We start from the raw sequence: 57671 nt of genomic DNA, 5'->3' as shown, positions 1-57671 counted from the left end.
GATGATAGGTATTGGACTTATAGCTGTGACGTCAGCGTCTTATCCAGTAGGATCCAAATCATTTGGAGATGGTCTTTATTTTGGTAAGAGATACTTCACATTTATGATTATAGGCTTTATGGGAATGCTTATAGCTTATAAATTCCCAAGAGAATTTTTCAAAAGATATTCTTTTGTGTTATTTTGCATAACTATAATTTTAGTGTTGATGTTGTTTATACCAGAGTTTACAAAATCATCTCGTGGTTCTGGTAGATGGCTTAAACTACCTTTAATACCTATTAAACTTCAACCTTCAGATTTTGTTAAGATATCTTCGATATTATATATGGCAAAAGTGCTTTCTGAAAATAAATACAGAATGTATAAAAATGAAGTGTTTATAAAGATAGTTGCTATAATAGGATTTGCGGTATTACCTATAATGTTAAAGGACTTATCAACAGGACTTGTAATAGGTGCGACTTTGATGTTTATGTACATAGTGGGTGGAATATATATGCACCAGTTCGTAACACTTGGTGGAATAGGTGTAGCTGTATTAATACCCATGGTGCTTAAGTATTCATACCGTCTTGAAAGAATTTTAGGGTTTTTAAATAGTTCTGAAGGAAGTTTGGATCAGAACTACCAAATAAATCAATCTCTTTATGCAATAGCTATGGGAGGATTTGGAGGAGTGGGATACTTCCACTCAAGACAAAAATATTTCAATTTAGCAGAAGCTCACAATGATTTTATTTTTTCTGTAATATGTGAGGAATTTGGTTTTATAGGTGGTATATTTGTAGTAGCGCTATTCTTTATATTTGTATATAAAGGATTTAAGATTGCAAGTAAGACTAAAAATAACTATGATAAGTATGTGGCTGTGGGATTGACTTCTTATATTGGGCTACAGGCCATTATAAATATAAGCGTTGGAGTTGGTGTTTTCCCTGTAACAGGAATCACTTTACCTTTTATTTCATATGGAGGTACAGCTCTTATGATGTCAATGGTAGCAGCTGGATTCTTACTTAAAATATCAAAGGATGTGTAAATTTGAAATATATACTTTCAGGTGGAGGAACCGGTGGACATATATATCCGGCCTTGGCAATAGCAGAAGAAATCAAAAAAAGAGATGCTTCAAGCAAGATACTTTATGTTGGTAAAATAGGTGGACTTGAAGAAGAGTTGGCTAAAAAAGCAGGTTTTGAATTTAAAGGAGTTCATATAGAAGGACTTCCAAGAAAGAAAATAAATATTCAAACCGCAATCACAATGTTTGCTCTTTTAAAAGGACTTAGAGAATGTGATAAGATAATAAAGACTTTCAAACCAGATGTAGTAATAGGAACAGGTGGATATGTATGTGCTCCTGTTGTTATGAAAGCTCAACAAAAAGGCATAAAGACTATTATTCAAGAGCAAAATGCTTATCCAGGAAAGACTAACAAATTCTTGGCGAAAAAAGCTTCATTATTGGCTTTGAACTTTAAAGAAGCTGAGAAGTACATGGAAAACAAAAATATAATAATAACTGGAAACCCTGTTAGAGAAGATTTTGCACTGATGAATAGAGAAGAAGCCAGAAAAAGTTTGAACTTAAAAGATGATGAGAAGTTAGTATTGTCATTTGGTGGCAGTGGTGGACAAGAGTCAACTAATGATGCCGTGTTGGATATTTTAAAGAAGAAACTTGATTTTAAATTAGTTCATATAACAGGAAAACCACATTATGAAAACTTTGTATCTGAAATGATAGAAAATGAAAATGCAGAGATACTAAATTATTCAGATGAAATTCCAAAATATATGTTAGCAAGTGATTTGGTAATAGCTAGTTCATCAGCTATGACATTGGCAGAAATATCTCAAGTTGGAAGAGCTAGTATACTTATACCAAAAGCTTATACTGCAGGGAATCATCAATATTACAATGCCATGAGTTATAAAGAAGGCGGAGCATCTGTTGTGATTTCTGAAGATGAATTGACAGGAGATAAGCTTTTAGAGTCAATAGTATCTCTTTTAGAAGACAAAGACAAAATAGATGTAATGGCAGAAAATTCTAAAAAACTTGGCAATCCTGATGCTGTAAAGAAATTGGTTGATGAAATTCTAAAATTAGTTTAATTAGAAAGTAGAAACAGATGAAAAGACAGGATAGACTTGCGAAATATGAATATAGAAGAAAGAGAAAAAAATTCCTCAACAGACTTTTCTTTATCTTGACCTTGACTATTGTCATAGCTTTTGCTTTAAATAAAGCAGGCGTGTTTAATGTGGTAGATATAAAAGTGAAGGGAAATGAACGGTTAAAATCAGCGAACGTTATAAAGGCTTCTGGAATAAAAATAGGAGAGAGTTATTTTTCACTATCACCGGACACAAGAGAAAGAGATATTGAAAAAATACCTTTAGTTAAGTCTGCTAAAGTTGGATTTAATTTAAAAAGAGAAGCTGTTATAAAAGTGGAGGAGAGAGTTCCCAAGTTTCAAGTAGAGAACTTTTTAGAATACTATATAATTGACGAAGACATGAGAGTTATAGCTAGAGAAAATTCGAAATCAGAACTTCCTATGATTGAAGATAATTTCAAAAAATTTGGATTGGGAGATTATCTATATAAGGATAAAGATAAGGTAGAATTTTTCAAACAGCTTATTCAACAGTCTGTCTATGAAAATATTGAAGATATAAATTTTCAATCTAATAATTCCATTTTTACCAAAGATGGAATCCAAATAGTCATAGGTGATTTTGAAGACCTAGATTATAAATTCAGAATGCTTGAAGAAATATTAAAAGATATAGAGGCAACCGGTAAAAATGCTAGAAGGATAGAGTTAGATAAAGAAGATCCTATAGTTATGGTTGATGAGCAGACAAAAGGAAATAGTGAAAAGAATTTAGAGGAAAGTCAATAATTTTCTCTAAATATTGACTATTTGTAGATTATTTCATAAAATATAAATAAGTTTATGATAAAGACGTTTTAATAGGAGGATGTGTATGTTGGATTTCGATATGGACCATGACGAATTTGCGAAAATTAAGGTTGTGGGCGTAGGTGGCGGTGGAAACAACGCTGTAAACCGTATGATTAATGCGGGAGTAAAAGGTGTTGAATACATTGTAGCTAACACTGATAGACAAGCTTTAAAAAATGCATTAGCTGAAAATAAAATACAAATTGGAGAAAAATTAACAAAAGGTTTAGGCGCTGGAGCTAATCCAGATGTTGGAGAATCAGCAGCAGAAGAATCAAGAGACGAAATTAGAGAAGCTCTTGAAGGTGCTGATATGGTGTTCATTACTGCCGGAATGGGTGGTGGAACAGGAACAGGAGCTGCTCCTGTAATAGCAGATGTGGCTAAAGAAATGGGACTTTTAACTGTAGGGGTTGTAACAAAACCATTTACATTTGAAGGACATAAGAGAGCTAAATCTGCAGAACGTGGAATTAATGCACTTAAGGGAGTTGTAGATACTCTTGTAATAATTCCTAACGATAGACTTTTATCTATTTCAGATAAAAAGACTAGTTTCTCAAAAGCTTTTGAAATGGCTGATGATATCTTAAAACAAGGTATCCAAGGTATTTCAGATTTAATTTCTGTACCTAACTTAATCAACCTAGACTTCGCCGATGTTAAGACTATTATGTTTGACAAGGGTGTTGCTCACATGGGTATTGGTATTGCATCTGGTGATGACAGAGCTCAAGAAGCTGCTAAGATGGCTATTAACTCACCACTTCTTGAAACTTCAATACAAGGGGCTAAGTCAGTACTTCTTAACATAACAGCAGGTAATGATTTAGGAATCTTTGAAGTTAATGAAGCAGCTGATTTAATTCGTGATTGCGTAGATGAAGATGCTAACATTATCTTTGGAGCAGGAATTGATGAAACTCTTAAAGATGCTGTTAAGATCACTGTAATAGCAACTGAATTTGACCAATACAAAGAAGAAAAGTCAAAGACATTTTCCTCATTTCCAAGAACTGAGCTTAAAAGAGAAATTGAAAATAATAGTGAAAAAGATAGTGGGGATCTTAACATTCCACCATTCTTAAGAAATATAAGAAAGTAGTACCTCATCTTAGATGAGGTCTTTTTTTTAATAAATTTGGAGGTTAATTTATGAAGTGCCCATATTGCGGATATACCGATTCAAAAGTTTTGGATTCAAGACCTACTGATGAAGGAAATGCCATAAGGAGAAGAAGAGAATGCAATCAATGCAAAAATAGATTTACAACTTATGAGAAAGTTGAAGAAACTCCTGTAATGGTAATTAAAAAAGATGGCACTAGAGAAGCTTTTGACTCTCTGAAAATTATTAAGGGAATGATTAAATCTGTAGAGAAAAGACCGGTTTCTATAGAGGATATTGAAAAAGCTGCTTGGAATATAGAAAGAGAAGTGCACAGTTCTTTCAAAGGTGAAGTTACTTCTAACGAAATAGGAGAGATGGTTATGAAAGAGCTGAAGGATTTAGATGAAGTGTCTTATATTAGATTTGCTTCAGTATATAGACAATTCAAAGATGTAGAGAGCTTTTTCAAAGAATTAGAAGAGATGATTAAGAGTAGAAAGTAATGGATTTATTTAGTTTAAACTTAGAAAATAATTTAGAACAAAAACAACCCTTAGCTTCAAAAATGAGACCTAAAACTTTAGATGATTTTGTAGGACAAAAACATTTGGTAGGGCCAGGCAAATATCTTGAACGAGTTATAAAGTCAGATAGAGTGCCATCGATTATTTTTTATGGGCCTCCTGGAGTTGGAAAGACAACTCTTGCTGAAATAATAGCCATAACAACCAATAAACAATTTTTGAGAATATCTGCAGTCACATCAAATTTAAAAGAGTTGAGAGACACGCTGAAGATAGCTGAAGATTCTTTAAAATATGAAAATATAAGTTCGATATTGTTTATAGACGAAATCCACAGATTCAATAAGACACAACAAGATGCTCTTTTGCCATTTGTGGAAAAGGGAATAGTTACTTTAATAGGAGCTACCACTGAAAATCCATATTTTGAAGTAAATCGAGCTCTGATATCCAGATGCCAAATTTTAAATTTAAAGCCACTTTCTGAATTGGAAATAGAATATCTTTTAAAGAAAACTTTAAATGATAAAAAATCTTTTGATGGTTTGAGTATAAGAGTGGACGAAGAGGCAATAAAGTTTTTGGCTGTGACTTGTTCGGGAGATGCAAGGCTTGCTCTAAATTCACTGGAGATAGCTGTGTTTTCAACAGATGCGGTAGATGGTTTAATTCACATAACAGTTGAAGATGTTGAAGAGTGTATTCAAAAGAAAAATTTAGTTTATGATAAAGGCGGAAATAATCACTATGATGTGATATCAGCTTTTATAAAATCTGTAAGGGGTTCTGACCCAGATGCTGCAATATTTTATTTAGCAAAGATGTTAGAATCTGGAGAGGACCCTAAATTCATAGCGAGAAGGCTTATAATTTTAGCTTCTGAGGATATATCTAATGCAGACCCTTATGGCCTTGTGATGGCGAATGCAGCGTTTAATGCGGTGAATGTGATAGGGATGCCGGAGTGTAGGATTAATCTTGCTCAAGTTACCACATATCTTGCATGTGCTCCAAAATCAAATGCGTCGTATCTCGCAATAAACGAAGCCATGAATGATGTAAAAAATTCTAATTTTACTGTGCCTATGCATCTTAGAGATAGACATTCTCCTGATGTGGACTTAAATAAAAAATATATGTATCCGCATAATTATAGTGAAGGATATGTTGAGCAAAGATATTTACCGGAAGAAATTGACAAAATTTATTATCGTCCGACCGACAGGGGACATGAAGAAAAAATTAAGGAATTTTTATCTAAAATAAGACATTATAAATAGCCTTAAATTGACAAAAACACCGTATTTGTTCTATAATGAAATACATTGTTACGATAGGAGGAAGTATGAAATTAACAGTTAGAGAAGTTTTAAAGAACAGTAAAGATTATTTAAATAAAGAAATTGTGATTGAAGGTTGGATTAAGACAAGTAGAGCATCTAAAAATTTTGGTTTTATTGAACTGAACGACGGCTCATCTTTTTCAAGCCTTCAAATAGTTTATGGTGATGAAGTGGACAACTTCTCAGAAATTGAAAAGTATACTATCAGCTCTTCCTTAAAAATAGAGGGTACTGTAGTTGAAAGCCCGGGTTCAAAACAAAGTATAGAAGTACATGCTAAAAAAGTTACTCCTATTAGTATATCTGAACCGACTTATCCACTTCAAAAGAAAAGACACACAGTAGAGTATCTAAGAACACAAGCGCACTTAAGACCAAGAACAAACTTGTTCAATGCTGTTTTTAGAGTTAGATCTATTATTGCTTATGCAATACATAAGTTCTTCCAAGACAGAGGATTTGTATACGTACACACTCCAATAATAACTGCATCAGATGCAGAAGGTGCTGGAGAAATGTTCCAAGTTACAACATTAGATTTAAATGATGTACCTAAAAAAGATGGAAATGTTGATTTTTCAGAAGATTTCTTCTCAAAAGCAACTAATTTAACAGTATCGGGACAATTAGAAGCTGAGGTATTTGCAGAAGCTTTTGGAAATGTTTATACTTTTGGGCCTACATTTAGAGCGGAAAATTCAAACACTCAAAGACACGCAGCTGAGTTTTGGATGATTGAGCCTGAAATAGCATTTGCAGACATAAATGTAAATATGGATATTGCAGAAGAAATGCTTAAATATATAATAAAATACGTTCTTGAAAATGCAGAAGAAGAAATGCAATTTTTCAACAACTTTGTAGATAAGGGACTTTTAGAAAGATTAAACCATGTGGTTACTTCAGATTTCGGAAGAGTAACTTACACTGAAGCTATAGAAGTTTTAAAGAACTCAAATGCTGAATTTAAATATCCTGTTGAATGGGGAGTAGACCTTCAAACAGAACACGAAAGATATTTAACGGAAGAAGTTTATAAAAAACCTGTATTTGTAACAAACTATCCAAAAGAAATAAAAGCCTTTTATATGAAAGAAAATGAAGATAAGAAAACTGTAGCAGCAATGGATTTATTAGTTCCAGGTGTTGGAGAAATAATAGGCGGAAGTCAAAGGGAAGATAGTTTAGAAATTTTATCGAATAAAATGGAATCTTTGGGAATGAATTTAGAAGATTATTCATGGTATTTAGATCTTAGAAGATACGGTTCAGTTCCTCACTCAGGATATGGTCTGGGCTTTGAAAGAGCGGTTATGTATATAACAGGAGTGAAGAATATAAGAGACGTAATACCATTCCCTCGTACAGTAGGAACAGCAGAATTTTAGGAGGAAATATGTCAGTTTATAATCCAAAAGATATTGAAAAGAAATGGCAAGATTTTTGGGAAGAACACGATACTTATGTAACAAAAAATGATTATGATAAAGAACCATTTTTTGCATTAGTAGAGTTTCCATATCCATCAGGACAAGGTCTACATGTAGGACATCCTAGACCTTATACAGCACTTGATATAGTTGCTAGAAAGAAGAGATATGAAGGGTTTAATGTACTTTATCCAATGGGATGGGATGCATTTGGATTACCTACAGAAAACTATGCTATAAAAAATAAAATACATCCAGCAAAAGTAACAGCTGATAATGTTGCTAGATTTAAAGAGCAATTGAGATCTATTGGTTTCTCATTTGACTGGTCAAGAGAAATAAATACAACAGATCCAGATTACTATAAATGGACTCAATGGATATTCTTACAACTTTACAAGAAAGGTCTTGCATACAAACATGAAATGCCAATAAACTGGTGCCCTTCATGTAAAGTAGGTCTTTCAAATGAAGAAGTAATCGGTGGACATTGTGAAAGATGTGGAACTGAAGTAGTTAGAAAAGTAAAAAGCCAATGGATGTTAAAAATTACTGAGTATGCTGAAAGATTAATAAATGATTTAGATGATGTAGATTATATTGAAAGAGTAAAAACTCAACAAAAAAATTGGATTGGTAGAAGCGAAGGAGCTGAAATCAAATTCTCATTAAAAGACTTGGATTATGAACTTGAAATATTTACTACAAGACCAGATACAATTTTTGGAGCAACATATATGGTTGTTGCACCAGAACATCCTTTGATTGAACAATTTAAAGATAAATTAGAAAATTTAGATGAAATAGAAGCTTATAAAGAAGAAGTATCTAAGAAATCAGACTTTGAAAGAAGTGAATTAAATCAAGGTAAGACAGGTGTAGAACTAAAAGGTATTAAGGCAGTAAATCCTATATCTAATAAAGAAATACCTGTTTGGATTTCTGACTATGTGCTTATGACTTATGGTAGTGGAGCTATAATGGCAGTTCCAGCTCACGATACACGTGACTGGGAATTTGCAAAGAAATTTGGCTTAGAAATAATACCTGTTATAGAAGGCGGAAATATTGAAGAAGCTGCTTTTGTTGACACTAACACTGGAATAATGATAAATTCTGGATTTATGAATGGTCTAAGTGTAAAAGAAGCTATCGAAGCAATGTTAAGCCATATCGAAGAAAAGGGATTAGGACATAAAAAAGTTAACTACAAGTTAAGAGACTGGGTATTCTCTAGACAACGTTACTGGGGAGAACCAATACCTTTGGTATATTGCGAAGACTGTGGTTGGGTTCCAGTTCCTGAAGAAGAACTTCCTATACTTCTACCAGACGTTGAAAATTATGAGCCTACTGATGATGGAGAAAGTCCACTTTCAAATATTGATTCATGGTTGAATACAACTTGTCCACACTGCGGAAAGCCTGCAAAACGTGAGACAGATACTATGCCACAATGGGCGGGATCTTCTTGGTACTACCTAAGATATACAGATCCTAAGAATGATAAAGCTCTAGCTGATCCAGAAGCTTTAAAATATTGGACACCTGTAAATTGGTATAACGGAGGTATGGAACATACAACTCTACACTTACTATACTCAAGATTCTGGCATAAATTCTTATACGATTTAGGAATAGTTCCAACTAAAGAACCATACGCAAAGAGAACATCTCACGGAATGATTCTTGGTGGAAATGGAGAAAAGATGTCTAAATCAAGAGGAAACGTAGTAAATCCTGATGAAATTGTTGAACAATATGGCGCTGATACTTTGAGAACTTATGAAATGTTCATTGGTGATTTCGAAAAGAATGCGCCTTGGTCAGAAAATGGAGTTAAGGGTTCAAGAAGATTCTTAGAAAGAGTTTGGAATCTTCAAGATATTCTAACAGATTCAGAAGAATACACACCAGAACTTGAAAAGTCAATTCATAAAGCAATTAAAAAAGTTTCAGAAGACTATGAAAATTTAAAAGCTAATACAGCTATAGCAACACTAATGAGCTTGACTAATGAGTTCAATAGTTTAGGTAAACTTTCAAGAGAAGACTTTAGAACTTTCTTGATGTTATTAAATCCAGTTGCACCTCATATAACAGAAGAATTATGGGAGGTAAATAAATTAGGTGGTTATCTAAACGAGAACTCATGGCCTGTATATGATGAATCTAAGACTGTTGATACAGAAATTGAAATACCAGTTCAATTTAACGGCAAGGTTAGATACACTGTAAAAGTTTCTCAAGATGCAACTCAAGAAGAAGTTAAAAAAGTAGTTGAAGAAGATGAAAATTACAGTAACCAAGTTCAAGGAAAACAAGTAGTTAAAGAAATCTACGTGCCTAAGAAAATATATAATATAGTTGTTAAATAGAATAATAAGCCCTACCTTTTGGTAGGGCCTATATACACTCTAAATAATCTAAGTTTTGTTGATAAGCAATATGAGGATCTATGAGATTCTCTTATTTTTTTGTAACTTTATAACTAATATGGCATAAAAAGTCTGCGTGAGTTATAATTGTTAAAATGAGGTGAACTATGAGAAGTATGACCGGTTATGGAGTCGGAAAAATTGAAAATGAACACTATGATTTAAAGGTTGAAATAAGATCTGTAAATAGTAGGTTCACTGATATAAATATACGACTTCCTAAAATTATTTTTAATCTTGAAGAAACTGTAAGAAAAAATATAAAAGAGAGAATTTCAAGAGGAAAGTTAGATGTTTATATAAATTTAAACATCTATAATTCAGATAATATGAATGTTAAGGCTAATTTGGACCTGGCGAGAAACTATCATAGTGCTTTAAGTTCTTTAAGTGAAGAATTTAATATCTCAAAACCAATAACCCTTAGCGATTTATATTTAAGAGAAGGTGTATTAGAAGTACACGAAATTGAAAACGACTCAAGTTTCTACAAAGAAGCTATATTTGAAGCGACCAGCTTAGCTATAAGTAGCTTAATAGAGATGAGAGAAGATGAAGGTAAAAACTTAAAAGAAATTTTAATAAAAGACAAGGATCTTTTGTATGATATGGTTAGCAAGGTCAATGAAAAAGCACCTAAAGTTGTGGAAGAAAACTTGAAAAAAGTTGAAGATAAAATAAAATCAATAACAGGTGAAGAAAAATTAGATATACAAAGACTTACAACTGAATTGGCTATAATGGCAGATAAGTTGGCAATTGATGAAGAAATTGGAAGACTTTTTTCCCATATTTCGCAGTTTGATAGTATAATAGATTCTAAAGAGCCAGTAGGCAGAAAACTTGATTTTTTAGTTCAAGAAATAAATAGAGAAGTAAATACTATAGGTTCTAAATCTACAAATGTAGAAATTTTAGGGCTTGTAGTAGATATGAAATCACAAGTAGAGAAGTTAAGAGAGCAAATTCAAAATATAGAATAGATGGGAGTGATCTTTTGTCAGCAGGATTTTTATTAGTGCTATCAGGTCCTTCAGGAAGTGGTAAGGGAACAGTTAGCCAAGCTTTAATGGAAAAAAATGATCAAATATCTTTTTCAACATCAGTAACTACTAGGACACCAAGACCTAATGAAGTCAATGGAGAAAATTATTTTTTCACTTCAATAGAAGAGTTTGAAAAGATGGTTGAGCAAGATGAATTGTTAGAGTATGCATTTGTACACACTAACTATTACGGAACTCCAAAGAAGTTTGTATTTGATGAAATAGAAAAAGGTGAAATTGTACTTCTTGAGATAGATGTTCAAGGAGCACTACAAATTAAAAAGAGATATAAAGAAGCTGTATTTATATTCCTTCTACCACCAACAATGGATGAATTAAAGTCTAGACTTATAAAGAGAGATACTGAGACTGAAGAAGAAATAAATACACGTTTTAAAAATGCTTTTAAAGAACTTGACTTTGTTGGAGAGTATGACTATTTTGTAGTTAATAGTAAGGTTGAAAATGCAGTTCAAGATATAGAAAATATTATTGAAGCTGAAAAATTAAGAGTAAAACGTCATAAAGATATTAAAGCAGAAGTTATGGCAGAAAGAGGAGGAAATAAGGAATGAATATTCCCTCATTTAATCAATTAAGAAAAATATCAAGTAGTAGATATGGACTTGTTATGTTAGTTTCAAAAAGATCTAGAAAATTAGTGGATGGAAATGATCCTCTAATAAAGACTAAACATGAAAAGCCTGTTTCTATAGCAATAGAAGAGATAATAGATGGTGCTGTAAAATTTGGAGAACCTATGAGCGATAAAGAATATCTTAAAAAAATAGAAGCACAAAAAGAAGCTAAGTTAAATAAACTTAGAAACAATGATGAATCAGAACTTGATGTAGATGGTGTTGAACAAATTGGAGAAGATTTAATTGAATCTTAAAAACAAAAATATATTATTAGGAGTTACTGGAGGGATTGCAGCATATAAATCTCCGGGAATTGTTAGTATATTAAAAAAGCTAGGAGCTAATGTAAAAGTTATAATGACAGAAGCTGCTACAGAATTTATAACTCCTCTTACATTTCAGACTATGTCAAATGAAATAGTTCATTATAAAATGTTTGAACAACTTACAAATATGGATGTAGAGCACATTTCATTGGCAAAATGGGCTGATATGATAGTGGTTGCTCCTGCAAGTGCAAATACAATTGCAAAGTTTGCAATGGGAATAGCGGATAATCTTTTAACTACAGTGTTAAGTGCTAGTAGGTCTAAGGTTATGATAGTTCCGGCTATGAATACCTATATGCTAAATTCAGTAGCAAGCATAGAAAATATGGAAAAGTTAAGAAGTCGTGGAGTTATAGTTACAAACACTCAACACGATTTACTTGCGTGCAATGATGTTGGAGATGGAAAGATGTTAGAGCCATCTCAAATTGTTGAACTTATAGATTTCCATTTGGCAGAGAAGGATTTGGAAGGGTATAATTTTGTTATAACAGCAGGTCCTACTCAAGAGTCAATAGATCCTGTTAGATTTATTTCAAATCACTCAAGTGGTAAAATGGGATATGAACTTGCAAAAAATGCATCTAAAAGAGGAGCTAAAGTTACATTGATTTCAGGGCCTACAAATTTAGAAAAGCCAAATGTAGCAAATTTTATTTCAGTTAAAAGTACCCAAGATATGTTTGATGCTGTAGAAAAGAACTTTGATAGTGCGGATGTACTTATAAAAGCGGCAGCTCCTGCTGATTTTAAACCTAAAAACTATAGCGTTGATAAAGTTAAAAAGACAGAATCTAATATCGAAGCTTTGGAACTTGTGCCAAATCCTGATATAGCTAAGTATTTTGGAGCTATAAAGAAAAATCAAGTAATAGTTGGTTTTGCGGCTGAATCAAGAGATGAATTAAATTATGGTTTAAAGAAACTGGAATCTAAAAATTTTGACATGATTGTTATAAACAATATAACTCAAAAAAATGCCGGTTTCAAAAAAGATATAAACACTGTAAAAATAGTCGACAGAAATAAAAATATCACTGAGCCGGGGACAATGTCAAAAGAAGAACTTTCTCATGTGATAATTAACAAGGCATTAGAATTTTTAAGAGCAAGATAATTTCTTGCTTTTTTTATGATGTGGAGGAATATATGAAATTTGTAGAAGTTTTTATAAAAAATAATATATCAAAAATAGATATCTTGTATACATACTCCACTGATTTAGATTTACAACCAGGTATGAGAGTTGTGGTTCCATTTGGAAAGGGAAATTCAACTAAGATTGCACTTGTACTCAGAGTTGTAAATTCATTTGATGGGAAATATAAATTAAAAAAAGTAATAGAGCAAATAGATTACGAACCAATACTGACAAAAGATTTGATTGAGTTGGGATTTTATATGAATGAAAAATATCTCACAACCTTTAATCAAAGTTTTGCACCAATACTTCCGCCGGGTGACTTTAAGACAGTTAAGACAAAATTTAAAATTGTTGATGAGAGTGGATTGTCAGAAGCTGAAATATTTAGATTGAAAAATTTAGAAAATCAAGATAAAGAGTTTATCTCTCAAATGCTACAACGCAAGAAGATTAAATCTGAAATTTTAGTGGATACAGAAAGTGGAATTAAAACTCAACTTTTTATAGAGCTTGAAGAAGATTATTTAGATAGATTGGCTAGTGGAGAAGTTAAACTAACTGAAAAACAATCGTTAGTTTTAAAATATTTATCCAAAAATGGAAGTGTAAAGCAAGCTGATTTATTGATGGAGTTAGGCGTGTCTAATTCTCCGATAAAGTCTTTGGAGAGTAAAAACTTAATTAAGCTGGTAAACAAGCAAGTCTATAGGGATTTAAGAGAAGCAAAGACATATAGTGCTCACAATCTAAATTTAGAACAAATAAGTGCAGTAGAAGGAGTTTTGAAAACTGAAAAAACAGTATCTCTTTTGCATGGTATGACTGGGAGCGGAAAGACAGAAGTTTATTTAAAATTAGCTGAAAAGATAATTGAACAGACTGGTCAAGTTATAGTATTGGTTCCGGAAATTGGTTTAACGCCTCAGATGATAGAGAGGTTTTTTGGAAGATTTAAGGGAAGGGTTGCCGTTATACATTCCAAACTTTCTAGAGGAGAGAGATATGATGCTTGGAGAAAGATAAAAAACTCTGAAGTTGATATAGTCGTTGGAGCGAGGTCGGCAGTGTTTGCTCCTTTTGAAAATTTAAAATTGATAATTGTAGATGAAGAGCATGACAACTCTTATAGATTTCACAACGCATTAAGATATGACACAATTGAAATAGCGAAAAAGAGAATGGAATTATTGAATGGTAAAGTTTTACTTGGGAGTGCAACACCGGATGTAACAAGCTATTATAAAACTCAAACTGGGGAGTATAGTCTATTTAATTTAAATAAAAGGGCAGTGACTGGGGCTAAGCTACCGCAAGTAGAAATAGTTGACATGCGAGAGGAACTATTAAGAGGAAATGTTTCTATATTTAGCGAAAATTTGAGAAGTAAACTTGAAACTACTATGAAAGAAAATAGACAGGCGATACTTTTCTTAAATAGAAGAGGATTTTCACATTTCATATCTTGTAGAAGTTGTGGCCATGTTATAAATTGTGACAACTGTGATATCTCCATGACATATCATAAATCGATTAATAGACTTAGATGTCATTACTGTGGAGAAACAAAACCTGTACCAAAAGTTTGTCCGAAGTGCGGTAGCAAATATATAAAACAGTTTGGGATAGGAACTCAAAAGGTTGAAGAAGAGTGTCAAAAACTTTTCCCAGATAAAAAAATTATTAGGATGGACCGTGATACAACAACTAAAAAGGATGCTTATGAATCTTTTTATGAGATGATGAAGAATGGCGAAGCTGATATATTGATAGGAACTCAAATGTTGGCGAAGGGACTTGATTTTGAGGATGTGACTTTGGTTGGAGTCATAGCTGCTGATTTGTCTTTGCACATTTCAGATTATAAGGCAGAAGAAAGTACATTTGATTTGTTAACTCAAGTTTCGGGCAGAGCTGGAAGATCAAAAGAGCAAGGCTATGTTGTAATTCAAACTTATTCTCCAGATAATTACTCTATACAGTGTTCATCAAGTTCTAACTATATAGAGTTTTACAAACAAGAAATAGAAAATCGTAAATTATACGGATATCCTCCTTTCCAAGAGATGATAAATATATATTTTTCATCTGAGAAAAACCAAAGTTTGGAGAACTTTGCCAATGAAATTTTAATGAATATAGGGAGAAAAATAGTTGGTTATGAAGTACAATATAGTAGAATAATAAATATGCCGAAGATTCAGAATGTCTATAAAGTAAAATTTACTTTAAAAGTAGCGCCTGAAAATTCGGATAAGTTATCTCGGGAAATAAAACGGGTATTAGATGAATATAAATCTAAAAGTGAGAATTTAAATATATATACAGATGTAGAATTTAAGAGGTGATATAGTGGCTATTAGAAATGTAAGAATAGATGGAGATCCAATTTTAAGAAAGAAATCAAAAGAGGTTTCAGAAGTAACTCCTAGAGTTAGAGAACTTATAAGCGATATGTACGATACAATGTATGACTCTGATGGAGTTGGAATTGCTGCAGTACAAGTTGGAATTTTAAAGAGAATAGTGGTTATAGATGACAGAGAAGGAAATAAATTTACTTTAATCAATCCTGTTATAAAAAATCCTACAGGTGAACAATTGGGAATGGAAGGTTGCCTTTCTGTGCCACAAAAGCAAGGTAGAGTAAAGAGATATAATGAACTTGAACTTGAGTACACAGATGAAAGTGGAGAAAGACACGAAGTGGTTGTAAATGAATTTTTAGCTAGAATTGTACAACATGAGTTAGACCATTTAGATGGCGTACTATATTCTGATAGAGCTGAAGAGATGTATGATTTGAGTGAATTAGAAGATATAAGCGAGGAATAGTAATTTGAAAGTAGTATTCATGGGGACTCCTGAATTTTCTGTATTGCCACTTGAGGAAATTAATAAATATCATAATGTTGAATTAGTTGTGACTCAAGAAGACAGAAAAAAGGGGAGAGGTAAAAAATTATTACCTCCAGAAGTAAAACTGGCTGCAGAAAATTTAGGTTTAAAAGTTTATCAACCTGAAAATATAAATAGTGAAGAATCCATTGAAGTTTTAAGAAATATAGAAGCGGATGTATTTGTGGTAGTGGCATATGGTCAAATCTTAAAACAAGAGATTTTAGATATGCCGAAGTACGGCTGTATAAATATACACGCATCTCTTCTTCCAAAACTAAGAGGAGCGGCACCTATAAATAGAGCGATAATTGATGGAGATAAAGAAACCGGAATATCAATTATGAAGATGAACAAAGGTCTTGATACTGGGAATGTGGCTTTAAGTGAATCTATTTCAATAGAAAATTTAAATTCTGAACAGTTGGCACTTGAACTTTCAAAAATGGGTTCAAAGCTTATATTAAAGTTTTTAGAAGATGTAGAAAATGGGAATATAGTATATAAACCTCAAGATGAATCTATTTCAACGTATGCTGAAAAAATAACAAAGCAAACTGCATATATAGATTTTAATAGTATGAATACTTTCCAAATAGATAGATTAGTCAGAGGTATGACAGATAGAGGTGGAGCTATAGCTCAATATAAAGGCGATAGAATAAAGATATTTGATGTAGAGTCTATAGATGATGGTTCTAACGAAAAACCGGGCAAAGTTTTATCTGGATTAAAGGTCAAAACTTTAGATGGAGCAATAGAGATAAAAGAACTTCAAATGCCTGGAAAGAAAAGAATGGACTCCAAAAGCTTTATGTTGGGAAATAGACTTGAAGAGGGAACCATATTAGGGGAGTGATTTTTTGTACGGATATGATTATTTAAGTTATATACTACCGGCAATTTTACTATTGTTATACGCACAATATAAAGTTAAAAGTGCTTATTCTGAATATTCTAAAATTGATTCAAGAACGGGGCTTACAGGTGCAGATGTTGCTGAAAAGATATTGCATAGCCATGGGTTGTATGATGTGAGAATAAATAGAATAGCTGGTAATTTAACAGATCACTACAATCCACAGACAAGAGAATTAAATTTATCTGATGGAGTTTACTCAAAGACAAGTATAGCTTCTCTTGGGATTGCAGCTCACGAAGTTGGACACGCAATTCAACATCAAGAAGGATACACACCACTAAAACTAAGAAGTGTTTTAATTCCTATGGCAAATATAGGCTCTAATTTTGGAGTATATATGGTCATAATGGGACTTATTTTTTCACGAGTATTAGTCAATGTTGGAATAATATTTTTTGCAGCTTCAGTTTTATTTACCATAGTTACACTACCCGTTGAATTTGATGCGTCAAGAAGAGCTCAAATTGAATTGGAAAACTACATGGGACATGAAGCTCTTATTGGTTCGAAAAAAGTTTTAAGTGCAGCGGCACTTACTTATGTAGCATCGACAGTTATGGCAGTTTTACAATTGTTGAGATTGTTGAGCATTTCAAGGAAAAGATAGAAGAATGAAAGATATGAGAAGAAAGGCACTAACTATAATTGACGATGTTATTTATAAAGGTGCCTTTCTAAATGAGGAACTTTTGATAGCATATAAACCAAAAGATGATATAAGGGATTATAATTTACTTACTCAAATTACAACAGGCGTAGTTAAAAACAAACTACTTTTAGAATATGTCATAAGGAAGAATTCTAAAATTAGAATAAAAAAAATACATAAAACTATTTTGAATATCCTTATGATTGGAGTTTATCAAATCTTATTTTTAGATAAGGTTCCTAGTTATTCTGTTGTGGATGAGTCTGTGAAACTTGCTAAAATATACGGGAATAAAGGCTCAATTGGTTTTACAAATGCAATTCTTAGAAATATTGTGGCCAAAAAAGATGAGATAATAAAATCTAATTTTTATACAGATGAAATAGAAGACATAGCTCAAAAATTTTCTGTGTTATATTCACACCCTATTGAGTACGTAGAGAGTTTGTTGAGTGAAAAAGAAGAGGCATTTGTAGAAGAACTTTTAAAAGCTAATAATGATAAGCCACCATTTACGATAAGAGTGAATACCAAACTATGTAGTAGAGAGGATTTAAAAGCAACTTTAGAAAAAGATGGATACGTTGTAAACGAAACTAAGTATTCCAAATATGCATTACAGATAGAAAATCCAAGTGGGATAATAGAGACTTCATCTTTTAAAAAAGGAGAATTTTATGTACAAGATGAGGCATCTATTTTAGCAGTGGAGTTATCTGATTATAGAGCAAAAGATATTCTTGATTTATGCTCCGCTCCGGGAGGTAAATCTATAAATGCAAAACTGTTAAATAGTGATGCAAGTATACTGTCTTGTGATATTTCAGATAAGAAAACTTCTTTGGTTAAAGAAAATTTTAAGAGACTAAATTTGGAGTCTTCGGGAATTATAAAAAATGATGCAACAATCTATAATAAGAATTTAGAAAATAAGTTTGATCTTGTGATCGTAGATGCTCCGTGCTCAGGGCTTGGTCTTATAAGAAGAAAACCTGAGATAAAGTGGAATAGAAGTTTAGAAAATATTAAAGGTTTATCAAAGATTCAAAGCGACATACTAAAAAATGCAGCAAGATATGTTAAAATTAAAGGTATGATAATATATTCAACTTGTACCTTAACAGTTGAAGAAAATGAAGAAGTGATTGCTGAATTTTTAAGAGAAAATTCAAACTTTGAAGTTATAAAAACTAAAGAAAAGGATACTTTAAAACTATATCCAAATGTTCATGGAACAGATGGTTTTTCAATAACTAGATTGGTAAAGGTAAATGAAAATTAATAATATGGCACTTGCTGAGTTACAAGAGTGGACTCAGCAAAATGGATATCCTAAGTTTAGAGCTAAGCAGATATATACGTTTTTTAATAAGAATCAGAGGATTGATATTGAAAATTCGAATTTATCTAAAGATATTATAGAAGCTGTTGGCTCTGATTTGGATATAGCAGAAATTGAATGCGAGTTTTCATCGAAGTTAGATTCAACTAAAAAATATCTTTTTAAATTAAATGATGGAAATTTAGTAGAGGGAGTTTTGATGAAATATAAACACGGCTATTCTCAGTGTATTTCAACGCAAGTTGGGTGCAGAATGGGGTGTGTTTTTTGTGCGTCAACAAAAGCAGGTCTTATAAGGAATTTAGCTCCGGCAGAAATGTTAAGACAGGTTTATAGTGTTGAAAACAAACTTGGCATAAGAGTTTCTAATATAATTCTAATGGGGAGTGGAGAACCATTAGATAACTATGAAAATGTAATAAAGTTTCTAAAAATTTTTCATTCTGAAGAAGGTCACAACATGAGTTATAGAAACATGACTATTTCAACTTGCGGGGTAGTCGATAGAATATATGATTTAGCTAAAGAAAATTTGCCTATAACATTGGCGATATCTCTGCATAGCCCAAATGATGAGACGAGGTCTAAAGTACTTCCAATAAATAGAAAGTATAATCTTGACAAATTAATAGAAGCTTGTAAATACTATTCAGAAGAGACTAAGAGTAGGATAACTTTTGAATATACATTAATAAGTGGAGAAAATTCGTCTTTATCAGATGCAGAAGAATTATTCGATTTACTTAAGGGATTAAAATATCATATAAATTTGATTCCTTTAAATTCGATTGAGGAATATCAAAAAGGTAGACCATCTATTGAAGAAATTGAAAAGTTTAAATCAAAACTTATATCTTACGGAGCTGAGGTTACTGTTAGAAGAGAACTTGGAAAAGATATAAGTGCATCATGTGGACAACTTAGAAGAAAGTATGAAGGTGGTATTAATGAGGTTTGTTCATAGAACCCATAAAGGTAATATAAGAGAAATCAATGAAGACTATTATTATGTTCCTAAGGAAGATGGAAATTTATTTATCTTAGCGGATGGAATGGGTGGACATTTGGCTGGAGAAACTGCATCTAAAATGGCAGTAGAAACAGTGGTTGAAGAATTGTCAAAAAAAGAGTTTAAAAGTACTGAAGAGCTTATAGAAAGTTTAAAAGAAGCTGTTAGAAAATCCAATGAAATAGTTTATAAAAAATCTCTGGAAGAATTAAATTTAAGAGGTATGGGTACCACTATTAGTATAGTATATGTATACGACAATAAGTTTTTCTATACTAATGTAGGAGATAGTCGAATATACAGAATAGACGGCAGTATAGAACAGATTACAAGAGATGATTCTTTTGTAAATTACTTAGTGGACTTAGGAGAAATCACCGAAGAAGAAGCTAAGGAACATCCGAAGAAGAATGTAATAACTAGGGCTATAGGTACTTCGGAAAATTTGATTCCAGAAGTGATGAGTTTCGATTTGAACTCAGGAAAGATACTTATGTGTTCAGATGGACTTTCAAATATGGTTTCAAACGAAGAAATGTTAAAAGTTTTGCAAAATGAAGAACTTGAAGATTCAGCTGATGAGCTATTAGAAAAAGCTTTAAAAGCAGGCGGAATTGACAATATTACATTTATCATTATAGAAATTAAGTAGGTGCTTTATGATAGGGAAAATACTTGGTAATAGATACGAAATATTAGAGAAAATTGGCACAGGTGGAATGGGAGATGTATACAAAGCTCATTGTCACAAGCTAGATAGAATAGTAGCTATAAAAGTGTTGAAAGCTCAATATAACGATGACAATAATTTCATTAGAAAATTTAAAAGAGAATCTTTAGCAGCTGCAAGCATATCACATCCTAATATTGTAAGTATTTATGATGTTGGGACTGAAGAAGTTGATAGCGAAAAAGTTCACTATATAGTAATGGAATTTATAGATGGTAAGACATTAAAAGAATTAATAGCAGATGAAGGTAAAATACCTGAAAAAAGAGCTCTTAATTATTTAGCTCAAATAACAGAAGCTCTTAAAGTAGCCCATAATAAGGGGATAGTTCACAGAGATATAAAGAGTCAGAATATAATGGTCACAAAAGACTATAGAGTTAAAGTGACTGACTTTGGTATAGCGCGTGTCGCTGATAATGCAACAGTGACAGCTACAAATGCCATAATGGGTTCTGTACACTATTTTTCTCCTGAACAGGCAAGAGGTTCTAAAGTAGATCATAGATCAGATATATATTCACTTGGAATAGTTATGTTTGAAATGTTGACTGGCAGAGTGCCCTTTGATGCAGACAACCCTGTGTCAGTTGCCCTTATGCAAGTACAAGGTAATATGCCAATACCTTCTACAGTGGTGCCGGATATATCTAAAGAAACTGATTCAATAGTATTGAAAATGACACAAAAAGACCCTGACGATAGATATGCAGATGTCTCAGAGTTGATGAAGGATATAAAAAATATACAACTTGGGAAAACTAATCCTAATATGTATTCAACTACTACAAGAACGGGAAGGACTTCTAATCTATACGCCAATAGAAATACAGAGCCATCTAAAAAAGTAGTTAGAAGAAGAGCAACTGAAAATTATCCTAGAGAAAAGAAATCTGAATCTAGAGAATATAAGAAGAAAGAAAAATCATCACTACCTGTAATGTTAGGTGTACTATGTGCTTTGTTGCTTGTATTTTTAATTATATATATAGGACCAAATGCATTTAAATCATCACAAGAAGGAAAGATTGTAACAGTGCCTGGATTGGTAGGCAAGAGTGATAAACAAGCTAGAGAAGAATTAGAAGCTCTTGGGCTAGTAATAGATATAGAAGCTGTTGAAGATCAAGGTGAAGATTCAAAAATTGAAGATAGACAAGTTTTAAGTCAAGATCCCATAGCGGGAGAGAAGATAAAAGAAGGAAGTACTGTAGTGGTTAAGGTAAATGTGAAACCACAAACAGTTGTTGCTCCAAATCTTGTTGGAAAAACTTTAGAACAGGCAAAATTATTATTGGATCAATCAGGTCTTTTGGTTGGTGATATAAAGAATTTACCATCTGCAGACTATGAAGAAGGTCAGATATTCCAACAAGAACCTGAAAATGGAGAAAATGTACCTGCTGGATCAAAAATAAAATTATATATATCTTCAGGTAAAGATAAGAAAGTTATAAAAATTCCTAATATATCTGGTTTGAGCGTAGATGATGCAGAGATAACTCTGAAGAGTTTGGGATTTGAAGTTAAAATCAAAGAAGTTAATTCTTCAAATGTTGATTTTGGTGAAGTTTCAGATTATAACCCTAAGGGAGAAGCTGAACAAGGTTCAGTTATAGAACTGCTTATCAGTAAAGGGCCTGAAGAAAGTTCCAATGACAATGATAACTCTGATAAGAAATCAAGAGAAGAACATTCATCAGCTCCTTCAGATATAAATGTAGATGTACCTGATGATGGGGAAACTCATAGTTTAACAATTACAAGATATACTAAAAACGGCAAGCAATATGTACTTGCCGATTTTAAAAATCTAAAAGAAGATTTTGTCCAAAATATTGATTATGCTAAAAAAGGTGACAGATTTGAAGTTATACTTGATGGCAAAGTAATAAAAGACATTGTTTTAGAATAGGTGATATATGAAGGGTAAAATTATAAAATTAACAGGTGGGTTTTACTATGTAATTAGTGATGATACAGTTTATGAAACAAGAGCCAGAGGTCTTTTTAGAAATGAGGATAAAAAACCTTTGGTTGGAGATATTGTAGAGTTTAAAATGCAAAGCAATCTAGGATATATTGAAAATATATATCCTAGAAAAAATGTACTGAAAAGACCTACTGTTGCAAACGTTGATCAAGTGTTGATAGTTATTCCAACTAAAGACCCTATGTATAATTTAAATTTAGTAGATAAGATAATAGCTTCTTATGAAGATGAAGTTGAAATCTTAATAGCTATAAATAAATATGATTTAGATAAAAAAGAAGCAGAGTACTTATTTGAAACATATAGAAAAGCAGGTTTTAAAACTTTTTTAATTTCCTATAAATACACTTTTACAGTTGATTTACTAAGAGAGTATCTAAAGGGAAAAACCACTGCTCTTTCGGGAGTTTCTGCAGCAGGCAAATCTACTATAATTAGTCACATATTAAAGAAAGACGTTCAAATAGGAGATGTGTCTGAAAAGACAAAAAGAGGAACACATACAACGAGACACGTTGAAATAATTTCTGGGGATGACGATACTTATGTATTTGATACTCCTGGATTTTCAAGTTTTGAATTAGATATAAAAGCAGATGAACTAAAAGAATATTTTAGAGAGCTTGAAAAGAATAGAGAAAATTGTAAATTCCAAGATTGCAGACATATAAATGAACCTGGGTGTGCAATAAAGAAATTAGTGGAAGAGGGAGAAATTCCTCAATCAAGATATAATAGTTATGTTCAAATTTACAATGAGTTAAAAGAAAAGGAGCGCGTATGATTTCACCATCAATACTATCATGTGATTTTACAAAAATAAGAGAACAATTTGAAATGATGAACAAGGCTGGAGCAGACTATGTTCATGTGGATGTAATGGATGGAATGTATGTACCAAATATTTCATTTGGGCTAGCTATAATTTCTCAACTTAGAGAGTTAACAGAAATACCGTTTGATGTGCATTTGATGATAGAGCAACCTGAAAGATATATTGAGGACTTTGTAAAAGCAGGAGCAGATATAATAACAGTCCACGCGTCAGCTACAAAGCACTTAAATAGAACTTTAAACTTGATAAGAGAAAAAGGCGTTAAAGTTGGACTAGCAATAAATCCAGCTGAGAGTTTGTCCATTTTAGATTATACAATCAAAGACTTAGACTTACTTTTACTGATGAGTGTAAATCCTGGATTTGGGGGACAAAAATTCATAGAGCAAGTTTATGACAAGATAGCATGTGCTAGAGAGATAATCGATAGAGAAAATCCAAACTGTATTCTTGAAGTTGACGGGGGAGTTAAGTTAGATAATGCAGAGAGAGTTTATAAAAGTGGAGCAAATCTATTAGTTGCCGGTTCAGCTGTTTTTGGAGTGGAAGATCCGATGAAAGCTATTGAAGATTTTAAAAGGATTGGAAAATGAAAGGTGTAGTAGTTTCAGGAGGGAGCAAAGTAAATCCTGAAATATTAAAAGAGTACACAACAGATGCGTATATAGTATGTTGTGATGGTGGAATTAAAAATTTTTACAATTCTACTATCTTGCCAAACATAATAGTTGGAGATTTTGATTCAATAGATGAAAAAGGAAAAAAATTTATTGAAGAAAAAAATATAGAAAAGAGAGTTTATAATCCAATTAAAAATTTTACAGACACAGAGGCTGCAATAGATATTGTACTTGATATGAACTTTAGTGAAATAATAATACTTGGAGCTTCAGGCACTAGGATGGATCACACTCTTGCTAATATATTTTTATTGCAAAAGCTATTTGGAAAGACTAGAGCGAAAATGGTAGATAACCATAATATAATAGAGTACGTTGAAAAAGGAGAGTATTTCTTTAAGAAAGATAGGCATGGTTACATCAGTGTAGTGGCTATAAGTAAAGAAATAGTTTATTCTACAGATGGAATGAAATATGAAGCTGATGAATTAAAAATTTCAACAAGTGAAATTAGAGGTGTCAGTAACGAAATTAAGGGTGACACAGCAAAAATCACAGTACACGAGGGAAGAGGATTTATCATCAGGTCTATTGATTGATAAATCCTTTTTTATAAATAGATCTAATTGTGATATTATAGGAGATAGGAATGATTTTTTTAGCACTTATACTTGGTGTAATAGTTGCAAAAATATTTGGCAATCTTGAATTAAATAAGATGGAAATAAAATATGCTGGGCTTTTATTTTTAGGTGTGGGAATAGATGTACTCTTAACTATATTAACTACTCATGATTTCGGAAAATTGACATGGGTGTTTATTAAATACTATAGCTTTTTTCACATCTTGTATTTAACCATTTTGGGGATGACATTAATATTTAATTTTCAAAGTAAGGGGCTTGTTCTGATGGGCACTGGATTTATAATGAATGTTATTCCAATTATTTTAAATGGTAAGATGCCGGTTAAATATGAATATTTGAGTAAAATTCCACAACAGAGGGCTGAAATTATACTCAATTTTAGAAGTTTAAGCCATGGAGTTTTTGGAAACCCTAAAGCTTATTTTCTATCGGATATAATTTATTTACCAATACCGTACAAAACTATTATTAGTGTAGGAGACATAGTTATAGCATTTGGATTGTTTTTAGCTATAATAATTCAGGCGGGAGTAGTTTTTAAACAGGAGACATAGATGAATATACAAGAAATTTTTAATTATATACGAATAAGAGACCTGATAGATATCTTTATAATAGCAATACTTACTTATAATTGTCTTAAACTTTGGCAAGGAACTAGAGCGGAACAATTAGCAAAAGGTATAATAGTAATTTTGATTTTAACTAAATTGAGTGAGTGGGGAAAATTTTATACCATTTATTGGCTACTTGATAAATTAATGACTTGGGGAATTGTTGCCATTTTGGTTGTATTTCAGCCGGAACTTAGAAAGGGACTTGAACTTATAGGAAGATCTTCTAGTTCATTTAGAAATTCTAGAGATGTTGTAAGAGTTCCGCGTACTGTAACGGAAATATGTGATTCAGTGGGTTCTTTAGCTAGACAAAAGATAGGTGCGCTGATAATAGTTGAAAGACAAACTGGATTAAATGAAATAGTAGAAACGGGAACAAGAGTTGATGGATTGGTATCAAGTGGATTGATAATAAATATTTTTATTCCAAACACTCCTTTGCACGACGGTGCCGTTATAGTAAAGGGAGATAGAATTGTGGCAGCTTCTTGTTTTTTACCACTTAGCGATGCAGATAATATTTCAAAAGAGTTGGGAACAAGACATAGAGCCGGAATTGGAATAAGTGAAAAATCAGATTGTTTGAGCATAATGGTAAGTGAGGAAACAGGATCTATATCTGTAGCTGAAAAAGGAAAAATTTCAAGATACTTAGATTTAGAAACTTTGGAGACAATACTTAATAAGATTTATAATCCAACACTAGTAAATCAAAGTAGTTTATTTAAGTGGAAAATTGGTGGTGAAAAAAATGCGAAAAATGAGTAAAAACACCATGTTTAAATTCATATCAATTATATTTGCACTCTTTTTATGGTCATACGTGAGAAGTGAAGTTGACCCTGAAAGAACGGTAACATATAAAGATGTTGATGTGCGTTTTGAAAATTTAGCTGAAATTAAGGAACATAATTTAGCTGTAGTATCTAATATGAATTTAAAAACTAATATATCTATTTCTGGTAAGACTTCTGAAATGGCAAGAATGAGTAGAGAAAATATTTTAGCATCTATTAATCTATCCGGATATTCAGAAGGGGAAAATAGCATTCCTATAAAGGTAAGCATAGATAACAACAGTGGAGTTAGAGTAGCTTCTAAAGAACCATCAAGAATAACTGTAAAGATTGATGAAGTTATAGAAGAAAAGATGGAAGCTGTTATAAGCACTAAGGGACAACTTGCTGAAGGATATGTATTGGGAAATATAAAGCCGGCTGAAAAAGTTGATGTTAAAGGTGCATCAAGCATTGTACATTCAATAGAAAAGATAATATCAGAAGTAGATGTTACAGAAATGTATAAGAGTGAAGTTAAGACAGGTAAGATAATAGCCTATGATAAAGATGGAAAAGAAATTGATAATCTTACAATAACACCGAGTTCGATAGATATCGAAGTGCCGGTACTAAAAACTATGACAGTGCCAATAAGATTGAATATTATTGGTAGAATACCGGATGGAATGGACACTCAAGCATTCTCTATAGAACCAAGTTCTGTAATGATTAGAGGAAATTCAGCTGTAATAAATGGAATAACTGAACTTACAACTCAACCTGTGGACGTTAATAGCTTGATAGGAAATAGAGTTGAAGTGGGATTAGTTTTACCAGATGGAGTCTCATTGGTAGATAAAGATATAAAAATTGTAGCTTCCTCAGAAGATTTAACACCTAAGAAAACTGCTATTAATTTTAGTAAAGAAGATATAATTTTTGAGGGGTTAGACGATAAAGAAATAGTTTCAGAATTAAATAATCTGAATGTTGAATTTGTACAAAAGAATGTTTTGGAAGATTTAACACTAAATAAAAAAGATGTAAAAGTTATTTTGAATTTAAAAGATTTAGGAGTTGGAACTTATGAAATAGCACCTAAGATAGAGGTACCAAAAGAATTTAAGGTTGAAAAAATAAGTCCTAAAGTAGTTAAGTTGGAAATAAAGAAGAAGGGAATTTTTTAGGTAGATAATATGACAAAAATACTTTTAGTAGAAGATGAAGAGTCAATTAGAAAATTTGTTAAGATAAATCTGGAAAGAGAATTTTACGATGTCTATGAAGCTGGAACGGGTGAAGATGGAATAGACATAGCAAGACAAGTAAAACCTGAAATAGTTGTTTTGGATGTAATGCTTCCAGGGATAGATGGCTTTGAAGTTTGTCAAACACTTAGAGAAGAATTTCCAAATCTTGGGATTATAATGCTGACAGCTAAAGCTGAAGATTATGATAAGATAATGGGACTTCAATATGGAACAGACGACTACATGACTAAGCCATTTAATCCAACTGAGCTAACTCTAAGAATAAAATCTCTTGAAAGACGTTTAGAAATAGAAGATACAGAAAAAAATATGATGATAGAAGGACCTTTCAAATTAGATACTTATTCAAGAAGATTCTACAAAGATAATATTGAATTAGTACTAACTCCTACTGAATATCAAATAATGAAGATTTTTATGGAGAATCCTGGAAAAGCTCTTAAGAGAGATGAGATTTTGAGAATGGTATGGGGAGAAGAGTTTATTGGCGATTCTAAAATTGTCGATGTAAATATACGTAGATTACGTTCTAAAATAGAAAAGAATGCAGCCAAACCAACTTATATAGAAACTGTTTGGGGCGTAGGGTATAGATGGTCAGGGGTGTAAGTTGAAGTATTCAATAGGAAAAAAGCTTGTCAAAAATTTCCTGTTTATTATCATACTTACTGTAGCTATCATAAGTTTGTTTTTGATAGTTGGATTTAGAAATTTCTACTATTCAAATATAGAAAATGAACTTTCATCAAGATTAAATTTATCTATAGATTCTTTTGAGAAATTTTATTCGGATAGAACTTTAGAGGATTTAATCTTGGAAGATACTGAAATGCTATGGGCGAATACAAATTCAGAGGTTCAAATTTTGAACAATGATAAGTATGTAATCTATGACTCTATAGGTGCTATGCCAACAAACACAATCATTACATACGATGTTAAGTCTGCAGAAAATGGAGTTAAGTCCACTTTTATAGGCTCTAATAGCTACACTAATGATAAAGTCATGGCTTTGACCGGCAAACTACGCAATTCAGCTGGTATGGATATAGGATATTTAAGATTTATAAGCTCTTTAGAAGAACCTAACAAAGAAATATTAAAGACATCTCTTGGTATACTTGGATTGGGCGTGGTTGTAATAGCTATAACAACTGTAATGAGTTTGATTTTGGCAAATTCTATAGTAAAGCCTATGGGAGAGTTGATATCTGTTGCGGCGAAAATGGCTGATGGACAATACAAAATTAGGTCTGAATTAAACACTCCGGATGAATTTGGTCAGCTTGGCAAGACGTTGAATTCAATGGCAGAAGAAATTTTAAAAAGAGAGCAGATTAAGAATGATTTCATATCTTCTATATCACATGAGCTTAGAACACCTTTAACATCTATTAAAGGGTGGGCAGTAGTGCTAAAGAGTGCAAGAGAAGATGAAAAGACCCTTTTAAACGATGGACTGAATATAATAGAAAATGAAACAGATAGACTTTCTAAGATGGTTGAAGAACTGTTAGATTTTTCAAGATTTATATCAGGTAGAATTCAACTTGAAAAAGATACTCTAAATTTGACGGATGTTTTAAATGATATAGCAAAACAAATGAGACCAAGAGCCGAGTTAAACAAAATTGAATTTCAATCCAACATAGATTCTGAAAAGGCAATTTTAATAGGTGATGAAAATAGAATAAGACAGTTGCTTATAAACTTGCTTGACAATGCTATTAAATTTACATCAACTGATGGGTTTGTAAGATTCACATCCAGTGTTTTGGAAGACAGCATAGTTATTCTTATAACAGATAATGGACAGGGAATAGATAAAGATGAAATTCAGCATGTAAAAGAAAAATTTTATAAAGGAAAGCATTCAAAGAGCCATAGTGGGATAGGACTTTCTATAGCTGACGAAATTGCTAATTTGCATCAAGGAGAGTTAAATATATATTCTGAAAAGAATATAGGAACAACTGTCAAAGTAACTCTACCAATAGTAAAGGTACAAAAAGATGAAGAAGAAAATTAGAGTTTTAGGATTAATGTTTATTATAATGGCACTTACAGGATGTTCATTTGTAAATATTAATATGAGAAATATAGCAGCTCCTAAGATAAATAAAACGCCTATCAATGGGAGTTGGACAGTTACAAAAGTTATTTTTATAAAAGATAACAAGGAATATTTTAATTATAAAGATAAAATAGGTTCGGATATATATTTTTCTAACAATGGGTTTATAATAGATGGATATTATTTTGAAAATCCTTCGATTAAATCAAAGGTAGTTAATACTGAAAAATTTTTGGAGAGAAAATACCAAATTGAACCTAGTGACTTAGGTATAGATAAGGAAAAACTCACTGTTGTAAATTTATATAATTCAAAAGACTTAGTCTATCAAATTCTAAAAGTTGAAGAAAATGAATGTTATATATATTTAGATGGTGTTTTTCTACAACTATCGAGAGTTTCAGAAGATGTAAGTGAAGAAGAATTTCAAGATATTAAAAGCAGAGAGGAATCAAAACTTACAAATCTAAAAGAAAAACTGGATGCCAATTCTAAAGATAATGGAATCTTAATAGGACTAAAGTATGATGATGAAAATAGGTTTAACTATAGAAGTTTCTATTTGAAGTTCAATAACAACGATTTAGAATCAGTTGGAGAGGTAGAAGGTTTAAAAATTATCGGTGAAAAGGGAATTATATCTATAGATGAAGAAAATAAGTATGTAACATTGATCAATGAAACTGGAGATTCTAAAAAGACAGAAGAAGTTAAAGATTCAGAAAATTCAGAGATAATGTATGTATCAGAAGATTATATTAGCTTAAAGAAGAATTATGAAGACGATAGGAAAAGTCTAACTTTTAAATACACAAATGAAATTGATAAAGATAGGAGAATTCCTCTATCTAAGTTGATTGATGATGGGGATAAAATATTTAAAAAACAAGCTTTAAAATCTGCAGAAGAAGGCTATATAAATGATTCCAATTTTGGAATAAGGAGAAAAAATGGGAGGTTTGAAGTTTTTGGATTGATGACATACAGAGATGCTTCAAAAGAAGATGTTTTTTTTGACTTAGGGATTGATATAAATAGAATCTTGGAAAATACTGCTGAATTAAATATGCCTTTTGAAAATATAAAGACATATTTGCCGGATTTGAAAGATGCAGTTATGTCATCAAATAATAGATTTATAGTGACTATAGAAAATAACAGCTTAAACATTTATAATATAGTTGATGCAGCATTGGGTTCGAAGAAAATATATTCAATAGAAATACCGCAAAGTTCAGAAATTGTTCAAATTGAGAGATTTGTAGGTAGTAACTCAATTAATATTAAAGAAAAATTAAACACGAATTAGAGGTGTAATATGTCTAAAGTTATGGAAGCCGTAGGAGGTAATACCGAATTTATACTACTTTCAATTTATGGGATAATAATTGCTATAGCAGTTACAATAGTATTGAGTATAGTTGCTAAGAGACTTAAATTTGCTAAGTATTTGCCTGGTATTGTATTAATCACAATAGGAATATTTGTATTATTTTCAGTTATAAGTGATTTGTTCAATCCAGAAAATGTAGATGCTTTAGCAGTATTTTTAATAGGTTGTTCTAGTGGTGTAATATCTCTTTTAGTTGCACTTATATTTGGAATAATACAAGGTGGGAAATAAATTCAAATAAAACTCCTAAATTAGCAAAAGCTGTTTAGGAGTTTTTTATTTGTTCTTCAAAGCTTTTTATTAAAAGCAGTTTTTTATCTCGAGTTAATTTTTTTATTGAACACTCTCTTTTTAAAGCATCACTCTTATTTGAAAATGTCTCGTAATATACGAGTTCAACAGGAGTGCGAGAACGGGTATATTTAGCGCCGGTTTTGTTGTTATGTGCAGACACTCTATTTTGCAAATCAACTGTATATCCGCAATAGAGAGAGTTATCATTGCACTTTAAAAGATATACGTAGTATTTTTTATTCGTCATAGCCAAAATCAAATTCTTTTAAAACATTTTTTATCATATCATATTGGTATCCTTTGTATATCAAATGATTTATTAATTTAGATTTTGTGTTCATATCTTTTTTTAATGTTTTAAACTTTTTCTCTGCGTGTGATTTTAAATTTTCATATTCTATATTTTCATCTAAATTATACACTGCACTCTCAGCTAAGTCTTTATCAATTCCGTGAACAATAAGTTGATTTTTAATTTTATTTCGACCGTATTTATTTATTTTTAATTTATCATTTACAAAAGCAGAAACATATTTTCTATCGTCAATATATCCTTTTTCAACTAAATAGTCTGCAGTCAATTCGACAACATCTTCATCGTAACCTTTTTTGGACAGATAGTCTTTTACTTCTTTTACAGTTTTTTTATTTTGAATATATCTAAATACTGACTTAGCAGCTTCAAACTTTTGATTTTCATATTTTATATTTGAAATAGTGTCTGGTTCTATTTCCATTCCCTTATATAAATTAAATTTGACTAATGTATCTTCAATGATTTCTGTTCCAGAACCATCACTAAAAAATACAGTATAGTTTTTTGATTTTGGGAGGAATACAATTTTTTCAATAATCATTTTATCACCTATTAAATTTTAACATTTTTATTTGATAAAAGCTTGATTTTAATTAAGATTGTTATAGTTTTAAAGTTTTTCTATTTATGATATTATAACTATTAGAAAATTATAGAGGTGCATAATGTTTGAAATAATCTCGCAAGGCTTAAGGTATGTATTTATAGTCATAATTTATTTATTCTTATTGAGTATTATTAGACTTATTTACATGGACATAAAAAAAATGGATATGAAGGGTTCTTATATGGATGCAGCTTATTTAAAGGTTGTAAACAGATTGGATTCTTTGGATTTTAAAATGGACGAATTCTACGTTCTAAAAGGGGTTACCATAATAGGTAGATCTTCAAAATGTGATATTACTATAAAAGATAAATTTGTTTCAAAGGAACATATTGAAATAAGAGAAGAAGATGGAGTATATTTCTTAGAAGATTTAAATTCTGCAAATGGGACTTTTTTAAATGGAGAAGAGGTTCATGATATTATAGAACTTAGAAACGGAGATAAGATTGGTGTGGGATTCATCCAACTTTTATTCGTTGACGACAGGGGGTAGATTATGATTACTAAAGTTTTTAGATCTGATAAGCCAAGAAATCTACTCTTAGTATTTGAAATTTTAGCAGTATTATTACTTTTCTTTTTTAACAATCAGCACGTAGACAAATATATAGTAATATTATTTTTTGGATTGATTTCAGTAATTTATATTTCAAATTTCATATTAGGTAGGATTTCAACTGGGGACAATTATATTTTCCTCATTGTTTCCATGCTTTTAACTATTGGTATTTTAACTATTTATAGATTAAATCCCGACTTAGGACTTAAACAGTTGGTATGGTCTTTAGTTGGAATATTGATTTTCTATATAACATACTTTGTTATGAGAGCGCTTAGAAAAATAGAAAACTGGACATATTTTTATGTTGCAGTTTCAATTATGTTGTTTTTAATAACTCTGTTGTTTGGAGTTGAAAGAGGTGGTTCTAAGAACTGGATAAAGCTAAGCGAAAGTGTTTTATTACAGCCTACAGAACTTACAAAGATAGTATTAGTTTTCTTAATAGCTTCATACTATACAGAGTATCAATATAAAATTCCAAAGAAGTTTAAGTATAAATCTATTTTGTTAATGGGAACTGTATACCTATTAATAGGTTTATTGTTTATTCAAAAGGACTTGGGGACAGCGGTAATATTTTTGTCAATATTCACAGGAATACAGTTTATCTATGAAGAAGATAGAAAGATGATTTTATTAAATCTTCTGTTGGTAGTTATAGGTGGAGTGGCAGGGTACTTTTTGTTTAGGCACGTAAGAGTGAGAATTGGAATTTGGTTGGATCCGTGGAATCCTGAGACTATATATAAGAGTTCAGCGCAAATAGTACAATCTCTATTTGCCATTGCAGAAGGTGGATTTTTTGGAACGGGAATAGGACTTGGACATCCTAAGTTAGTTCCTGTTGGGACTTCAGATTTCATCTTCCCTGTAATATGTGAAGAGATGGGAATATTTGCTGGAATAGGTATAATAATGCTGTTTTTACTATTGGCTTATAGAGCTGTGAAGATAAGTATAAGACAAGAGTATAAATTTTATAGAATACTTGCCATAGGGATAGGAATTTTATTTGCTGTTCAATGCTTCTTAAATATTGGAGGAGTTATAAAATTGATTCCAATGACAGGTTTGACACTTCCTTTTGTGTCTTATGGTGGTTCATCTATGATTTCAAGTTTCATAGCTCTTGGAGTGCTACAAGTTACAAGTGAGGATATGTCTTATAAATATGAGGGATAGAGATGAATATAAAAGAAAATAGGAGAATGTTAGTTGTCCTAATAGGATTAATTATAATGTTCTTAGGTTTGATATTTTATTTGAGTTATTTTACAATATTTGAGGCCAAAGAAATAGTAAACCATCCTGCCAATAGACGTGATGCTATAAAAGTTGCGGCTTTTAAGAGAGGAACTATAGTAGATAGGAATGGAGAGGTTTTGGCTCAAACTGAAGGTGAAAAATATAAATATACAAGAGTCTATCCTCATCCAAGAGCTTATGCGCATATTGTAGGATATTCTAGTAGGACTAAGGGCAGTTCTGGATTAGAGGCCTCATATAGCGAAGAACTTTTGGGAACTAAGGGTTCTAATATACTTAGGTCGATAAGGGCTTTCTTCAACAAAGATATAGATTCTGATGTTGGAAATAATTTAACTCTTACAACAAGCACAAAGATACAACAGTATATAAGAGATAAATTAGCTGAGAGTGGAGAAAAAGGTGCAGTAGTAGTTATGAATCCAAAGACTGGAGAGATACTTGGTATGGCGTCTTATCCGGACTTTAATATACAAAATATAGATTCTGATTATAGCGCAATAGTTGAACAAAATAATGGGGCATTTTTCAACAATGCTATTCAAGGTGGATATGCTCCCGGTTCTGTATTTAAAATAATATCTGCTGCAGCTATAATAGAATCTGGAATAGACCAAAAGTATAAAGATACAGGAGAAGAAGAAATCTTAGGCCGTGCAATAAAAAATGCAGGCGGAAAAGAATATGGGAATATAGACTTAAACAAAGCATTTACTTACTCTGTGAATACTTATTTTGCAAATAAAGTAGTTGGAGTTGGAAAAGAGAAATTTGTTGAAGTGGCTGAAAGATTTATGATGAATAAACAAGTTGATTTTGATTTAAATACAAAGACAACTTATCTATCAACATCTTCTTTCAAAGCTTCGTCTTGGGACCAACATGCCTTGGCAAGTGCCGGAATAGGTCAAGCAGATATATTAACCACACCACTTGAAATGTGTATGGTTGCTTCAGCTATAGGTAATGAAGGTAAGATGATGGCTCCATATCTTGTTAGCAGTGTACAATCACCAGATGGATCAAATATATACACTAGAGAGCCGAAGGTTCTTTCTGAAGCAGTTTCACCTGAAGTTGCATCTCAAATAGGAAAGATGATGGTAAATGTAGTTAAAAATGGTTCTGGTAAGACTGCTAGGATAAGAAGAGCTCAAGTTGCTGGAAAGACTGGTACAGCTCAGATATCTAAAGATGCTGATAAGTATAATGCATGGTTTGTTGGATATGCACCTGCAAAAGATCCTCAAGTAGCTGTTGCTGTAATAATACAAGATGTTGAAAAATTTGGTGGAGAGATAGCAGCTCCTTTGGCGGGAGATATAATAAACTATTCACTAGGAGTGTTGGACTGATGATAAATGGGCAGTATGTAAGCGCGATGGTTGCAGCAGCTGGAATGGGTAGAAGAATGAAAACTGAATTAAATAAGCAGTTTTTAGAAATAAGTGGAGATAAGATACTATCTCATACTTTGAAAAAAATACTTGCGTCAAAATATATTGACCATTTGACTATTATCATAAAAGATTCTGATTTAAATTATTTAAATGATATCTTGGAGAATTTAACAATAAATATACCTTACAATATAGTTTATGGCGGTGCTGAAAGACAGGACTCAATTTACAATGGACTTTTGAGCATTCCTGAAAAAACAAAGGTGGTCTTGACTCATGATGGGGCGAGGCCACTTGTAGAGGTATCGAAGATAGATGAAGTTATAGAGGCTACTTTTGAAACGGGAGCCGCTACACTTGCAAATACTGTGAAAGATACTATAAAGATTTCTAAAAATGGAAAGACAGTGGATTATACTCCAAATAGGAATGAATTGTGGGCAGTTCAAACTCCACAGGTATTTTTAAAAGATGTGCTAATGAATGCATATAATCAAGCGTATCAAGAAGGATACTATGGAACAGATGATTGCTCATTGGTAGAAAAAACTGGTAAGAAAATCAAATTAGTCTGGAATGGCTATGGAAATATAAAGATAACTACTCCGGAGGATTTGATTTTAGCTGAGGCTTTAATAGGAAGTGACTTATGAAAATAGGTATAGGATATGATGTGCATAAATTAGTCGAAGGAAGAGAGTTATTTCTTGGAGGACTAAAGATTGACTACGAAAAAGGTCTTTTAGGTCATTCTGATGCAGACGTTTTAATACATGCAATTATGGATGCCATACTCGGTGCTTTAGCGCTTGGAGATATTGGAAAGTTATTTCCAGATACCGACATGGCATATAAAGATATAGATTCTAAAATTCTACTTGGTAGAGTTGTAGAAGTGATGGAATCTAAAGGTTATAAAATAGGAAACATTGATTCAATTGTTATCTGTGAAGAACCAAAGTTAAAAAATCATATAGCTGAGATTAGAAATATACTTGCAAAGATTTTAAAGACAGATGTTGAAAATGTTTCTGTGAAGGCAACAACCACTGAAAAGTTAGGCTTTGAAGGAAGAAAAGAGGGAATAGCAGCACAAAGTGTTGTATTATTAGAGAGGGGAAATATATGAAATTTTTTATCGATACTGCAGATGTAGAAGAAATAAGAGAAATTAACTCTTGGGGAGTTGTTTCAGGAGTAACTACAAATCCAAGCTTAATAGCAAAAGAGGGAAGAGTATTTGAAGATGTTGTAAAAGAAATTACTGAAATAGTTGATGGACCGATATCAGCTGAAGTAACAGCACTTGATGCAGAAACTATGGTTGCTCAAGCAATGGAACTTGTTAAAATTTCAGAAAATATTGTAATAAAAATTCCTATGACAGCTGAAGGACTTAAAGCTGTAAAAGTTTTGTCTAAAAAAGGAATAAAAACAAATGTAACTTTAATCTTTTCAGCAAACCAAGCTCTTTTAGCTGCAAGAGCCGGAGCAAGCTATGTAAGTCCATTTATAGGCAGACTTGATGATATAGGACAAGATGGTATGGACCTTATAAGAGATTTAGCAGAAATTTTTGGTATTTATGGTCTAGAAACTGAAATTATTGCAGCATCTGTAAGACATACAAGCCACGTATTAGAATGTATGAAGGCTGGAGCTGATATTGCAACAATACCATATAAAGTTTTCAAACAAATGTTAGTACATCCATTGACAAATTCAGGTATAGAAAAGTTTTTAGAAGATTTTAAGACAGTTGAAACAAAAGGAGAGTTTTAATGAACAGAAATTTAGCACTTAATTTAGCGAGAGTTACAGAAGCAGCAGCTATAAACGCAGCAAAATGGCTTGGAAAAGGCGACAAAAATGGAGCTGACGGAGCAGCTGTAGATGCTATGAGAAGAATGCTTGACCAAATTGAAGTTGATGCAGAAGTTGTAATCGGTGAAGGTGAAATGGACGAAGCACCTATGCTTTACATAGGTGAAAAAATTGGAGAAGGAAAAGTAAATGCTGATAAAGTTGATATTGCAGTAGACCCAGTAGACGGAACTACAGCAGTATCAAAAGGTATGAACAATGCAATAGCAGTTATAGCAATGGCCCCAAGAGGATGCTTGTTATTTGCTCCAGACGTGTATATGGACAAAATAGCTTGTGGTCCAAAGGCAAAAGGATGCATTAATCTAAATGACACTCCAACTGAAAATATAAAGAGAGTGGCTAAAGCTCTTGATAAAAATATAGAAGATATAACAGTTGCAATTTTAGACAGAGAACGTCATCAAAAAATAGTAGATGAAGTAAGAGCTCTTGGTGCTAAGATAAAATCATTCTCAGAAGGAGATATTATCACAGCCGTTGAAACCTGCTTCGAAGACTCTGGAGTAGATTTACTTCTTGGAATAGGTGGAGCACCAGAAGGAGTAATAGCAGCTGCAGCCATCAAATGTCTTGGAGGAGATTTCCAAGGAAGATTAGCACCATCTGACGAAGAACAACTTGAAAGATGTAAAGCTTTAAATGCAGATTTAGATAAAATTTATACAATAAATGATTTAGTAAAGGGAAATGAAGTTGTATTCTCAGCAACAGGAGTTTCTAAGGGAGAACTTTTAGATGCTGTTAAATTCATTTCAAAAGATATTGCAACTACAGAAACATTAGTGCTTAGACTTCCAAGTGGTACAGCGAGATACGTTAAATCACAACATAAGCTATCTCAAAAACCTGAGTATGCTCAATAATTTTGGAGGATAAATTGCATAATAATACTGGAAATAGTGAAGTATTAAAAAACAAAACTATAGAAGATTTAAGAAATATAGCAGTTTCCATGGGGTTAATAGACCACAAGTCTTTAACCCGTGGAGACTACTATAATTATATTGTAAATGGTAAAAAACCTAAAGTAGACAACTACGACGAAGAATTTTTAGGGAAATTAGCTTTAGTTGATGTTAGACGAATTGCTGGAGACATGGGTGTACAAAGTCCATATAAGTTTAAAAAAGAAGAATTAATTAAAACCATTTTAGAACGACAACTTAACTTATCAGATCAAGATGTGAACAGGTCCAAATTAAATTCCATGACACTTTTAAAACTTCGAGGAATGGCAGATGAACTTGGAATTGAAAAATCATATACTCTAAAAAAACAAGAAATAATAGATAAAATATTAAATATTCATCCTGACCAAGATGTTGAGGAATTTGATGAATTTTATGAAGATTTTATTTCTGAAGAAGTTGAAGAAAAAGAAGTTATAGATGTATCGGATTTATCAGATAATGCCACTGAAATAATTGAAGATATGCAAAATATAAATTATGTAAGTGGGATATTGGATCTTTATCAAGATGGATATGGATTTTTAAGGGTTAATAATTATCTTCCAGGCGAAGGAGATATATATGTTTCTCCAAGTCAAATTAGAAAATTTAGACTTAGAAATGGTGATGAAATAGTAGGTGTTCCAAGGCCTGATAAAGAAGGCGAGTCATACAATGCGCTAATATATATCAAGTCGGTAAATGGGGTTGAACCTAATAAGATTATAAAGAGACCTTATTTTGACAATTTAACACCTATATATCCAAATCAAAGATATATTCTTGAAAATAATCCAAAAGATACCGCAACAAGAATGATTGATTTGATTGCTCCGATTGGAAAGGGACAGAGAGGTCTTATAGTTTCTCAACCTAAGAGTGGAAAGACTACACTTTTAAAGAAATTAGCTCATTCAATTTCGAAAAATTATCCTGAAGCACATTTGATGGTGGTGCTTATAGATGAAAGACCTGAAGAAGTTACAGACATGATAAGGTCTGTAAAGGGAGAGGTAATCTATTCTACTTTTGATGAACAACCTAAAAATCATACAAAAGTTGCAGAGGCAGCCATAGAAAGAGCAAAGAGATTAGCTGAACAAAAGAAAGACGTAGTGATTTTGCTTGATTCACTAACAAGACTTACTAGAGCTTACAATTTAATAACTCCAGCAAGTGGTAAAACCCTATCCGGAGGTCTTGACCCACTTTCATTACACAAACCTAAGAGATTCTTTGGGGCGGCTAGAAATATTGAAGAAGGTGGTTCGCTTACTATACTTGCTACAGCCTTGGTTGAAACAGGTTCTAGAATGGACGATGTAATCTTTGAAGAGTTCAAGGGAACTGGTAATATGGAAGTCCATTTGGATAGAAAATTATCTGAAAAGAGAATATTCCCTGCAATTGATATCTTCAAATCTGGAACTAGAAAAGAAGAACTTCTGTTAAATGAAGAAGAAATGGAATTCAATTGGGCTATAAGAAGAGCAATGAATAGTGAGTCAACTCAGGAATTAACAGAGTTTTTATTAGATACGATTCAAAAATATGATAAGAACAAAGATTTGTTAAAAGTTTCAGTGGATAAATTGAATAAAGATTATGATAAGTATAAGTAGTAAAGAAAATAAAATTTATAAATATTTGAAGTCATTACAACAAAAAAAATATAGAGATAAAGAAAATATATTTTATACAGAGGGTTTTGTAGTTTTAAAAGAAGCTTTAAAGTACAAAAATCCTAAGTATATTGCTATAAGCGAGTCAAAAGTATTAGAGCTTGAAAAATTAAATATAGAAACTCAAATCTATGTTATTGCTGACAAAATATTCAAAGGCATTTCAGATACTGTAAATTCACAAGGTGTGATAGCTTATTTTGAGCAAATTCATAATTTCGGAATAGAAAATATAAAAGCAGGAAAGTACATTTTGCTTGATGATGTGAGAGACCCAGGAAACGTGGGTGGGCTTATAAGAAGTGCTGATGGTTTTGGAGTTAAACTCATTATGACTCCTGAATGTGTGGAGTTATATAACCCAAAGTTGATACGTTCAACCATGACATCTATTTTCAGAGTTGAAATTCATATTTTAAATAACAAAGCAGAAATAGAATCTCTAAGAGAAAGGGGATTTGAAATAGTTGCTACAGATGTTGATGGTGGAGAAATTTCAAAAGACTTCAATTTCAGAGAGAATACAATTTTAATTCTTGGAAATGAAGCAAAAGGCGTTTCAAATGAAATGCTAAATTTATCTGAGAGAAAAATATATATACAAACTCAAAATATTGAATCGCTAAATGTAAATGTGGCGGGTTCGATATTGATGTATGAGATGATGAGATGATTTTTGTAGATTACTATGCAAGAGATGAAATTGTTAAGAACCTTGAAAAGCATGGGACAGTAGTTCGGACAAAGAGAAATGAAAATATTCTCGACGGAATAGAAGCTCACCCAGACTTGTTGATAAGAAGATTGGACTCGAAAACAGTTGCAGTGGATTCAGAAAATTTTGAATATTATGAAAAATATTTAGAATGTAAAAAAATAATCGAGGTTGAAGGGATAAGAAGTCCATATCCAAACCATGTAAAGTTAAATTTTGCAGTTTATAAAAATCTCTTTATTCATAATTTAAAATTTACAGACGAAAAAGTTTTGGAATTTTATAAAGAGAGAGATTTTACATTTATAGATGTAAAGCAAGGCTATACGAAGTGCAATCTGGCAGTTGGCAAAAATTGCCTTATAACTTCAGATGTAGATATTTATGAAAAATTAAAAGATTTAACAAATATTTTACTGATAGATCATAAGCAAATTGAACTTAGAAATTTCAACTACGGATTTATAGGTGGATGCACAGGACTTGTAGATGGAAAGTTATTTTTCACAGGTGTATTAGATGGGCATTCTTCAAAAAATAAAATTATAAAATTTTTAGAAGCTAATAATGAAAATTTTGAGTTTCTGACAGAAAGTACTATAATTGATATAGGAAGTATTATCGAGATTTAGATTTAGAGTCTGATTTATTTCAGGCTCTTTTTTATAGAGACGAATTGTCAAATCAAATGCAACACCTATGGTAAGAGACCAAAAAGTTCTTCTTTAGGTGTTTTATATTTTATACATTTTCTAGGTCTATTATTCATTAAACTTAAGTTATAATTTAATTCATCAATATTCACTTCTGATAAATCCATACCCTTAGGATAAAACTCCCTCAAAAGTCCGTTACTATTTTCATTTGTACCTTTTTGCCATGCACAATAGGGATCACAAAAATAAGTTTTGCATCCTAATTCTTTTTCTATTTTCTCAAATTCTGAAAATTCTTTACCTCTATCAAAGGTTATTGTTTTTACTAATTCTTTTGGATAATCTTTTAATGCATTTATTATTGCTGGTGTTACGCTTTCCGACTTTCTATTTTCAACTAGGATTGCTATATAATATCTAGATTTTCTTTCTGCTAAAGTTACGAAACAACATCTACTTTTCCTTTTATGATCTAATCTGCCTGATTCCACTGTATCTGCTTCCCAGTGGCCTAATTCTTGCCTTCTGTATATCTCTTTAGGTCTTTTCTTAATTGTTCTACCTTTATCATTGAATTTTCCTCTTTTTTCTGCTGGCCTTTTAAATTTAGCTTTTCTTCTCAAATTTTTCATACTAGTTTTTGGCAGCTTTTTGGCGTGTATCATTCTATATATCGTTGATGTAGATGGTAATTCATGAATCTCATTTGTGTTTCTATTTGATATTTGTTCAGGGGACCAATGTTCGTTAATCTTTACAGTTAAATAATCAATAACATCTTTAGAAAATTTACTTTTTCTATGGCAGTCTTTTCTTCTATCAATATATTTATCATTTGCCTTTATCGGAAAGTACTTAGTGTAACTTCCCCTACTAACTTTTATCTTAGATGAATTTCTTTTAATTTCTCTAGATATTGTACTAGGTGACCTTTTAAGTGCTTGTGCAATTTTCCTTATACTCATTCCTAAATTTAAAAATTGGTAAATACAAGATCTTTCTTCTATGGTAAGATGGTTATAGCTCATAGTTAATCACTCCTTTTAATATGTTTTGTTTGGTCACTTACATATTAACACAGCTGATTAGCTATGAGTTTATTTATGTTGCACTTGTTATGATAAATTATCTAGAGGAAGAAATGAATATAGAACTTACAAAAGCAGAAGAAAACAAAATTTTAGAATTTAGACACCACATGCACGAATATCCAGAACTTTCTAATATGGAATTCAACACTACAAAAAATATAAAAGAATTTTTGAGTACAATTGATGGAGTTGAAATAATTCCACTTGATGTTCAAACGGGAGCAGTTGCAAGAATAAAAGGAGCTAAAGAGGGGAAGACCATAGGGCTTAGATGTGATATAGATGCAATCAGTCAAACAGAAAAGTATGATTGGGAACATAAGTCAAAGGTGAACGGAGTGATGCATGCTTGCGGTCATGATTTTCATACAGCATCTCTTCTTGGAGCAGCAATCATTTTAAGCAAATTGAGAAGTCAAATGCATGGCGATGCTATTTTACTTTTTCAAAAAGCTGAAGAAACTACCACAGGCGCTAAAGAGATGATAGAGGCTGGACTTTTGGAAATTACAAAACCGGATATGTTCTTCGGTTTACACAATTGGCCTTTAGTTCCAACGGGAAAAGTAATTTGTAAAAATGGAGCGCTTATGTCAGCCAAGACAAATTTTGAAATAGAAATTATTGGAAGAGGTGGACACGGTTCAATGCCTCATTTAAATATTGACCCAATAGTTTGCACATCGGCTGTGATAATGTCTTTACAAACGGTTTTAAGTAGAAATATAGATCCTTTTGAGCAAGTTGTATTTTCTATAAATTATGTAAACGGCGGAAGTAAAGAAAACTTGGTTGTAGATAATACAATAATGACGGCTACAATTCGTTCATTGAGTAGTGAAGCCATGGCAAGAGCAAAAGAGAGAATGGAGAGAATTGTAAGAGACATTTGTTCTGCCTATGAATGTGATTATAAAATTACATATCATGAAGATATTCCTCTAACTTTCAATTCAGAAGAAATGTATAATTTGGCCGTTAAAGCTGCTGAAAAAATAGTTGGAAGAGACGATATAGTTAATATAAAACCAACAATGGCAAGTGAAGATTTTGCGATTATAATGCAAAACGTTCCGTCATTTATGTATTGGTTTGGAAGTGGAATAGTTGGAGAAGAAAATCAAGCACTACACCATTCATGTTATCATGCGGCAGATAGTGGAATAAAAACAGCATCCGAAGTTTTAGCAAGCGCAGTTATAACAGCTCAAGGCTTGTAGAACTACAACATAGTGTATTAAAGTTTATTTTTATTTGTAATTTTGAATAATTTAATTCAAAATTTTTTGATAATTATTACTATACATTTATTATAGAGCCAATAAACTAAATGAAAAATATATCCTATTTATCATTGCTGTACCATTTGGGATTATTCATTTAGAGACTGTTTTAATGACTTTATTTGCTATTGTAGGTGGATTTGTATTAGGATTACTTTATATAAAAAGTAAAAATTTAATTTATCCAATAATAATTCATTTTATAATAGATACTGCTCCAATTATTACGGGGCCTATTCTTGAATCTATTTTTAAAATTGTTAATGTAGGAGATTATGTATATCCTATGGAGTATTTAATAATGTTTTTAATATTTTTTGTTGGTTATTTGATAACGAGAAGTATATTAAATAGACAAAGTTTGAAAGAATAAGTTATATGTAAATTAAAGAAAATCATAATGAGCTAATGAACAAAAAAGTAAGTATTATAAATTGCTATAACTATTAGTATATAATGGAATTAAAAAACCCAGGAAATTTCTCCTGGATTTTTTGTACTATCAAAAAGGTAATTCCTTCTCTTATTTATTCAACTCCAACCATTACGTTGCTAGCTTTTACTATAGCGTTAGCTTCTTTGCCAACTTCAAGACCAAGCTCTTCAATGGCGCTATTTGTGATTGAAGAAGTTATTATAACATCATTGCCAAGATCTATTTTAACGATTCCGTTAACAGCACCTTTTTCAATAGCTACAACTTTACCTTTAAACACATTACGTGCACTAATTTTCATCTTTAACCTCCTTAAATTTTATATTATAAAAATACCCATTATGAATTTGTATAAACTCAAATTCATAAGATAAAAATATTGATTATTTTTATGAATTGTGTTATCATATCTTACAACGTTGAAGGGACGAGTAATATAACTATCTCTAAAGAGAGGAGCCGGCTGGTGCGAGGCTTTGAGTAACGATATGAAAACTAACCCTGAGTACTTCGGTAATGCGGAGCGTGTAGGTCGCGATAAGACTTTTGAGGAGCAATTAAGGTGGAACCACGGTCTAACGTCCTTTTGGGATGTTGGGCTTTTTTTATTATAAAGTTTCACTTGATGCCCACGTAAGTATTGTGGGTTTTTAATGGAGGAAAGAATGATAGTAAGATTACCGGATGGTTCAGAAAGAAAATATGATTCAGAAAAAACTGTAAAAGAATTGATTCTTGATATTTCTGAAGGATTGGAAAGAGCAGCAGTTGGAGCAGTTGTAAACGGAGAAGTTAGAGGGAAACTTGAAACTGTAAACGAAGACTGTGAATTTAAAGTTGTAAAATTTGATGATAAAGAAGGAAAACAAATTTTCTGGCATACAACATCTCATGTTATGGCATACGCAATCCAAAGATTATATCCAAATGCAAAATTTGCGATAGGACCTTCAATAGACAATGGATTCTACTATGATATAGATGTTGAATATAGATTTGTACCTGAAGATTTAGAAAAAATCGAATCTGAAATGAAAGCTATTATAAAAGAAGCTCCAGCAGTTGAAAAACTTTCAATGCCAAGAGCTGAAGCTATAGCAATGTTCAAAGAAAAAGAACAAGATTACAAACTTGAACTTATAGAAGGCTTAGAAGATGAAAATATAACTCTTTACAAAATTGGAGATTTTTACGACCTATGTAAAGGACCTCATCTTGATACAATAAAGAATATTAAAGCAATTAAGTTAAATTCAATCGCCGGAGCTTATTGGAGAGGCGACGAAAATAACAAGATGCTTCAAAGAATTTATGGTATTTCATTTGAAAAGAAAAAACAACTTGATGAATATATCGAAAGAATTGAAGAAGCTGAAAAGAGAGACCATAGAAAACTTGGAAAAGAACTTGAACTTTTCACAATGCATGAAGAAGGTCCAGGATTCCCATTCTTCCACCCAAATGGTATGTTAGTTAGAAATATACTTTTAAATTGGTGGAGAGATGAGTTACTACAAAATGGATATGGTGAAATTTTAACACCAATCATCTTAAATGAAGAGTTATGGCACAAGAGTGGTCACTGGGATCACTATAAAGAAAATATGTACTTCACTAAGATAGATGGTTCAGATTATGCTGTAAAACCTATGAACTGTCCTGGTTCTACAATTGTGTACGCTTCAAGCCCACACTCTTATAGAGAACTTCCAATCAGACTTGCGGAATATGGTCAAGTTCATAGACATGAGCTTTCAGGAGCGCTACACGGACTATTCAGAGTAAGAACATTTACTCAAGATGATGCCCATGTATACTGTCTACCATCTCAAATCGAAGAAGAAGTGTTCAAATTAATTGATTTAGCTGATAAGCTATATGCTACTTTTGGATTTAAATACACAGTTGAACTTTCAACAAGACCTGAAGATTATATGGGAGATTTAGAGTCTTGGAACAAAGCTGAAGCGGCACTTGAAGCAGCTTTAAAAGACAGAGGAATGGAATATACAATCAATGAAGGAGACGGTGCATTCTACGGCCCTAAGATTGACTTCCACCTTGAAGATGCAATTGGAAGAACATGGCAATGTGGTACAATCCAACTTGACTTCCAAATGCCAATTAACTTTGACTTAACTTATATTAATGAAAATGGAGAAAAGGCAAGACCTGTAATGCTTCATAGAGCATTATTCGGTTCAATAGAAAGATTCCTTGGAATTTTAATTGAACACTTTGCAGGTAAGTTCCCTCTATGGTTAGCACCAGTGCAAGTTGCAGTTATACCTGTTTCTGACAAATTTGCAGATGGAGCAAATGCAATTGCTGATAAGTTAAGAGCAGCTGGCTTAAGAGTTAAGTTAGATGCAAGAGCTGAAAAAGTAGGTTATAAGATTCGTGAGGCACAAGTTAAAAAAGTTAACTATATGCTTGTAGTTGGAGAACAAGAAATTCAAAGTGGAAAACTTTCTGTAAGAAAGAGAAGCGGAGAAGAAATCAAAGATGTTGCAGTTGAAGACTTTATAGCAGATTTACAAAAAGAAATTGCAGAAAAAACAATAACTGAATAGTTTTAATAAAGAGGAGGCTAATGTCTTCTCTTTTTTTGTACTTAGTATATAATATGATAAAAAGATAAATTGATAAATTTTTTTAGAAAGGAGTCTCTATGAATAAGAATATAAAGAAAATCCTATTTATAATTTTAATAATCTTCGTTGGAAGTTATATACATAGCTTGAATACTAAAATTAGTTTTCTACAAAGAGAAATAGAGAATAATAGATATGAAATTCAGGAAACAAAGAATGAATTACAAAGCTATATAGATAAGAAGTTTGCGATTGTAAAAGATAAGAGCATATATTTTGAAAATATAAATTTAGAAGATAATACTGTAGAGAGTGTTGTCAAATTATTTTTGAAAGATGAATTTAACGATAAAGAAGTTAAAATTGAGGTTAATGGAGCTTATAAGAAAGCTGAATATAAAGATGGATACTATTTATATAGTGAAAGAGTTCCTATAAATAGCAATTTTAATTTGGGTAGGGTGAGTGTTAAGGCAAATGGAATGGAAAAGACAGAAGAAATAAATTTGATTTTGAGTGTACTCAACAATGTCTTGGGAGAATATTATTTTGACACGCCATGGGATAATCTAATTAAAAACAATCTAAAGGATGACTTTTCAGAAATTGATTTTAGAGGAAGAATATCAATGAGTTATAGGGCTAACATGAGCTGCGGAGTTGTGGCTGATAAAATTGATTTTGTAGTTTTTGAAGATGATAAAGAGATTGATAGAAAGACAATAAAATTAAAAGAGTGGCACAATGGATATTTTGACGGAGTTATTGAGAGTGCAAAGTATAAATTTAAAAATGGCTCAAAAGTACAAATTAATTTTGAAGTAGTGGACGGTTATGGTTTTACACATATTATACCTAAATACTACAGTGAGTTAGGAAAAGAAGAAAATACATTAAGAGCGCTGTACCAAATTGTAAAGGATAAAAGTGGAAAATTAATTTAAAAAGAAGACTGTGAGGTCTTCTTTTATTTATTTAGTGAATATATTTTCGATTGTATCTTTTTCTTTTTTGAAATATAAAACGCCATTTTTATTTACCATTGTCAGATGGCCTGTGTGAACCATGTGTTCAATATGGGACATAGTTTCTCCAGTGGCAAACCATTTTTGTGGTTTGGGAAATTCATCCCAATTGTTAGCTCGAATTCTCCATGTGATTTTGGATGAAATTTCTTTTACAGTGTATTCTCTATTTCTATCCATTACTGTCAAAATTTCTTGTAGTCTATTTTTGTGGTGCTCTAAGAGTTGTTCAATCCTCTCCGTAGGATTATCAATTATTTTTCTGTGAGATGAGAATATATAATCTAAATTTAGAGTTTTGAGTTTTAAAAGCGTATTTACGTAAGTGCCCAAGATGTCTGGATATTTAAAACCCCAAAAAGTTATGTTTGGAGTTATTGGATCGAGTACAGTGTCGGCTCCGAATAAAATTTTATGTTCTTTATCATAAAGTCCTATATGACCTGGAGTGTGTCCTTTTAAGTCTATAATTTCAAATTTAAAATCGGCTATCTCTATAATTTCTCCAATCTTTAGTTCATCAAATTCAACGGTGTGTTCAAGTTTAAAATTATATCCAGGGTTATCTGCTATGGTCATTTCGTCTTCATCAACTCCGTAGAGTTGTTTAAAGCCATTCATCATATTCCAATAATCATCTGACACCATAGAATTTATAAATTCTCCATCAGTCTTGCTGACATATACTTTGCAACCTGCATCGCTGAACAAGTTTACTAAACCGGTGTGGTCTGCATGTAGATGGGTGATTATTAACTCCACATTTAGCTCTCTAAGTCCTGCAAGTAAATCTGATTTAGTTTCTGTACGGTTATATCTGGTGTCTATTAGCAGTGTCTTATCTTTTCCTTTAATAATGTATGAATTTATAAATTTTAGTGGGCTATTTGGCAAGGTCACTTCAAAAGTATATATATTTTTAAATATTTCTTTCATATCAAAACTCCTTTAGTAAGTAGTATATCAAATATAAATTTAAAAAGAGGAACAATAAAAGAAAGTATGAAGATTTAAAATTTAGTTTGAATTTATAATTATATGATATAATTTTCTTAGTTTGTTAAGGGGATTGAGATGAATAGAAAAGTATTTAAAAGCGATGTCTATTTAATTTTTGACAAGTTATTAAAGACGAGAAGCTTATCAAAAAATGAATTTGAGTTTTTAATTCTAAATAGAGATTTTGTCTTAGATGATGTGTACCGATCGGCAAAGGCAATTACAAAAAAATTTTTTAATAAAGAAATATATGTTAGAGGACTTATTGAAATTTCAAATTGCTGTAAAAATGACTGTTATTACTGCGGAATAAGGGCTTCTAATAAAAATGTGAATAGATATAGACTTTCTAAAGAGGAGATATTAGATAGTGTAAGGCTTGGCACTGAACTTGGTTTTAAAACTTTTGTTTTGCAAGGTGGCGAAGATGGTGGATTTAAAGACGAAGATTTAATTGACATAATAAAAAATATAAAGACAATTAATCCACAGACTGCCATTACTTTATCTGTCGGAGAAAAGGAATTTGATGTACTTAAAATGTATAGGGAAGCTGGTGCTGATAGGTTTTTGTTGAGACACGAGACTAAAAACAGAGAGCACTATTATAAGCTGCACCCTAAGTCAATGAGTCAAGAGCATAGATTAAAAGTACTTAGAGATTTAAAGACACTTGGATTTCAAACTGGTTCTGGAATAATGGTTGGCTCACCGGGGCAGACCATTGAAAATATAGCGGAAGATTTGGTATTCTTATTGGAATTACAACCTGAGATGGTTGGGATAGGGCCTTTTATACCGGCGCAGGGAACTCCATTTGAAAATGAAGCCAGTGGCTCGGTTGAGATGACAGTGTTTTTGCTATGTATTCTAAGAATTATGTTTCCAAAGGCAAATATACCGGCCACTACATCTCTTGCCACTCTTTCGAAAGAGTGGAGAGATAAGGCCATAGAGTATGCAGCTAATGTATATATGCCAAATATGACTCCGACTTACAGGAGAATGGATTATTCTCTTTATAAAGATAAGGCATGTTTTAAAATAGAAGCAGCGGAAAATTTAGAGGAATTGAAAAAGTTATTTGGAAGTCTGGGATATCGTGTTGTTATGAGCAGAGGAGATTTTAAAGATGTATGATGTAAAAAGTAAAATAGCTACTGAATTTATAGATAATGATGAAATATTAGAGTCATTAAAATATGGAAAGAAGAATAAAGATAATCTTGAACTTCACAGGCAATTATTAGAAAAAGCTAGGAGTTTAAAAGGGCTTGCACATAGAGAAGCAGCAATACTTTTAAACTGTGAAGATAAAGAAATCATTGAAGAGATGAAGACTATAGCAAGAGAGATAAAAGAAAAATTTTATGGAAATAGAATTGTACTCTTTGCTCCACTTTATCTTTCAAATTACTGTGTGAACGGATGTGTGTACTGCCCATATCACAGCAAGAATAAGAGCATACCAAGACTAAAGCTAACCCAAGAAGAGATTAGACAAGAGGTAATAGCTCTACAAGACATGGGGCACAAGAGAATAGCAGTTGAGCTTGGAGAAGATCCAGTAAATAATTCATTAGAATATGTTTTGGAAAGTATAAAGACAATTTACGATACGAAACATAAAAACGGTTCTATTAGAAGAATAAATGTAAATATAGCTGCAACTGACGTGGAAAGCTATAAAAAGTTAAAAGATGCTGGCATTGGAACATATATCCTATTCCAAGAAACATACAATAAAGAAAATTATGAAGCACTTCACCCAACAGGACCTAAGTCAAACTACGCATACCATACAGAAGCCATGGATAGGGCTATGGAAGCTGGTATAGATGATGTTGGTATTGGTGTATTATATGGGCTTGAAAACTATAAGTATGAGCTTGTAGGGCTTCTAATGCACGCTGAACACTTGGAGGCTACATTTGGAGTTGGACCTCATACAATTTCAGTTCCAAGAATATGTCCAGCAGATGATATAGACACAGAAGATTTTAAAGATGCATTAGATGATGAAACTTTTGAAAAGTTAATCGCCCTTATCAGAATAGCAGTTCCTTATACTGGTATGATAATCTCAACAAGAGAATCTATGGAAATGAGAAGAAAGGCATTAGACCTTGGAGTAAGTCAAATTTCAGGTGGTTCAAGGACAGCTGTTGGTGGATATATAAAAGATATAGAGTCTGAATCTGCACAATTTGATGTCTCAGATAAGAGATCATTACAAGAAGTTGTAAATTGGTTGCTTGAACTTGGATACATACCAAGTTTTTGTACGGCTTGCTACAGAGAGGGCAGAACTGGAGACAGATTTATGAGTTTATTAAAGAGTGGGCAAATAGTGAACTGTTGCCATCCAAATGCACTTATAACTCTTGAAGAATACATGTGTGACTATGGAAATGAAAAAACACTTGAAGAAGGAAAGAAAACAATCGAAGAAAATCTAAAAGTGATAAAGAACGATAGAGTTAGAGAGAGAACTAAAGAATACTTGGAGAAAATAAAAAATGGAGAAAGAGATTTTAGATTCTAAGGGGATGAAAACTCCCAAGGGAAATAGAATTCACATAGGCATTTTTGGGAATACAAATTCAGGTAAGTCTACACTTGTAAATTTGCTCACAGGTCAAGAAACTTCTCTTGTCTCCAATGTATCGGGGACGACAACCGATCCGGTTTATAAACCAATGGAAATTCAAGGGGTAGGAGCGACAACCCTAATCGACACAGCCGGATTTGACGACAGTTCAGAACTTGGAGAAAAGAGGATGGAGCGTACTAAAAAAGTTTTAGAAGAGTGCGACATACTTATCTACGTGGAAAGGGACAATCCAAACGACGAACTACTAAACAGCTTAGAGTCTGTAAAAAAACCTTTGATAAAAATAAATAATTCTAATTTAAAAAGAGATGGATATATCAAATTTAATAAAGAGGAAATTTTATTAAAGATAAGAGAAGTTGCAAAAGATTTGATAGGGGAAAGGCCTCTATTAGATGGGCTGTTATTTGGTGGAGAAGCTGTAGTGTTGGTAATGCCACAAGACCTACAAGCTCCTAAGGGCAGACTGATTTTGCCACAAGTTCAAACAATGAGGGCGCTCCTCGACTTAGGGTGTTCTGTTTTTTCTTGCAAGACAGATGACTTAGAAAGGACTTTAAATCTTTTAAAAGACGAACCTGACATGATAATAACAGATTCGCAAGTCTTTGCAGAAGTATATAAACTAAAACCTGAAAACTCTAAGATAACTTCATTTTCCATATTAATGGCAAGAGCAAAGGGCGATATAGAAGAGCTTGTAAAAGGTGCTAATCAAATAGATCTATTAAATGAGAACTCAAAAGTATTGATATCAGAAGCTTGTACACATGCTCCACTTGAAGAAGACATAGGCAGAATAAAAATCCCAAAGATGCTAAGAGCTAAGTATGGAGAGATGCAAATAGATTTTTCAAGAGGGCTTGATTTTCCAAGCGAGTTGGACTACGACTTAATAATTATGTGTGGAAGTTGTATGTTTAACAGAGCAAGGGTTATGAGCAGAATTCAAAAGGCACAGATTTCCAACATACCAGTTACAAACTATGGACTCACTATTTCAAAGTTAAAGGGTATTTTGGATAAGGTGGAGTATTAGACTATATAAAAGAGAGGGGAATAAAAATTGAAAAATTATAGCTTTGGTTTAGTAATCTTGCTGATGGGAATTATATTTTATTTTACTGATTTATTTAGTAGACATACGCAAATAATTTTTGGTTTTTTATTTCTTATATATCTTGGCTATTTAACTTATAAATATTTTAAAGAGTTAAAAATAAAAAATAGTTTAAAAAAGTGAGTTTGAAATTGCTTTTTTTGTTGCAAAATACAAGTCTTTGTGTTAATATACCAAGAGTAACCGCACGAACTAGGTGCAAAATTTAATTACCTATTAGGCGAGTCTTAAAAATGAGGAGGTGCTACAAGTGTACGCAGTAATTGAAACAGGTGGTAAACAATACCAAGTAAAAGTTGGCGATAAGGTAAAAGTTGAAAAATTAGACGTTGAAGAAGGCGCTAATGTAAGTTTTGACAAAGTCCTAATCGTTGGTGGAGAAACTACAAAAATCGGTAAACCTTACGTTGAAGGAGCTAAAGTAGAAGCTAAAGTTCTTGCACAAGCTAAGGATAAGAAAATTGTTGTTTTCAAATACAAATCAAAGAAGAACGAAAGAAAAAGAAGAGGACACAGACAACCATACACATTAGTAGAAATCAGTGCTATTAACTAATGGTTGAGGTAACTCTCTATAGAGAAAATAATTTATATTTTGGTTTCAAATCTACAGGTCATGCAGATTATGGAGATTCTGAGTATGATATAGTTTGTGCGGGAGTTTCTATTCTCACTCAAACGCTATATTTTCAAGCGATAAACAATTTGGGTATTGCAGAAGAAGATATATACGATGAACAGGACTCAGGATATTTAAAAATTATTTTCAAAAATAAATCTGATTATAAAAAAATGCAAGACAGTTTCTTGTTTTTAAAAGAAGGAATAAGCTTGCTTGAAAAAAATTACTCAGAGCATGTAATGCTTAAAGTAGATAACAACTCACAGGAGGTGGGATAATGATAAAGTTTGATTTACAGTTATTCTCTTCTAAGAAGGGTGTAGGTTCATCAAAGAACGGTCGTGATTCTAATTCTAAGAGACTTGGAGTTAAGAGAAGTGACGGACAACCTGTACTTAGCGGCAACATTATTGTAAGACAAAGAGGTACTAAGTTCCATCCGGGACTAAACGTTATGCGTGGTAACGATGATACACTATTTGCAACAGCAGATGGAGTAGTTAAATTCGAAACTAAAGGCAGAGGTAACAAAAAGATAGTTAGCGTTTACGCTTAAACACAAAAGTCGTAGAAACCTACGGCTTTTTTTCTTAGAAATATTATAGAAATCTTAGCTTTAACTTAACAAGTTTGGTTAGATTTAGATGATATAATTAAAGAGTGATGAAATATGTTTATAGATAGAGCAGAGATAAAATTACAAGCAGGTCATGGCGGAGATGGAGCTGTGGCTTGGAGAAGAGAAAAATATGAGCCAGCTGGAGGACCTGCCGGAGGAAACGGAGGCCGTGGTGGCGACATCATAATTAGAACAGACTCAGGTCTTCATACTCTTATGGACTTTAGATATCAAAGAGTTTACAAAGCTGAAAGCGGCGGAAACGGAATGAACAAACTAAAGTTTGGTAAAGATGGAGAAAATATAGTCTTGCGTGTTCCAGTTGGTACTCTTGTAAAAGATGCAAAATCAGGTGGTGTAATTGTCGATTTAAAAAATGTTGACGATGAATATACGATTTGTAAAGGTGGCCGTGGAGGAAAGGGTAATGCTAAATTTACCACTTCTACAAGACAAGCTCCTTCTTTTGCACAAGCTGGTACAAGAGGAGAAGAAAGAGAAGTAATTTTAGAGTTGAAGATGCTTGCAGACGTTGGGTTAGTAGGTTTTCCAAATGTTGGGAAGTCAACTATGCTATCAGTTGTGACAGCAGCTAAACCTAAGATTGCAAACTATCACTTCACTACTCTTACACCAAATCTTGGTGTTGTGAGCCTTGGAAGTGAAATGAGTTTTGTACTTGCCGATATACCGGGTCTTATAGAAGGCGCTAGTGAAGGTATCGGACTTGGAGATGAATTCTTAAAGCATGTTGAGAGAACTAAGGTGCTTATACATGTAATAGATGCTTCAGGTCAAGAAGGTAGAGATCCTATTGAAGATTTTTACAAGATTAATGAAGAATTAAAAAATTATAATGAAAGACTTTCACAAAAGAAGCAAATTATATTTTTAAATAAGACAGATATACCAGGTGGTGAAGAAAATGTTGAGAGAGTTAAAGAAGAATTATCAGATTATAAAATCTTTACTGGTTCAGCAGCAACTACCGAAAATCTTAATGAACTTATGAAAGCTGTTTATACAGAACTTCAAAATGTAGAAGAAGAGTATGAAACATATGATGAAGTGCACGTTGAAGAAGAAGTTCGTGAAGAGGGAATCAAGGTATATACTGAAAACGGTGAGTATATTGTAGATGGACCTTATATAGACAAATTGTTGAGGTCTACTAATTTCGAAGATAGAGATTCACTTCGTTATTTCCAAGAAAACTTGAGAAAGAACGGAGTAGTAGATAAACTTAAAGAACTTGGAGTAGGCGAAGGTGATTCAGTATTCATCGGAGACTACGAATTTGAGTTCTTTGAATAGGAGAAAAATGTTAACAGGTAAACAAAGATCATATTTAAAGTCTATTGCCAACACTTTAAATCCATTAATTCAAGTTGGCAAGGGTGGAATTGGAGATGGAATGCTATCTCAAATAGATAAGAGCTTAGAAGACCATGAATTGGTAAAGATAACAGTACTAAAAAATTCACCCGTGGAAGCAAGAGAAATTGTGGAAGAGATATTAGATGCTACAAATGCTGAGTTTGTGCAACAAATAGGAAATAAACTTACTATTTATAGAGAATCTAAGGAAAACAAAAAAATAGAATTATAAGGTTAAGCTAATGAAAAAGTATGGCATAATGGGTGGGACTTTCAATCCTATACATCTTGGACATTTAATGATAAGTGAATATATTAGAGAGGATATGCAGTTGAACGAAATAATATTTGTTCCAACTGGCAATCCTCCTCATAAGAAGACCACTGATGCAGAGCTTAGATATAGAATGGTGGAGCTTGCAGTTGAAGAAAATCAATATTTTTCAATATCAGATATCGAAGTTAGAAATAGCGATATAAGCTACACAGTAGACACTATAACAAAGCTTGAAAAGGAATTAGATGGCAAAATTTATTTTATAATCGGTTCGGACACTTTATTTCAGTTAAAGACATGGAAGAAAATAGATTTGCTATTTGAAAAAGTCGAATTTATATGTGCAATACGTCCGGAATATGTATCCACTCAAATATTGGATTTGGAACTTAAATATTTAAAGCAAAAATATAAAGCTGAAATCCATATAGTTGAAACTCCTCTTTATGAAATTTCATCAACTGATTTGAGAAATAGAATTTCTAAAGGCAAGTCAGTGAAGTATCTCATTCCAGACAAGGTTATAGACTATATAAAAGAGAAGGAATTGTACAAGTGATAGAAAAATATAGAGATGAAATTATTTCGCTAATAGGTGAAAAGAGATTTGAACATACCATAAGAGTTTCAGAAGAAGCTCAAAAACTTGCTATAGCACATGGAGTGGATCCTGAAAAGGCAAAAATAGCCGGAATGCTTCACGATTGTGCTAAGATAAGAGATTTAGATAAACTCTTGGAAAAATGTAGAGAGTACAATTTTGAGTTAACTCATGATATGCACTACTCACCTCAAATAATACATTCTTTTTTAGGAGCAGAAATAGCAAATAAAAGATATGGTATAGACGATATTGAAATTTTAGATGCAATAAGATTTCACACCACTGGCAGAGCTAATATGAGTATGCTAGAAAAAGTTATATATTTAGCAGATTATATAGAGCCTATGCGAAATTTTGATGGAGTTGAAAGAGCTCGCAAGTTGAGTTATGAAGACATCGACTTGGCTATGCTTGAAAGTTTAAATAATACAATTTTATTTTTGGCAAATAAGATGAATTATATTGCAAAATATACATTTGATGCTAGAAATTATCTATTGGAGATGAAAAATGGCAAGGTTTTTTAAAGCATTTTTTGCTACATTGTTAATTCTTATTATTATCTTTGTAGGTTCAATTGGATATTTTATATTAAAAAACCATATTGAAAATCCTAGTGATTTCTTTAATGAAGTTTTTAACGATAGTAATAAAAGAGAAACTTTTGTAGTTATGGGAGTGGACGTAAAGGATGTAAAAAACATTGAAAATGGCACACGTTCAGATACCATGATGATAGTTAGCATGAATACTGAGACAGGACAAACAGATATAATTTCCGTTCCTCGTGATACTTATGCTAAAATAGAAGGACATGGAAGACAAAAATTAAATCATTCATTCAATTTTGGTGGTCCTAAATTGACTCTTCAAACTATAAATGATACTTTGGGGACAGAGATTGAAAACTATGTTGTAGTTGACTATGGCTTTGTAAAAAAAGTTACAGATGTAGTAGACGGAGTGGAAGTGGATGTTCCAATGGACATGAAATACAACGATGAATGGTCTGATCCACCTTTACACATAGATCTTAAAAAGGGACTTCAAACTTTAAATGGAGAAGAAGCAATTCAGTTTTTGAGATTTAGAAAAGGTTATGCAAACCAAGATTTAGGAAGAGTGGAAGCTCAACAACAATTTGCAGGGGCATTCCTAGCAAAGTTGAAAGAACCTAAGACTTGGCTTAAAGCACCACTTTTATTACAAGCATATGAGCAATATACCGATACCAATATGCCTTTTTCAACTGTAATAAAGTTGGGTAAGAATGTTGGGAACTTTAAAATGGAAAATATAGAAAAACATACTTTACCAGGTAGAGCAGGGTATAAGAATAAAATTTCTTATTTCTTTTTAGATGAGAAAGGTACAGAGAAATTGCTTAGAGAATTAGATTTAAAGCAAGGAGAATAAATGATAAACAAGAAACTTGAAATTATAAAAAATGCATGTGAAGATAAAAAAGGTATGGATATTCAAGTTTTGGATATTCAAGAGATGTCAGGTATTGCAGAATACTTTGTCATAGCAAGTGGAAATTCATCAAACCAAGTTTCTGCAATAGCAGATGAAGTTGAAGATAAGATGGCAGAAGCTGGATTTGAACCTACTAACAAAGAAGGTAGAAATTCAATGAGGTGGATTCTATTAGATTTTGATGATATAATAGTACATGTATTCCACAAGGATGAAAGGGAATATTATAACATCGAAAGACTTTGGTCTAATAGTGACAACTTTAAGGATAAGGGGGACATATGAAAATAATTCAAACAGAAAAGGCACCTGCAGCAGTAGGTCCATATTCACAAGGTACAATTGTTGGTAATTTAGTATTTACTTCAGGACAACTTCCATTAGTTCCAGAAACAGGTGAATTAGTAACTGATGACATCAAAAAAGCAACTCA

62 protein-coding genes and 1 other annotated feature (2 of these 63 cut by a window edge) are annotated in these 57671 nt (G+C 32.1%); of the genes, 57 read left to right on the top strand and 5 right to left on the bottom strand.

Annotated features, from left to right (window positions below; genetic code table 11):
• The 30 genes from B8869_RS04060 to B8869_RS03915 form a co-directional block, all read left to right on the top strand.
• A protein-coding gene (locus B8869_RS04060; RefSeq protein WP_084230439.1) for an FtsW/RodA/SpoVE family cell cycle protein crosses the window boundary here: on the top strand, positions 1-1042 show its 3' portion. Its footprint begins 62 nt before the window's first position; the window shows 1042 of its 1104 coding nt (coding positions 63-1104); its start codon lies beyond the left edge, outside the window; its stop codon occupies positions 1040-1042.
• Between the two features lie 2 nt (positions 1043-1044).
• Positions 1045-2121, top strand: a complete 1077-nt coding sequence (gene murG / locus B8869_RS04055; protein ID WP_084230438.1) for an undecaprenyldiphospho-muramoylpentapeptide beta-N-acetylglucosaminyltransferase — start codon at positions 1045-1047, stop codon at positions 2119-2121.
• 17 nt (positions 2122-2138) lie between these two features.
• Positions 2139-2915 carry a cell division protein FtsQ/DivIB gene (locus B8869_RS04050; protein ID WP_084230437.1) on the top strand — a complete coding sequence of 259 codons (777 nt, stop codon included), beginning with the start codon at positions 2139-2141 and terminating at the stop codon, positions 2913-2915.
• A gap of 85 nt (positions 2916-3000) precedes the next feature.
• Positions 3001-4083, top strand: coding sequence for a cell division protein FtsZ (ftsZ, locus tag B8869_RS04045; protein WP_084230436.1), 1083 nt, complete (start codon positions 3001-3003; stop codon positions 4081-4083).
• A gap of 50 nt (positions 4084-4133) precedes the next feature.
• Complete coding sequence (nrdR, locus tag B8869_RS04040) at positions 4134-4592, top strand: transcriptional regulator NrdR (RefSeq protein WP_084230435.1); 459 nt, start codon at positions 4134-4136, stop codon at positions 4590-4592.
• The gene (locus B8869_RS04035; protein ID WP_084230434.1) at positions 4592-5893 is read left to right on the top strand and encodes a replication-associated recombination protein A; all 1302 of its coding nucleotides are present in this window, start codon (positions 4592-4594) and stop codon (positions 5891-5893) included. Before nrdR ends, B8869_RS04035 begins: the two co-directional genes overlap by 1 nt.
• Positions 5894-5958: 65 nt before the next feature.
• A complete protein-coding gene (gene asnS, locus B8869_RS04030) occupies positions 5959-7344 on the top strand; it encodes an asparagine--tRNA ligase (RefSeq protein WP_084230433.1) in 1386 nt (461 codons plus the stop codon).
• Between the two features lie 8 nt (positions 7345-7352).
• Positions 7353-9764, top strand: a complete 2412-nt coding sequence (leuS, locus tag B8869_RS04025) for a leucine--tRNA ligase (RefSeq protein ID WP_084230432.1) — start codon at positions 7353-7355, stop codon at positions 9762-9764.
• Positions 9765-9931: 167 nt separating this feature from the next.
• Entirely contained in the window at positions 9932-10807 is an 876-nt protein-coding gene (locus tag B8869_RS04020; protein ID WP_084230431.1) for a YicC/YloC family endoribonuclease, read from the top strand.
• Between the two features lie 14 nt (positions 10808-10821).
• Positions 10822-11445: a guanylate kinase gene (gmk, locus tag B8869_RS04015; protein WP_084230430.1), complete on the top strand. Its 624-nt coding sequence runs from the start codon at positions 10822-10824 to the stop codon at positions 11443-11445.
• Complete coding sequence (rpoZ, locus tag B8869_RS04010; RefSeq protein WP_084230429.1) at positions 11442-11765, top strand: DNA-directed RNA polymerase subunit omega; 324 nt, start codon at positions 11442-11444, stop codon at positions 11763-11765. Before gmk ends, rpoZ begins: the two co-directional genes overlap by 4 nt.
• Complete coding sequence (coaBC, locus tag B8869_RS04005; RefSeq protein WP_084230428.1) at positions 11755-12957, top strand: bifunctional phosphopantothenoylcysteine decarboxylase/phosphopantothenate--cysteine ligase CoaBC; 1203 nt, start codon at positions 11755-11757, stop codon at positions 12955-12957. The genes rpoZ and coaBC overlap by 11 nt, the downstream gene beginning before the upstream one ends.
• Before the next feature lie 32 nt (positions 12958-12989).
• The gene (priA, locus tag B8869_RS04000) at positions 12990-15329 is read left to right on the top strand and encodes a primosomal protein N' (protein ID WP_084230427.1); all 2340 of its coding nucleotides are present in this window, start codon (positions 12990-12992) and stop codon (positions 15327-15329) included.
• 4 nt (positions 15330-15333) lie between these two features.
• The gene (gene def / locus B8869_RS03995; RefSeq protein ID WP_084230426.1) at positions 15334-15816 is read left to right on the top strand and encodes a peptide deformylase; all 483 of its coding nucleotides are present in this window, start codon (positions 15334-15336) and stop codon (positions 15814-15816) included.
• Positions 15817-15820: 4 nt separating this feature from the next.
• Entirely contained in the window at positions 15821-16738 is a 918-nt protein-coding gene (fmt, locus tag B8869_RS03990; RefSeq protein WP_084230425.1) for a methionyl-tRNA formyltransferase, read from the top strand.
• 4 nt (positions 16739-16742) lie between these two features.
• Positions 16743-17408 (top strand): zinc metallopeptidase, encoded by a 666-nt coding sequence (locus B8869_RS03985; RefSeq protein ID WP_084230424.1) that lies wholly within the window; start codon positions 16743-16745, stop codon positions 17406-17408.
• Between the two features lie 4 nt (positions 17409-17412).
• On the top strand, positions 17413-18732 hold the full coding sequence (gene rsmB, locus B8869_RS03980) for a 16S rRNA (cytosine(967)-C(5))-methyltransferase RsmB (RefSeq protein ID WP_084230423.1): 1320 nt from the start codon (positions 17413-17415) through the stop codon (positions 18730-18732).
• Positions 18722-19756 carry a dual-specificity RNA methyltransferase RlmN gene (rlmN, locus tag B8869_RS03975; protein WP_084230422.1) on the top strand — a complete coding sequence of 345 codons (1035 nt, stop codon included), beginning with the start codon at positions 18722-18724 and terminating at the stop codon, positions 19754-19756. The genes rsmB and rlmN overlap by 11 nt, the downstream gene beginning before the upstream one ends.
• A complete protein-coding gene (locus tag B8869_RS03970) occupies positions 19740-20453 on the top strand; it encodes a Stp1/IreP family PP2C-type Ser/Thr phosphatase (RefSeq protein WP_084230421.1) in 714 nt (237 codons plus the stop codon). The genes rlmN and B8869_RS03970 overlap by 17 nt, the downstream gene beginning before the upstream one ends.
• Before the next feature lie 7 nt (positions 20454-20460).
• Positions 20461-22446 (top strand): Stk1 family PASTA domain-containing Ser/Thr kinase, encoded by a 1986-nt coding sequence (pknB, locus tag B8869_RS03965; RefSeq protein ID WP_084230420.1) that lies wholly within the window; start codon positions 20461-20463, stop codon positions 22444-22446.
• Positions 22447-22453: 7 nt separating this feature from the next.
• The gene (gene rsgA / locus B8869_RS03960) at positions 22454-23308 is read left to right on the top strand and encodes a ribosome small subunit-dependent GTPase A (RefSeq protein ID WP_084230419.1); all 855 of its coding nucleotides are present in this window, start codon (positions 22454-22456) and stop codon (positions 23306-23308) included.
• Complete coding sequence (gene rpe / locus B8869_RS03955; RefSeq protein WP_084230418.1) at positions 23305-23952, top strand: ribulose-phosphate 3-epimerase; 648 nt, start codon at positions 23305-23307, stop codon at positions 23950-23952. The genes rsgA and rpe overlap by 4 nt, the downstream gene beginning before the upstream one ends.
• Complete coding sequence (locus B8869_RS03950; RefSeq protein ID WP_084230417.1) at positions 23949-24578, top strand: thiamine diphosphokinase; 630 nt, start codon at positions 23949-23951, stop codon at positions 24576-24578. The genes rpe and B8869_RS03950 overlap by 4 nt, the downstream gene beginning before the upstream one ends.
• Before the next feature lie 50 nt (positions 24579-24628).
• Positions 24629-25180: a DUF5317 domain-containing protein gene (locus B8869_RS03945; RefSeq protein WP_084230416.1), complete on the top strand. Its 552-nt coding sequence runs from the start codon at positions 24629-24631 to the stop codon at positions 25178-25180.
• The gene (gene cdaA, locus B8869_RS03940; protein WP_084230415.1) at positions 25181-26011 is read left to right on the top strand and encodes a diadenylate cyclase CdaA; all 831 of its coding nucleotides are present in this window, start codon (positions 25181-25183) and stop codon (positions 26009-26011) included.
• Positions 25995-27209 carry a CdaR family protein gene (locus B8869_RS03935; protein WP_084230414.1) on the top strand — a complete coding sequence of 405 codons (1215 nt, stop codon included), beginning with the start codon at positions 25995-25997 and terminating at the stop codon, positions 27207-27209. The genes cdaA and B8869_RS03935 overlap by 17 nt, the downstream gene beginning before the upstream one ends.
• A gap of 9 nt (positions 27210-27218) precedes the next feature.
• Positions 27219-27902 (top strand): response regulator transcription factor, encoded by a 684-nt coding sequence (locus B8869_RS03930; protein WP_084230413.1) that lies wholly within the window; start codon positions 27219-27221, stop codon positions 27900-27902.
• Position 27903: 1 nt separating this feature from the next.
• On the top strand, positions 27904-29322 hold the full coding sequence (locus tag B8869_RS03925) for a sensor histidine kinase (protein ID WP_084230412.1): 1419 nt from the start codon (positions 27904-27906) through the stop codon (positions 29320-29322).
• Positions 29306-30676 carry a hypothetical protein gene (locus B8869_RS03920; protein WP_084230411.1) on the top strand — a complete coding sequence of 457 codons (1371 nt, stop codon included), beginning with the start codon at positions 29306-29308 and terminating at the stop codon, positions 30674-30676. Before B8869_RS03925 ends, B8869_RS03920 begins: the two co-directional genes overlap by 17 nt.
• A gap of 9 nt (positions 30677-30685) precedes the next feature.
• Complete coding sequence (locus B8869_RS03915; RefSeq protein ID WP_084230410.1) at positions 30686-30991, top strand: cytochrome C biosynthesis protein; 306 nt, start codon at positions 30686-30688, stop codon at positions 30989-30991.
• Between the two features lie 34 nt (positions 30992-31025).
• Here B8869_RS03915 and B8869_RS03910 read toward each other — a convergent pair whose 3' ends face one another.
• Positions 31026-31301: a GIY-YIG nuclease family protein gene (locus B8869_RS03910; RefSeq protein WP_084231053.1), complete on the bottom strand. Its 276-nt coding sequence runs from the start codon at positions 31299-31301 to the stop codon at positions 31026-31028.
• A complete protein-coding gene (locus B8869_RS03905) occupies positions 31291-31911 on the bottom strand; it encodes a regulatory protein RecX (RefSeq protein WP_084230409.1) in 621 nt (206 codons plus the stop codon). The genes B8869_RS03910 and B8869_RS03905 overlap by 11 nt, the downstream gene beginning before the upstream one ends.
• Before the next feature lie 124 nt (positions 31912-32035).
• On the opposite strand from B8869_RS03905, the gene B8869_RS03900 reads away from it, so the two are divergent.
• The 10 genes from B8869_RS03900 to B8869_RS03855 all read left to right on the top strand — a co-directional run bounded on the left by B8869_RS03900 (position 32036) and on the right by B8869_RS03855 (position 41074).
• Positions 32036-32473 carry an FHA domain-containing protein gene (locus tag B8869_RS03900; protein WP_084230408.1) on the top strand — a complete coding sequence of 146 codons (438 nt, stop codon included), beginning with the start codon at positions 32036-32038 and terminating at the stop codon, positions 32471-32473.
• A 3-nt stretch (positions 32474-32476) separates the two neighbouring features.
• Positions 32477-33724, top strand: coding sequence for an FtsW/RodA/SpoVE family cell cycle protein (locus B8869_RS03895; protein WP_084230407.1), 1248 nt, complete (start codon positions 32477-32479; stop codon positions 33722-33724).
• Between the two features lie 2 nt (positions 33725-33726).
• A complete protein-coding gene (locus B8869_RS03890) occupies positions 33727-35163 on the top strand; it encodes a peptidoglycan D,D-transpeptidase FtsI family protein (protein ID WP_084230406.1) in 1437 nt (478 codons plus the stop codon).
• Positions 35163-35861 (top strand): 2-C-methyl-D-erythritol 4-phosphate cytidylyltransferase, encoded by a 699-nt coding sequence (gene ispD / locus B8869_RS03885; RefSeq protein ID WP_084230405.1) that lies wholly within the window; start codon positions 35163-35165, stop codon positions 35859-35861. The genes B8869_RS03890 and ispD overlap by 1 nt, the downstream gene beginning before the upstream one ends.
• Positions 35858-36337, top strand: a complete 480-nt coding sequence (gene ispF, locus B8869_RS03880; protein ID WP_084230404.1) for a 2-C-methyl-D-erythritol 2,4-cyclodiphosphate synthase — start codon at positions 35858-35860, stop codon at positions 36335-36337. The genes ispD and ispF overlap by 4 nt, the downstream gene beginning before the upstream one ends.
• Positions 36334-36990 (top strand): fructose-6-phosphate aldolase, encoded by a 657-nt coding sequence (gene fsa, locus B8869_RS03875; protein ID WP_084230403.1) that lies wholly within the window; start codon positions 36334-36336, stop codon positions 36988-36990. Before ispF ends, fsa begins: the two co-directional genes overlap by 4 nt.
• Positions 36990-37958 carry a class II fructose-bisphosphatase gene (glpX, locus tag B8869_RS03870; protein ID WP_084230402.1) on the top strand — a complete coding sequence of 323 codons (969 nt, stop codon included), beginning with the start codon at positions 36990-36992 and terminating at the stop codon, positions 37956-37958. The genes fsa and glpX overlap by 1 nt, the downstream gene beginning before the upstream one ends.
• 344 nt (positions 37959-38302) lie before the next feature.
• Complete coding sequence (gene rho / locus B8869_RS03865; protein WP_412458527.1) at positions 38303-39667, top strand: transcription termination factor Rho; 1365 nt, start codon at positions 38303-38305, stop codon at positions 39665-39667.
• Positions 39651-40400 (top strand): TrmH family RNA methyltransferase, encoded by a 750-nt coding sequence (locus tag B8869_RS03860; protein WP_084230400.1) that lies wholly within the window; start codon positions 39651-39653, stop codon positions 40398-40400. Before rho ends, B8869_RS03860 begins: the two co-directional genes overlap by 17 nt.
• Positions 40397-41074 (top strand): DUF6873 family GME fold protein, encoded by a 678-nt coding sequence (locus tag B8869_RS03855; RefSeq protein WP_084230399.1) that lies wholly within the window; start codon positions 40397-40399, stop codon positions 41072-41074. Before B8869_RS03860 ends, B8869_RS03855 begins: the two co-directional genes overlap by 4 nt.
• Before the next feature lie 65 nt (positions 41075-41139).
• Here the strand turns inward: B8869_RS03855 and B8869_RS03850 are convergent, their stop codons facing one another.
• On the bottom strand, positions 41140-42126 hold the full coding sequence (locus tag B8869_RS03850) for an IS30 family transposase (RefSeq protein ID WP_084229742.1): 987 nt from the start codon (positions 42124-42126) through the stop codon (positions 41140-41142).
• A gap of 113 nt (positions 42127-42239) precedes the next feature.
• On the opposite strand from B8869_RS03850, the gene B8869_RS03845 reads away from it, so the two are divergent.
• Both B8869_RS03845 and B8869_RS03840 read left to right on the top strand, forming a co-directional pair.
• The gene (locus B8869_RS03845; RefSeq protein WP_084230398.1) at positions 42240-43409 is read left to right on the top strand and encodes a M20 metallopeptidase family protein; all 1170 of its coding nucleotides are present in this window, start codon (positions 42240-42242) and stop codon (positions 43407-43409) included.
• A gap of 85 nt (positions 43410-43494) precedes the next feature.
• On the top strand, positions 43495-43845 hold the full coding sequence (locus B8869_RS03840) for a CPBP family glutamic-type intramembrane protease (protein ID WP_084230397.1): 351 nt from the start codon (positions 43495-43497) through the stop codon (positions 43843-43845).
• 154 nt (positions 43846-43999) lie between these two features.
• On the opposite strand, the gene B8869_RS03835 is transcribed toward B8869_RS03840, so the two are convergent.
• A complete protein-coding gene (locus tag B8869_RS03835; RefSeq protein WP_084230396.1) occupies positions 44000-44209 on the bottom strand; it encodes a TOBE domain-containing protein in 210 nt (69 codons plus the stop codon).
• Between the two features lie 364 nt (positions 44210-44573).
• Between B8869_RS03835 and thrS the strand changes: the two genes are divergently transcribed.
• Together thrS and B8869_RS03825 are read left to right on the top strand one after the other, a co-directional pair.
• A complete protein-coding gene (gene thrS, locus B8869_RS03830) occupies positions 44574-46481 on the top strand; it encodes a threonine--tRNA ligase (RefSeq protein WP_084230395.1) in 1908 nt (635 codons plus the stop codon).
• A gap of 98 nt (positions 46482-46579) precedes the next feature.
• Positions 46580-47446, top strand: coding sequence for a hypothetical protein (locus tag B8869_RS03825; protein ID WP_084230394.1), 867 nt, complete (start codon positions 46580-46582; stop codon positions 47444-47446).
• 27 nt (positions 47447-47473) lie between these two features.
• On the opposite strand, the gene B8869_RS03820 is transcribed toward B8869_RS03825, so the two are convergent.
• Positions 47474-48463, bottom strand: coding sequence for an MBL fold metallo-hydrolase (locus B8869_RS03820; protein WP_084230393.1), 990 nt, complete (start codon positions 48461-48463; stop codon positions 47474-47476).
• Between the two features lie 138 nt (positions 48464-48601).
• Between B8869_RS03820 and hydE the strand changes: the two genes are divergently transcribed.
• The 13 genes from hydE to B8869_RS03755 form a co-directional block, all read left to right on the top strand.
• Positions 48602-49666 (top strand): [FeFe] hydrogenase H-cluster radical SAM maturase HydE, encoded by a 1065-nt coding sequence (gene hydE / locus B8869_RS03815; protein ID WP_084230392.1) that lies wholly within the window; start codon positions 48602-48604, stop codon positions 49664-49666.
• On the top strand, positions 49659-51071 hold the full coding sequence (gene hydG, locus B8869_RS03810; RefSeq protein WP_084230391.1) for a [FeFe] hydrogenase H-cluster radical SAM maturase HydG: 1413 nt from the start codon (positions 49659-49661) through the stop codon (positions 51069-51071). Before hydE ends, hydG begins: the two co-directional genes overlap by 8 nt.
• The gene (gene hydF / locus B8869_RS03805; protein WP_084230390.1) at positions 51046-52179 is read left to right on the top strand and encodes a [FeFe] hydrogenase H-cluster maturation GTPase HydF; all 1134 of its coding nucleotides are present in this window, start codon (positions 51046-51048) and stop codon (positions 52177-52179) included. The genes hydG and hydF overlap by 26 nt, the downstream gene beginning before the upstream one ends.
• A 252-nt stretch (positions 52180-52431) precedes the next feature.
• Positions 52432-52498 (top strand) — a sequence feature (ribosomal protein L21 leader region).
• Positions 52499-52510: 12 nt separating this feature from the next.
• Entirely contained in the window at positions 52511-52816 is a 306-nt protein-coding gene (gene rplU, locus B8869_RS03800) for a 50S ribosomal protein L21 (protein ID WP_084230389.1), read from the top strand.
• Complete coding sequence (locus B8869_RS03795; protein WP_084230388.1) at positions 52816-53160, top strand: ribosomal-processing cysteine protease Prp; 345 nt, start codon at positions 52816-52818, stop codon at positions 53158-53160. The genes rplU and B8869_RS03795 overlap by 1 nt, the downstream gene beginning before the upstream one ends.
• Positions 53160-53438 (top strand): 50S ribosomal protein L27, encoded by a 279-nt coding sequence (gene rpmA, locus B8869_RS03790; protein WP_004821442.1) that lies wholly within the window; start codon positions 53160-53162, stop codon positions 53436-53438. The genes B8869_RS03795 and rpmA overlap by 1 nt, the downstream gene beginning before the upstream one ends.
• A gap of 114 nt (positions 53439-53552) precedes the next feature.
• A complete protein-coding gene (obgE, locus tag B8869_RS03785; protein ID WP_084230387.1) occupies positions 53553-54815 on the top strand; it encodes a GTPase ObgE in 1263 nt (420 codons plus the stop codon).
• A 7-nt stretch (positions 54816-54822) separates the two neighbouring features.
• The gene (yhbY, locus tag B8869_RS03780; protein WP_084230386.1) at positions 54823-55110 is read left to right on the top strand and encodes a ribosome assembly RNA-binding protein YhbY; all 288 of its coding nucleotides are present in this window, start codon (positions 54823-54825) and stop codon (positions 55108-55110) included.
• 10 nt (positions 55111-55120) lie between these two features.
• The gene (gene nadD / locus B8869_RS03775; protein ID WP_084230385.1) at positions 55121-55714 is read left to right on the top strand and encodes a nicotinate-nucleotide adenylyltransferase; all 594 of its coding nucleotides are present in this window, start codon (positions 55121-55123) and stop codon (positions 55712-55714) included.
• The gene (gene yqeK / locus B8869_RS03770) at positions 55711-56286 is read left to right on the top strand and encodes a bis(5'-nucleosyl)-tetraphosphatase (symmetrical) YqeK (RefSeq protein ID WP_084230384.1); all 576 of its coding nucleotides are present in this window, start codon (positions 55711-55713) and stop codon (positions 56284-56286) included. Before nadD ends, yqeK begins: the two co-directional genes overlap by 4 nt.
• On the top strand, positions 56270-57175 hold the full coding sequence (locus B8869_RS03765) for an LCP family protein (RefSeq protein ID WP_084230383.1): 906 nt from the start codon (positions 56270-56272) through the stop codon (positions 57173-57175). Before yqeK ends, B8869_RS03765 begins: the two co-directional genes overlap by 17 nt.
• Entirely contained in the window at positions 57176-57523 is a 348-nt protein-coding gene (gene rsfS, locus B8869_RS03760; RefSeq protein ID WP_084230382.1) for a ribosome silencing factor, read from the top strand.
• Positions 57520-57671 carry the 5' portion of a RidA family protein gene (locus B8869_RS03755; RefSeq protein WP_004821457.1) on the top strand. The gene runs 223 nt beyond the window's last position, so 152 of the gene's 375 nt are visible here — the first part of the coding sequence; its start codon is at positions 57520-57522; the stop codon falls past the right edge of the window. The genes rsfS and B8869_RS03755 overlap by 4 nt, the downstream gene beginning before the upstream one ends.

It is taken from the genome of Peptoniphilus asaccharolyticus DSM 20463 (assembly GCF_900176115.1).
GTDB classification, from domain to species: domain Bacteria; phylum Bacillota; class Clostridia; order Tissierellales; family Peptoniphilaceae; genus Peptoniphilus; species Peptoniphilus asaccharolyticus.
Note: the sequence above shows the minus strand (reverse complement) of the source record. Positions and strands in the feature narration are given on the sequence as shown.

What these genes read in the sequence shown, in the direction of transcription:
- B8869_RS04050 (WP_084230437.1), top strand. Translation starts at nt 2,139, where the DNA reads ATGAAAAGACAGGATAGACTTGCGAAATATGAATATAGAAGAAAGAGA.
- ftsZ (WP_084230436.1), top strand. Translation starts at nt 3,001, where the DNA reads ATGTTGGATTTCGATATGGACCATGACGAATTTGCGAAAATTAAGGTT.
- nrdR (WP_084230435.1), top strand. Translation starts at nt 4,134, where the DNA reads ATGAAGTGCCCATATTGCGGATATACCGATTCAAAAGTTTTGGATTCA.
- B8869_RS04035 (WP_084230434.1), top strand. Translation starts at nt 4,592, where the DNA reads ATGGATTTATTTAGTTTAAACTTAGAAAATAATTTAGAACAAAAACAA.
- asnS (WP_084230433.1), top strand. Translation starts at nt 5,959, where the DNA reads ATGAAATTAACAGTTAGAGAAGTTTTAAAGAACAGTAAAGATTATTTA.
- leuS (WP_084230432.1), top strand. Translation starts at nt 7,353, where the DNA reads ATGTCAGTTTATAATCCAAAAGATATTGAAAAGAAATGGCAAGATTTT.
- B8869_RS04020 (WP_084230431.1), top strand. Translation starts at nt 9,932, where the DNA reads ATGAGAAGTATGACCGGTTATGGAGTCGGAAAAATTGAAAATGAACAC.
- rpoZ (WP_084230429.1), top strand. Translation starts at nt 11,442, where the DNA reads ATGAATATTCCCTCATTTAATCAATTAAGAAAAATATCAAGTAGTAGA.
- priA (WP_084230427.1), top strand. Translation starts at nt 12,990, where the DNA reads ATGAAATTTGTAGAAGTTTTTATAAAAAATAATATATCAAAAATAGAT.
- rsmB (WP_084230423.1), top strand. Translation starts at nt 17,413, where the DNA reads ATGAAAGATATGAGAAGAAAGGCACTAACTATAATTGACGATGTTATT.
- rlmN (WP_084230422.1), top strand. Translation starts at nt 18,722, where the DNA reads ATGAAAATTAATAATATGGCACTTGCTGAGTTACAAGAGTGGACTCAG.
- B8869_RS03970 (WP_084230421.1), top strand. Translation starts at nt 19,740, where the DNA reads ATGAGGTTTGTTCATAGAACCCATAAAGGTAATATAAGAGAAATCAAT.
- pknB (WP_084230420.1), top strand. Translation starts at nt 20,461, where the DNA reads ATGATAGGGAAAATACTTGGTAATAGATACGAAATATTAGAGAAAATT.
- rsgA (WP_084230419.1), top strand. Translation starts at nt 22,454, where the DNA reads ATGAAGGGTAAAATTATAAAATTAACAGGTGGGTTTTACTATGTAATT.
- rpe (WP_084230418.1), top strand. Translation starts at nt 23,305, where the DNA reads ATGATTTCACCATCAATACTATCATGTGATTTTACAAAAATAAGAGAA.
- B8869_RS03950 (WP_084230417.1), top strand. Translation starts at nt 23,949, where the DNA reads ATGAAAGGTGTAGTAGTTTCAGGAGGGAGCAAAGTAAATCCTGAAATA.
- B8869_RS03945 (WP_084230416.1), top strand. Translation starts at nt 24,629, where the DNA reads ATGATTTTTTTAGCACTTATACTTGGTGTAATAGTTGCAAAAATATTT.
- cdaA (WP_084230415.1), top strand. Translation starts at nt 25,181, where the DNA reads ATGAATATACAAGAAATTTTTAATTATATACGAATAAGAGACCTGATA.
- B8869_RS03935 (WP_084230414.1), top strand. Translation starts at nt 25,995, where the DNA reads ATGCGAAAAATGAGTAAAAACACCATGTTTAAATTCATATCAATTATA.
- B8869_RS03930 (WP_084230413.1), top strand. Translation starts at nt 27,219, where the DNA reads ATGACAAAAATACTTTTAGTAGAAGATGAAGAGTCAATTAGAAAATTT.
- B8869_RS03920 (WP_084230411.1), top strand. Translation starts at nt 29,306, where the DNA reads ATGAAGAAGAAAATTAGAGTTTTAGGATTAATGTTTATTATAATGGCA.
- B8869_RS03915 (WP_084230410.1), top strand. Translation starts at nt 30,686, where the DNA reads ATGTCTAAAGTTATGGAAGCCGTAGGAGGTAATACCGAATTTATACTA.
- B8869_RS03910 (WP_084231053.1), bottom strand. Translation starts at nt 31,301, where the DNA reads ATGACGAATAAAAAATACTACGTATATCTTTTAAAGTGCAATGATAAC.
- B8869_RS03905 (WP_084230409.1), bottom strand. Translation starts at nt 31,911, where the DNA reads ATGATTATTGAAAAAATTGTATTCCTCCCAAAATCAAAAAACTATACT.
- B8869_RS03900 (WP_084230408.1), top strand. Translation starts at nt 32,036, where the DNA reads ATGTTTGAAATAATCTCGCAAGGCTTAAGGTATGTATTTATAGTCATA.
- B8869_RS03895 (WP_084230407.1), top strand. Translation starts at nt 32,477, where the DNA reads ATGATTACTAAAGTTTTTAGATCTGATAAGCCAAGAAATCTACTCTTA.
- B8869_RS03890 (WP_084230406.1), top strand. Translation starts at nt 33,727, where the DNA reads ATGAATATAAAAGAAAATAGGAGAATGTTAGTTGTCCTAATAGGATTA.
- ispD (WP_084230405.1), top strand. Translation starts at nt 35,163, where the DNA reads ATGATAAATGGGCAGTATGTAAGCGCGATGGTTGCAGCAGCTGGAATG.
- ispF (WP_084230404.1), top strand. Translation starts at nt 35,858, where the DNA reads ATGAAAATAGGTATAGGATATGATGTGCATAAATTAGTCGAAGGAAGA.
- fsa (WP_084230403.1), top strand. Translation starts at nt 36,334, where the DNA reads ATGAAATTTTTTATCGATACTGCAGATGTAGAAGAAATAAGAGAAATT.
- glpX (WP_084230402.1), top strand. Translation starts at nt 36,990, where the DNA reads ATGAACAGAAATTTAGCACTTAATTTAGCGAGAGTTACAGAAGCAGCA.
- rho (WP_412458527.1), top strand. Translation starts at nt 38,303, where the DNA reads ATGACACTTTTAAAACTTCGAGGAATGGCAGATGAACTTGGAATTGAA.
- B8869_RS03860 (WP_084230400.1), top strand. Translation starts at nt 39,651, where the DNA reads ATGATAAGTATAAGTAGTAAAGAAAATAAAATTTATAAATATTTGAAG.
- B8869_RS03855 (WP_084230399.1), top strand. Translation starts at nt 40,397, where the DNA reads ATGATTTTTGTAGATTACTATGCAAGAGATGAAATTGTTAAGAACCTT.
- B8869_RS03850 (WP_084229742.1), bottom strand. Translation starts at nt 42,126, where the DNA reads ATGAGCTATAACCATCTTACCATAGAAGAAAGATCTTGTATTTACCAA.
- B8869_RS03845 (WP_084230398.1), top strand. Translation starts at nt 42,240, where the DNA reads ATGAATATAGAACTTACAAAAGCAGAAGAAAACAAAATTTTAGAATTT.
- B8869_RS03835 (WP_084230396.1), bottom strand. Translation starts at nt 44,209, where the DNA reads ATGAAAATTAGTGCACGTAATGTGTTTAAAGGTAAAGTTGTAGCTATT.
- thrS (WP_084230395.1), top strand. Translation starts at nt 44,574, where the DNA reads ATGATAGTAAGATTACCGGATGGTTCAGAAAGAAAATATGATTCAGAA.
- B8869_RS03825 (WP_084230394.1), top strand. Translation starts at nt 46,580, where the DNA reads ATGAATAAGAATATAAAGAAAATCCTATTTATAATTTTAATAATCTTC.
- B8869_RS03820 (WP_084230393.1), bottom strand. Translation starts at nt 48,463, where the DNA reads ATGAAAGAAATATTTAAAAATATATATACTTTTGAAGTGACCTTGCCA.
- hydE (WP_084230392.1), top strand. Translation starts at nt 48,602, where the DNA reads ATGAATAGAAAAGTATTTAAAAGCGATGTCTATTTAATTTTTGACAAG.
- hydG (WP_084230391.1), top strand. Translation starts at nt 49,659, where the DNA reads ATGTATGATGTAAAAAGTAAAATAGCTACTGAATTTATAGATAATGAT.
- hydF (WP_084230390.1), top strand. Translation starts at nt 51,046, where the DNA reads ATGGAGAAAGAGATTTTAGATTCTAAGGGGATGAAAACTCCCAAGGGA.
- B8869_RS03795 (WP_084230388.1), top strand. Translation starts at nt 52,816, where the DNA reads ATGGTTGAGGTAACTCTCTATAGAGAAAATAATTTATATTTTGGTTTC.
- rpmA (WP_004821442.1), top strand. Translation starts at nt 53,160, where the DNA reads ATGATAAAGTTTGATTTACAGTTATTCTCTTCTAAGAAGGGTGTAGGT.
- obgE (WP_084230387.1), top strand. Translation starts at nt 53,553, where the DNA reads ATGTTTATAGATAGAGCAGAGATAAAATTACAAGCAGGTCATGGCGGA.
- yhbY (WP_084230386.1), top strand. Translation starts at nt 54,823, where the DNA reads ATGTTAACAGGTAAACAAAGATCATATTTAAAGTCTATTGCCAACACT.
- nadD (WP_084230385.1), top strand. Translation starts at nt 55,121, where the DNA reads ATGAAAAAGTATGGCATAATGGGTGGGACTTTCAATCCTATACATCTT.
- B8869_RS03765 (WP_084230383.1), top strand. Translation starts at nt 56,270, where the DNA reads ATGGCAAGGTTTTTTAAAGCATTTTTTGCTACATTGTTAATTCTTATT.
- rsfS (WP_084230382.1), top strand. Translation starts at nt 57,176, where the DNA reads ATGATAAACAAGAAACTTGAAATTATAAAAAATGCATGTGAAGATAAA.